Origin of the sequence: Microcoleus sp. ARI1-B5, from assembly GCF_036705795.1 — a bacterium.
Lineage (GTDB): Bacteria > Cyanobacteriota > Cyanobacteriia > Cyanobacteriales > Microcoleaceae > Microcoleus.
Window position 1 is genome coordinate 1 of record NZ_JAUBVK010000009.1, and the last position, 56,555, is coordinate 56,555.

Annotated in this window: 58 protein-coding genes and 1 pseudogene (1 of these 59 running past the window's edge); 30 read left to right on the plus strand and 29 right to left on the minus strand. The window is 46.1% G+C overall.

All coding sequences use genetic code 11. The annotated features are described in order from the left end of the window. Positions 1-530: 530 nt before the first annotated feature. The 4 genes from QUB63_RS15535 to fmdA all read right to left on the minus strand — a co-directional run bounded on the left by QUB63_RS15535 (position 531) and on the right by fmdA (position 4,600). On the minus strand, positions 531-2,306 hold the full coding sequence (locus tag QUB63_RS15535; RefSeq protein ID WP_332946155.1) for a sensor histidine kinase: 1,776 nt from the start codon (positions 2,304-2,306) through the stop codon (positions 531-533). Between the two features lie 415 nt (positions 2,307-2,721). Beyond that, positions 2,722-2,946 (minus strand): hypothetical protein, encoded by a 225-nt coding sequence (locus tag QUB63_RS15540; protein WP_332946156.1) that lies wholly within the window; start codon positions 2,944-2,946, stop codon positions 2,722-2,724. A 151-nt stretch (positions 2,947-3,097) separates the two neighbouring features. Next, on the minus strand, positions 3,098-3,361 hold the full coding sequence (locus tag QUB63_RS15545) for an FmdB family zinc ribbon protein (protein ID WP_332946157.1): 264 nt from the start codon (positions 3,359-3,361) through the stop codon (positions 3,098-3,100). 63 nt (positions 3,362-3,424) lie between these two features. Beyond that, the gene (fmdA, locus tag QUB63_RS15550) at positions 3,425-4,600 is read right to left on the minus strand and encodes a formamidase (protein ID WP_332946158.1); all 1,176 of its coding nucleotides are present in this window, start codon (positions 4,598-4,600) and stop codon (positions 3,425-3,427) included. Between the two features lie 397 nt (positions 4,601-4,997). Between fmdA and QUB63_RS15555 the strand changes: the two genes are divergently transcribed. From QUB63_RS15555 to ureC, 5 genes are all read left to right on the plus strand, one after another. Beyond that, the gene (locus QUB63_RS15555) at positions 4,998-5,882 is read left to right on the plus strand and encodes an urease accessory protein UreD (protein WP_332946159.1); all 885 of its coding nucleotides are present in this window, start codon (positions 4,998-5,000) and stop codon (positions 5,880-5,882) included. A 321-nt stretch (positions 5,883-6,203) separates the two neighbouring features. Then, positions 6,204-6,506 (plus strand): urease subunit gamma, encoded by a 303-nt coding sequence (gene ureA / locus QUB63_RS15560; RefSeq protein ID WP_293255018.1) that lies wholly within the window; start codon positions 6,204-6,206, stop codon positions 6,504-6,506. A 33-nt stretch (positions 6,507-6,539) separates the two neighbouring features. After that, positions 6,540-6,857: an urease subunit beta gene (locus QUB63_RS15565; RefSeq protein ID WP_332946160.1), complete on the plus strand. Its 318-nt coding sequence runs from the start codon at positions 6,540-6,542 to the stop codon at positions 6,855-6,857. 320 nt (positions 6,858-7,177) lie between these two features. Continuing rightward, positions 7,178-8,308 (plus strand): glycosyltransferase family 61 protein, encoded by a 1,131-nt coding sequence (locus QUB63_RS15570; RefSeq protein WP_332946161.1) that lies wholly within the window; start codon positions 7,178-7,180, stop codon positions 8,306-8,308. A 137-nt stretch (positions 8,309-8,445) separates the two neighbouring features. Next, a complete protein-coding gene (gene ureC, locus QUB63_RS15575) occupies positions 8,446-10,254 on the plus strand; it encodes an urease subunit alpha (protein ID WP_332946162.1) in 1,809 nt (602 codons plus the stop codon). Positions 10,255-10,333: 79 nt separating this feature from the next. On the opposite strand, the gene QUB63_RS15580 is transcribed toward ureC, so the two are convergent. The 4 genes from QUB63_RS15580 to QUB63_RS15595 form a co-directional block, all read right to left on the minus strand. After that, complete coding sequence (locus tag QUB63_RS15580; protein ID WP_332946163.1) at positions 10,334-10,978, minus strand: hypothetical protein; 645 nt, start codon at positions 10,976-10,978, stop codon at positions 10,334-10,336. Positions 10,979-11,042: 64 nt separating this feature from the next. Further along, on the minus strand, positions 11,043-12,374 hold the full coding sequence (locus tag QUB63_RS15585; protein ID WP_332946164.1) for a serine/threonine protein kinase: 1,332 nt from the start codon (positions 12,372-12,374) through the stop codon (positions 11,043-11,045). 91 nt (positions 12,375-12,465) lie between these two features. Further along, positions 12,466-13,461 carry a pentapeptide repeat-containing protein gene (locus tag QUB63_RS15590; RefSeq protein ID WP_332946165.1) on the minus strand — a complete coding sequence of 332 codons (996 nt, stop codon included), beginning with the start codon at positions 13,459-13,461 and terminating at the stop codon, positions 12,466-12,468. Between the two features lie 100 nt (positions 13,462-13,561). Continuing rightward, the gene (locus tag QUB63_RS15595; RefSeq protein WP_332946166.1) at positions 13,562-15,259 is read right to left on the minus strand and encodes a hypothetical protein; all 1,698 of its coding nucleotides are present in this window, start codon (positions 15,257-15,259) and stop codon (positions 13,562-13,564) included. A gap of 238 nt (positions 15,260-15,497) precedes the next feature. Between QUB63_RS15595 and QUB63_RS15600 the strand changes: the two genes are divergently transcribed. Beyond that, positions 15,498-16,997 (plus strand): phytoene desaturase family protein, encoded by a 1,500-nt coding sequence (locus QUB63_RS15600; RefSeq protein WP_332946167.1) that lies wholly within the window; start codon positions 15,498-15,500, stop codon positions 16,995-16,997. 248 nt (positions 16,998-17,245) lie between these two features. Here the strand turns inward: QUB63_RS15600 and QUB63_RS15605 are convergent, their stop codons facing one another. Beyond that, positions 17,246-18,259 carry a leucine-rich repeat domain-containing protein gene (locus QUB63_RS15605; RefSeq protein ID WP_332946168.1) on the minus strand — a complete coding sequence of 338 codons (1,014 nt, stop codon included), beginning with the start codon at positions 18,257-18,259 and terminating at the stop codon, positions 17,246-17,248. 245 nt (positions 18,260-18,504) lie between these two features. Between QUB63_RS15605 and QUB63_RS15610 the strand changes: the two genes are divergently transcribed. Then, positions 18,505-18,963 (plus strand): ABA4-like family protein, encoded by a 459-nt coding sequence (locus tag QUB63_RS15610; RefSeq protein ID WP_332946169.1) that lies wholly within the window; start codon positions 18,505-18,507, stop codon positions 18,961-18,963. 246 nt (positions 18,964-19,209) lie between these two features. Here the strand turns inward: QUB63_RS15610 and QUB63_RS15615 are convergent, their stop codons facing one another. Then, positions 19,210-22,128 (minus strand): sensor histidine kinase, encoded by a 2,919-nt coding sequence (locus QUB63_RS15615; protein WP_332946170.1) that lies wholly within the window; start codon positions 22,126-22,128, stop codon positions 19,210-19,212. Between the two features lie 362 nt (positions 22,129-22,490). On the opposite strand from QUB63_RS15615, the gene QUB63_RS15620 reads away from it, so the two are divergent. Then, on the plus strand, positions 22,491-23,654 hold the full coding sequence (locus QUB63_RS15620; RefSeq protein WP_332946171.1) for a quinone-dependent dihydroorotate dehydrogenase: 1,164 nt from the start codon (positions 22,491-22,493) through the stop codon (positions 23,652-23,654). 194 nt (positions 23,655-23,848) lie between these two features. Here the strand turns inward: QUB63_RS15620 and QUB63_RS15625 are convergent, their stop codons facing one another. Both QUB63_RS15625 and QUB63_RS15630 read right to left on the minus strand, forming a co-directional pair. After that, the gene (locus QUB63_RS15625) at positions 23,849-25,120 is read right to left on the minus strand and encodes a glycosyltransferase (protein WP_332946172.1); all 1,272 of its coding nucleotides are present in this window, start codon (positions 25,118-25,120) and stop codon (positions 23,849-23,851) included. Between the two features lie 580 nt (positions 25,121-25,700). Further along, positions 25,701-25,928, minus strand: a complete 228-nt coding sequence (locus QUB63_RS15630) for a hypothetical protein (protein ID WP_332946173.1) — start codon at positions 25,926-25,928, stop codon at positions 25,701-25,703. A gap of 500 nt (positions 25,929-26,428) precedes the next feature. On the opposite strand from QUB63_RS15630, the gene QUB63_RS15635 reads away from it, so the two are divergent. After that, entirely contained in the window at positions 26,429-27,067 is a 639-nt protein-coding gene (locus QUB63_RS15635) for a transaldolase family protein (RefSeq protein ID WP_332946174.1), read from the plus strand. Here the strand turns inward: QUB63_RS15635 and QUB63_RS15640 are convergent. From QUB63_RS15640 to cax, 3 genes are all read right to left on the minus strand, one after another. Beyond that, on the minus strand, positions 27,059-27,283 hold the full coding sequence (locus QUB63_RS15640; protein ID WP_332946175.1) for a hypothetical protein: 225 nt from the start codon (positions 27,281-27,283) through the stop codon (positions 27,059-27,061). The genes QUB63_RS15635 and QUB63_RS15640 overlap by 9 nt on opposite strands. Before the next feature lie 11 nt (positions 27,284-27,294). Next, positions 27,295-29,358, minus strand: a complete 2,064-nt coding sequence (locus QUB63_RS15645; RefSeq protein WP_332946176.1) for a serine/threonine-protein kinase — start codon at positions 29,356-29,358, stop codon at positions 27,295-27,297. 849 nt (positions 29,359-30,207) lie between these two features. Next, complete coding sequence (cax, locus tag QUB63_RS15650; RefSeq protein ID WP_332946177.1) at positions 30,208-31,329, minus strand: calcium/proton exchanger; 1,122 nt, start codon at positions 31,327-31,329, stop codon at positions 30,208-30,210. Between the two features lie 367 nt (positions 31,330-31,696). Here cax and nuoB point away from each other — a divergent pair. The 10 genes and pseudogenes from nuoB to QUB63_RS15700 all read left to right on the plus strand — a co-directional run bounded on the left by nuoB (position 31,697) and on the right by QUB63_RS15700 (position 39,044). After that, positions 31,697-32,398: pseudogene (gene nuoB, locus QUB63_RS15655) on the plus strand (NADH-quinone oxidoreductase subunit NuoB). Positions 32,399-32,573: 175 nt separating this feature from the next. Beyond that, a complete protein-coding gene (locus QUB63_RS15660; RefSeq protein ID WP_332946178.1) occupies positions 32,574-33,152 on the plus strand; it encodes a GNAT family N-acetyltransferase in 579 nt (192 codons plus the stop codon). Positions 33,153-33,204: 52 nt separating this feature from the next. Then, positions 33,205-33,774, plus strand: a complete 570-nt coding sequence (locus QUB63_RS15665) for a GrpB family protein (protein ID WP_332946179.1) — start codon at positions 33,205-33,207, stop codon at positions 33,772-33,774. Continuing rightward, entirely contained in the window at positions 33,749-34,042 is a 294-nt protein-coding gene (locus QUB63_RS15670) for an antibiotic biosynthesis monooxygenase family protein (protein ID WP_332946180.1), read from the plus strand. The genes QUB63_RS15665 and QUB63_RS15670 overlap by 26 nt, the downstream gene beginning before the upstream one ends. Positions 34,043-34,182: 140 nt before the next feature. Continuing rightward, a complete protein-coding gene (locus QUB63_RS15675; RefSeq protein WP_332946181.1) occupies positions 34,183-34,599 on the plus strand; it encodes a VOC family protein in 417 nt (138 codons plus the stop codon). A 485-nt stretch (positions 34,600-35,084) separates the two neighbouring features. After that, positions 35,085-35,567: a hypothetical protein gene (locus tag QUB63_RS15680; RefSeq protein ID WP_332946182.1), complete on the plus strand. Its 483-nt coding sequence runs from the start codon at positions 35,085-35,087 to the stop codon at positions 35,565-35,567. A gap of 130 nt (positions 35,568-35,697) precedes the next feature. Next, on the plus strand, positions 35,698-36,639 hold the full coding sequence (locus QUB63_RS15685; RefSeq protein ID WP_332946183.1) for a GNAT family N-acetyltransferase: 942 nt from the start codon (positions 35,698-35,700) through the stop codon (positions 36,637-36,639). 33 nt (positions 36,640-36,672) lie between these two features. Next, a complete protein-coding gene (locus tag QUB63_RS15690) occupies positions 36,673-37,530 on the plus strand; it encodes a VanZ family protein (RefSeq protein WP_332946184.1) in 858 nt (285 codons plus the stop codon). Positions 37,531-37,702: 172 nt separating this feature from the next. Continuing rightward, positions 37,703-38,497, plus strand: a complete 795-nt coding sequence (locus QUB63_RS15695; RefSeq protein WP_332946185.1) for an SDR family NAD(P)-dependent oxidoreductase — start codon at positions 37,703-37,705, stop codon at positions 38,495-38,497. A gap of 61 nt (positions 38,498-38,558) precedes the next feature. Then, positions 38,559-39,044 carry an ester cyclase gene (locus QUB63_RS15700; RefSeq protein ID WP_332946186.1) on the plus strand — a complete coding sequence of 162 codons (486 nt, stop codon included), beginning with the start codon at positions 38,559-38,561 and terminating at the stop codon, positions 39,042-39,044. Positions 39,045-39,331: 287 nt separating this feature from the next. Here QUB63_RS15700 and QUB63_RS15705 read toward each other — a convergent pair whose 3' ends face one another. Genes QUB63_RS15705 through QUB63_RS15715 form a run of 3 tightly spaced genes read right to left on the minus strand, consistent with a single transcriptional unit; the run spans position 39,332 to position 42,684 of the window. Then, a complete protein-coding gene (locus tag QUB63_RS15705) occupies positions 39,332-40,840 on the minus strand; it encodes a P-loop ATPase, Sll1717 family (protein ID WP_332946187.1) in 1,509 nt (502 codons plus the stop codon). Continuing rightward, entirely contained in the window at positions 40,837-42,207 is a 1,371-nt protein-coding gene (locus tag QUB63_RS15710; protein WP_332946188.1) for a tyrosine-protein kinase family protein, read from the minus strand. The genes QUB63_RS15705 and QUB63_RS15710 overlap by 4 nt, the downstream gene beginning before the upstream one ends. A gap of 3 nt (positions 42,208-42,210) precedes the next feature. Then, positions 42,211-42,684, minus strand: coding sequence for a HEPN domain-containing protein (locus QUB63_RS15715; protein ID WP_332946189.1), 474 nt, complete (start codon positions 42,682-42,684; stop codon positions 42,211-42,213). Between QUB63_RS15715 and QUB63_RS15720 the strand changes: the two genes are divergently transcribed. Beyond that, positions 42,670-42,894, plus strand: coding sequence for a hypothetical protein (locus tag QUB63_RS15720; protein ID WP_332946190.1), 225 nt, complete (start codon positions 42,670-42,672; stop codon positions 42,892-42,894). The two genes, QUB63_RS15715 and QUB63_RS15720, sit on opposite strands and share 15 nt — an antisense overlap. A gap of 355 nt (positions 42,895-43,249) precedes the next feature. After that, positions 43,250-46,033: a DUF3536 domain-containing protein gene (locus QUB63_RS15725; RefSeq protein WP_332946191.1), complete on the plus strand. Its 2,784-nt coding sequence runs from the start codon at positions 43,250-43,252 to the stop codon at positions 46,031-46,033. Here the strand turns inward: QUB63_RS15725 and QUB63_RS15730 are convergent. Continuing rightward, the gene (locus tag QUB63_RS15730) at positions 46,010-46,366 is read right to left on the minus strand and encodes a hypothetical protein (protein WP_332946362.1); all 357 of its coding nucleotides are present in this window, start codon (positions 46,364-46,366) and stop codon (positions 46,010-46,012) included. The genes QUB63_RS15725 and QUB63_RS15730 overlap by 24 nt on opposite strands. Between QUB63_RS15730 and QUB63_RS15735 the strand changes: the two genes are divergently transcribed. Beyond that, positions 46,295-46,528, plus strand: coding sequence for a ferredoxin-thioredoxin reductase variable chain (locus tag QUB63_RS15735; protein WP_332946192.1), 234 nt, complete (start codon positions 46,295-46,297; stop codon positions 46,526-46,528). The two genes, QUB63_RS15730 and QUB63_RS15735, sit on opposite strands and share 72 nt — an antisense overlap. Before the next feature lie 387 nt (positions 46,529-46,915). Here the strand turns inward: QUB63_RS15735 and QUB63_RS15740 are convergent, their stop codons facing one another. The 4 genes from QUB63_RS15740 to QUB63_RS15755 form a co-directional block, all read right to left on the minus strand. After that, the gene (locus QUB63_RS15740; protein WP_332946193.1) at positions 46,916-47,149 is read right to left on the minus strand and encodes a hypothetical protein; all 234 of its coding nucleotides are present in this window, start codon (positions 47,147-47,149) and stop codon (positions 46,916-46,918) included. A 218-nt stretch (positions 47,150-47,367) separates the two neighbouring features. Next, the gene (locus QUB63_RS15745) at positions 47,368-48,162 is read right to left on the minus strand and encodes a YdcF family protein (RefSeq protein ID WP_332946194.1); all 795 of its coding nucleotides are present in this window, start codon (positions 48,160-48,162) and stop codon (positions 47,368-47,370) included. A gap of 282 nt (positions 48,163-48,444) precedes the next feature. Then, complete coding sequence (locus QUB63_RS15750) at positions 48,445-48,828, minus strand: hypothetical protein (RefSeq protein ID WP_332946195.1); 384 nt, start codon at positions 48,826-48,828, stop codon at positions 48,445-48,447. Between the two features lie 29 nt (positions 48,829-48,857). Continuing rightward, the gene (locus QUB63_RS15755) at positions 48,858-50,423 is read right to left on the minus strand and encodes a bifunctional aminoglycoside phosphotransferase/ATP-binding protein (protein ID WP_332946196.1); all 1,566 of its coding nucleotides are present in this window, start codon (positions 50,421-50,423) and stop codon (positions 48,858-48,860) included. A gap of 92 nt (positions 50,424-50,515) precedes the next feature. Between QUB63_RS15755 and QUB63_RS15760 the strand changes: the two genes are divergently transcribed. Beyond that, positions 50,516-51,532, plus strand: a complete 1,017-nt coding sequence (locus tag QUB63_RS15760) for an adenosine kinase (protein WP_332946197.1) — start codon at positions 50,516-50,518, stop codon at positions 51,530-51,532. On the opposite strand, the gene QUB63_RS15765 is transcribed toward QUB63_RS15760, so the two are convergent. Beyond that, entirely contained in the window at positions 51,529-51,663 is a 135-nt protein-coding gene (locus QUB63_RS15765) for a hypothetical protein (protein WP_332946198.1), read from the minus strand. The genes QUB63_RS15760 and QUB63_RS15765 overlap by 4 nt on opposite strands. A 22-nt stretch (positions 51,664-51,685) precedes the next feature. Here QUB63_RS15765 and QUB63_RS15770 point away from each other — a divergent pair, with 22 nt between their 5' ends. Further along, positions 51,686-52,339: a Uma2 family endonuclease gene (locus QUB63_RS15770; protein ID WP_332946199.1), complete on the plus strand. Its 654-nt coding sequence runs from the start codon at positions 51,686-51,688 to the stop codon at positions 52,337-52,339. Between the two features lie 171 nt (positions 52,340-52,510). On the opposite strand, the gene QUB63_RS15775 is transcribed toward QUB63_RS15770, so the two are convergent. Beyond that, the gene (locus QUB63_RS15775) at positions 52,511-52,783 is read right to left on the minus strand and encodes a type II toxin-antitoxin system RelE family toxin (protein ID WP_106150286.1); all 273 of its coding nucleotides are present in this window, start codon (positions 52,781-52,783) and stop codon (positions 52,511-52,513) included. Further along, positions 52,780-52,983: a hypothetical protein gene (locus tag QUB63_RS15780; RefSeq protein ID WP_332946200.1), complete on the minus strand. Its 204-nt coding sequence runs from the start codon at positions 52,981-52,983 to the stop codon at positions 52,780-52,782. Before QUB63_RS15780 ends, QUB63_RS15775 begins: the two co-directional genes overlap by 4 nt. Positions 52,984-53,120: 137 nt before the next feature. Here QUB63_RS15780 and QUB63_RS15785 point away from each other — a divergent pair, with 137 nt between their 5' ends. Next, complete coding sequence (locus QUB63_RS15785) at positions 53,121-53,441, plus strand: DUF433 domain-containing protein (RefSeq protein WP_332946201.1); 321 nt, start codon at positions 53,121-53,123, stop codon at positions 53,439-53,441. Between the two features lie 89 nt (positions 53,442-53,530). Here QUB63_RS15785 and QUB63_RS15790 read toward each other — a convergent pair whose 3' ends face one another. From QUB63_RS15790 to QUB63_RS15800, 3 genes are read right to left on the minus strand one after another with little or no spacing between them, the layout of a single operon-like run. Continuing rightward, positions 53,531-53,827 (minus strand): hypothetical protein, encoded by a 297-nt coding sequence (locus tag QUB63_RS15790; protein ID WP_332946202.1) that lies wholly within the window; start codon positions 53,825-53,827, stop codon positions 53,531-53,533. Further along, the gene (locus tag QUB63_RS15795; protein ID WP_332946203.1) at positions 53,827-54,237 is read right to left on the minus strand and encodes a hypothetical protein; all 411 of its coding nucleotides are present in this window, start codon (positions 54,235-54,237) and stop codon (positions 53,827-53,829) included. Before QUB63_RS15795 ends, QUB63_RS15790 begins: the two co-directional genes overlap by 1 nt. Before the next feature lie 19 nt (positions 54,238-54,256). Further along, complete coding sequence (locus QUB63_RS15800) at positions 54,257-54,559, minus strand: hypothetical protein (protein ID WP_332946204.1); 303 nt, start codon at positions 54,557-54,559, stop codon at positions 54,257-54,259. Between the two features lie 211 nt (positions 54,560-54,770). Here QUB63_RS15800 and QUB63_RS15805 point away from each other — a divergent pair, with 211 nt between their 5' ends. The 5 genes from QUB63_RS15805 to QUB63_RS15825 all read left to right on the plus strand — a co-directional run. Beyond that, positions 54,771-54,989: a hypothetical protein gene (locus QUB63_RS15805; protein WP_332946205.1), complete on the plus strand. Its 219-nt coding sequence runs from the start codon at positions 54,771-54,773 to the stop codon at positions 54,987-54,989. Positions 54,990-55,111: 122 nt separating this feature from the next. Then, entirely contained in the window at positions 55,112-55,306 is a 195-nt protein-coding gene (locus tag QUB63_RS15810) for a hypothetical protein (RefSeq protein ID WP_332946206.1), read from the plus strand. Between the two features lie 257 nt (positions 55,307-55,563). Continuing rightward, a complete protein-coding gene (locus tag QUB63_RS15815) occupies positions 55,564-55,887 on the plus strand; it encodes a DUF433 domain-containing protein (protein WP_332946207.1) in 324 nt (107 codons plus the stop codon). After that, positions 55,871-56,206, plus strand: a complete 336-nt coding sequence (locus QUB63_RS15820) for a DUF5615 family PIN-like protein (RefSeq protein WP_332946208.1) — start codon at positions 55,871-55,873, stop codon at positions 56,204-56,206. The genes QUB63_RS15815 and QUB63_RS15820 overlap by 17 nt, the downstream gene beginning before the upstream one ends. Before the next feature lie 229 nt (positions 56,207-56,435). Beyond that, positions 56,436-56,555 carry the 5' portion of a hypothetical protein gene (locus tag QUB63_RS15825; protein ID WP_332946209.1) on the plus strand. It continues 81 nt past the right edge of the window, so the window shows 120 of its 201 coding nt (coding positions 1-120); it begins with the start codon at positions 56,436-56,438; its stop codon lies off the right edge, out of view.

Consider the following 56,555-nt stretch of genomic DNA (forward strand, 5'->3'; position numbering starts at 1 on the left):
AGACCGAGAGTTCAGCCTTGTGGCTGGAAGGGCTATGTACGGGCTTTCACCGTGATTCACGCTTCAACGAATCGCACGGGCATTCTTTCTGTGCTTGCTTGAAGTAGTCGAGAATCCGCTCGTAGCCGATCAGGTAATCAGCGCTGGTACTTACTGTGACGGAATTAGATTTCTCGCTCATTTTTCGCTCAATCCTCTAACAGTGTTGAGTTTGCTTGCTGTATTCAGCGTACAGCAAGCTGCTTAGTTTTCGCTCAAATCTAAAACAGGACTATTGGGGTGGGTAAAAATAAGAGCTAGAACGACGCAAAATCGTAGATTTAAAGCAATGCGCTAGTTCAAGTCCCTCCGCCCCCATGAAATTCACGTCAGAAGGCTAATCGACCTCTCATTTCCGGTAAAAAGACCGCGATGTCTGTAGGGGCCCGTGAGCCGATATCTATGACATAAGTTATAGATCCTGTAAACCCGCCCCGATCGATACTTCGTGCGCTACGGACAAAGAAAAAACGAAGCCGCCCCGCGCGATATTACGCAGCAACGGGCAAAGTAATCGCAAATTCCGTGCCCTGTCCTATGTGGGAATTCATCTCAATTTTCCCGTGATGCTTGGCAACGATTTGATAGGAAATAGCTAATCCCAATCCAGTGCCTTTGCCGATCGACTTTGTAGTAAAAAACGGGTCAAATATCTGTTGGGCACTGGCTGCTGCAATTCCCGGCCCGTTATCGCGAATCTTGACGGTGACAGTATTGTCGGCTGTAACTTCCGTGCTAACCCAAATCGTTGGCGAATAGCCTTTGTCTTCCTTTTTCACCTCCTCCAGCGCATCTATTGCATTACTAATAATATTCATAAATACTTGATTCAGTTGCGCGGGATAGCACTCAAGCGCAGGCAACTTACCGTATTGTTTAATAACTTGAATACCTTGTTTGAGTCGGTGATTGAGAATGACGAGGGTGCTATCTATTCCTTCGTGAATGTCGGCTGATTTCATTTTGCCGTCGTCCGATCGCGAAAAATTCCGCATGGATACGACAATTTCGCGAATGCGATCGGCTCCCATTTTCATCGAAGAGAGGGTTTTTGGTAAATCTTCTCTGAGAAATTCGAGTTCAATGTCTTCGATACGTTCTAGAATTGCATCTGGTGGGTTTGGATAGTATTCTTGATAGAGAGTGAGCAAGTCTGCCAAATCTTCGATGTATTGGTTGGCATAGTCAATGTTGCCGCCGATGAAGTTGACGGGATTGTTGATTTCGTGGGCTATCCCTGCCACCATTTGACCGAGAGACGACATTTTTTCGGTTTGAATTAATTGGGATTGAGTTTGTTTTAGTTCTTCTGTATACTCGCTAACTCGCTGAATCAATTGATTGAAAGAAGCTGCTAAAACTCCGATTTCGTCTTCGGTTGTGACTGGTACTTGCAGGTTAAAATTCGATTCGCGAGCGACTTGCTGGGCGACGTTAGTGACGGTTTCGAGGGGTTGGGCGATCGCGCGGCTGGTTTTGTCCGCCAGTAACACCCCGATGAGTGCTGAAATTATCATACTCCCCAGAATAATTCGGTTGCGCAAGCCTTCAGCTTCTTCTAATGCTTCTGCCCCTTGCAGTTTTTGAACTTCTATTTCTGCAATTTGGTCGGTCAAATTGTCGGCAAGTTTATCTAATACGATCGCTTCTTGGCCGCTGCTAGTCCTCAACATTTGTAGCTGTGCTGACTCGATGCGGTTGACCGGCAAATCCCAAACTTCGGCTTCTTTTAACTGCAATTTAATTAGCTGAGCGTAGTAATCGATGACGGTGGCATACCTTGGCAATATAGACTGCAAATTTTTCTCTTCTATTGCTAGCTTGTCGGGATTTTCTCGTGCGAAAGATTCAATTTCCGAAATCAGGATTTTCGCCTGATTGATTTGCTGGAGAAACCGATCGTGTTCGTATTGCAGCCACACCGTGTTTCCCAAAACTGCCGGCAATCTCGCTGCGTGCGATCGGGCTGCAAAGACGGTATTTTGCAAATTTTGCAGCAGTTGCTGCTGCTGCCCAGCAACATTTACCTGAATTAAAGCTTGCTTGCGAAAGTAGTCTCCCACTTTCAGTCCCGCACCCGTGCCCAAAATCGCTATGCCGATCGCTAAAGCATAGCCGTAGCTAATTTTTTGGCCGATCCGCAAATGGTTGAATCGTTCCCTTAGCCAATTTAAATTAATAGATGAATGCTGTAACAATTTCTTTTGAGCAGATTTATTTTGCTCTAGTTTGCTATCTTGGGGCTGAGTGTCGGTAAATAATAACATTGAAATTTTCTCCCAAAACAATCAGGAGTAGTTGACATCCTGCACATTTTTTTGTAAGTTTGATAAACCGTCAAAACCTGCATTTGTCAGTTAATCATTTAACTAAGTTAAAACCCATAATATTTCGGTTCTTACTCCTGAAAAGACGCGAGCTGGAGATCCGATAGTTTTTCTGGGTTTTAACTTTTGGCGGGTCTTTTTGACTGACAGTCGGTTGCGTGCGAAATGTCGAAACTCATCTTTCTATTAAGTCTACCAGATAAATCGGTGTTTTCGCTGTTAGCAGATCCGATTTAGCCGCTCCCTTCTTAATTATCTCTGTTCTTAAACCAAAGTGTTTGTGATCTGTATCAACAACTTATGTGATTAGACGGAAATTTACAAAACTTATGATAACTGCGATCGATATTTTCACTTAGTTGGGGACAGAAGGCCCAACTACGGGTTCTCCCCGTTTTTCTTTTTCTGCCATTTCTAGGTTCAATTCCAGCAGTTTTACTAAGATATCGTCGCTGTCAGTAAATCCGTAAGCTTGCATTACTTGGCGATCGAGCGCTTCGTGAAGTTTATAAAGTTGACTTGTTGGTTCTTCAAAAAACTTATTGTAAAGTTGAGTAATTCCCCACTGTTTTGATGACATTTGTTGAGTGCGGTATTGGTGCAGTTCGACCGCCGTTGCCCGAATTTGCTCTACTAATTGCTTCGCTGATCTTTTAATCCCAAACTATTTATTGCCACATTTTTTAGCTATGAGACAGGGGTTGAGACCCCTGTCGCAGTGTCGGACTGCATCAGTGACCGATCATCCAAGGCCGTCCCCCTCGGTGTTCGCGATTCCGCTGCGGTTTAGGTTCCTCAAAACGCTTAACAACTTGCGGTTCCTTATTTTCTTGACCTTTCAACCGCAGATTTCCTGTTAAAATCATCGGCGGCGAAAATATCCGTTTAGCAGCAGTTTCGCAGGTTGGACAAAGCACAGGAGTATCTGATTCTGCCAGACTGCGCCATTTTTCAAACAGGCCGCAATGTTCACACCGAAAATCGTAAAGAGGCATAGCAATTTGAGATGATAAATTTGGAATGGAATGAGTGAAGGCGGGCAGTTCCCGCCCTACTAATTAAGACGGCATAATATCCATCTCAAAAATTTCTGTCGGTAAAGCAAGCGTGCAGCAAGCATTGGGAATATCAACAATGCCGCTGATTCGACCCTCAACCGGAGCACAGCTTAATAGCAAATACGCTTGTTCTCCAGTAAAGCCAAACTTTTTCAAGTATTCGATCGCATTCAAGCAAGCTCGCCGATAAGCAACGTGGGCATCCAGATAATATTGCTGGCCCGTAAACTCATCAACAGAAATCCCTTCAAAAACTAGGTATTCAGAATAGCGTGGTTCCACAGGCCCGGGTTTGAAAATCGGGTTTACCATCGCGTATTTATCCATTCCGCCTTTGATAATATCAACGTGGAGGTCGATGTACCCCGACATTTCAATTGCACCGCAGAATGAAATCTCTCCGTCACCTTGAGAAAAGTGAATGTCTCCCATCGAAAGTTTCGCGCCTTCGACATAAACCGGGAAGTAAACTCTCGAACCCCGGGACAGGTTTTTAATATCGCAATTGCCGCCGTGTTCGCGGGGAGGAACAGTGCGCGCCGCTTCCGCAGCAACTCGATCGAACTGGGCCCCTGTCAGCGAACCCAAAACTGCATTTTTGGGGTTCGGCAGTTCTGCTAAAGGCGGTACTCGATCGGGATTTGTTGCTACTAATTCCGCTTCCCGTTTGTTCCATTTATTCAACAATTCCTGAGAAGGAGCGCAGCCAATTAAACCCGGATGGGTAATCCCGGCCAACCTCACTTTTGGAATGTGTCGCGAAGCGGTATAAATTCCCTGAAAATCCCAAATTGCTTTAGCAGCAGTGGGAAAATGTTCGGTCAAGAAACCGCCACCGTTCTCTTTAGCAAAGATTCCCGTAAAACCCCATTCGTCCCCTTGTAAAGCCCCGATGTCGAGGATATCGACTACTAAAATATCCCCTGGCTGCGCGCCGTTAACGTAAATTGGCCCGCTCAAAACGTGAACTACTGTTAAATCTACATCGCGAATGTCGTCGGGGCTGTCGTCATTTTTAATTTGTCCGTCTGTCCAGTCTTTGCACTCGATGCGAAATACCTCGCCGGGATTGACGGACACTACTGCTGGAATATCTGGATGCCAGCGGTTGTGACCGACTAATTCCTGTTCGGACATCGGTTTGGTCAAGTCAACTTTGAAGATAACTTGAGGCATAGTCTGCACTCCTTTAGTAAATGATTCAGTCTGGGACGCAAACAGTGGTTTGACACGCTACTAAGAGCGGAGTAAGCTGCTGAGGTTTAAGTGAGTCCCGCGATTTGTATGTGCTACGCGCATCTTCCCCGATTTGATAGTTGATAAATGTAAAATCTTATACGAATAAGTGCCGATCGCCAAAAAAAATAAGATAACGATTATCATTATAAAAAAAGTTGACGGTGCAGCAGTCGTGGTATGTTTTTGATAGTGGCTGTTTTAAAATGCAAAAATCTGTGACTGAACCTTCTACTGAACAAGCTGCAAATAAGATAAATAGTTGGCACGATAAAAAAAGTTGACGGTGCAGCAGTCGTGGTATGTTTTTGATAGTGGCTGTTTTTAGCAAAAATCTGTGACTGAACCTTCTACTGAACAAGCTGCAAATAAGATAAATAATTGGCACGGCAGGCTGAATTTAGTCTACGCGAACCGTGACGGCGCAACTCAAATCATTCACAATCAAATGCAAGCGCCCCTGAAGGTGCAGCGTCCGTTTTATCCTGAAGGAAAAGAGGTTTGTCACAGCGTAGTTTTGCACACGGCTGGGGGAGTTGTCGGGGGCGATCGCCTTTCGCTCAATTTCCACCTCCAACCAAAAGCCAAAGCCTTAATTACCACCGCCGCCGCTGGTAAAATTTATCGCAGCAGCGGACAGTTATCACAACAAAATATTGACATTCAAGTAGATGCTGGCGCTAATTTGGAATGGCTGCCGCAGGAAACAATCGTTTTCGACGGCGCAATTTACCGACAAGATTTGCGGGTAGAATTAGCGCCGCAAGCCCGTATTCTGCTGTGGGAAATTACGCGGTTCGGACGCAGTGCTAGGGGCGAAAAGTTCTTGTCGGGAGAATGGCGATCGCACACCGAAATTTGGCAGCAAAACCGTCCGCTGTGGATTGACAGACAATGGCTCGAAGGCGGGGGAAAAATGCTCGAAAGTGCTCACGGTTTAGCAGGAAAACCCGTAGTCGCTACCCTCGCTTGGATCGGCGAACCAGTCCCAGCGGAGATGGTGGAAAAAGTGCGATATTTGCGCTGCGAAGAAACAATTTATCCGGCATCTGTGGCAGTTAATTCTACTGTCGGCGTTACTCGCATTCCCAACGGTTTGCTGTGTCGGTATCGCGGTTCGTCCACCGCTGCCGCCAGAGACTGGTTTGTCGCCATTTGGCAATTGCTGCGCCTGTCTTTTTCAGAACGCCCTTGCTGTTTGCCGAGAGTTTGGATAAAATAGCATTCTCTTTGAGTTTTTTAGTTTCACATAGTTTCTCTTCCCGCTGCAACAAATCAAATGCAAAACCCGCCCCCAGCACAAGACATACAACTTCCGACTGACATTCCCCGCGACAATATAGCCGAGTTTTGTCAGAAATATGCGATCGGCAAACACTCTTTTTCCGGTTCTCTGCTAAAGTCCAAAAATACAAGCATAAACCACCTTGACACAAACCGGATGTTAACACTATCGTTGGTCATGGGATGTAATTACCGATGATTTGCCGCCGCTGATAGTTGAACTTGCACAAATAATGCGATCGCCCTCACCATAATAAAAATGCAACTCACCCCCCAAGAAAAAGACAAGCTGCTGATTTTCACCGCCGCCCTGCTAGCAGAGCGCCGGAAACAAAGAGGTTTAAAATTAAACTATCCCGAAGCACTAGCCTACATTTCAGCCGCGATTTTAGAAGGAGCAAGAGATGGCCTCACCGTCGCAGATTTAATGAGTTACGGGACAACTCTGCTGACGCGGGAAGATGTGATGGAAGGCATACCGGAAATGGTGCATGAAGTGCAAGTTGAGGCGACTTTTCCCGACGGAACTAAGTTGGTGACAGTGCACGATCCGATTCGTTAAATATTTAACCGCAGAGACTCGCAGGAGACAGATATGATTCCGGGAGAAATGATTGTTTCAGACGGTGAAATTGAGCTGAATGCCGATCGCCCAACGGTGCGGCTGCTGGTAGCAAATACGGGCGACAGACCCATACAAGTCGGTTCCCACTATCACTTTTATGAAGCGAACGAAGCCTTAGAATTTGAACGAGAACAAGCAAAAGGAATGCGGTTGGATATCCCCGCAGGTACAGCAGTTAGATTTGAGCCGGGAGATCGAAGGGAAATTCAATTAGTGCCGTTTGTTGGTAGCCGTCAAGTTTACGGCTTTAATGGAAAAGTGAACGGTCATCTGGATGCTGAAGTATGAAAGCAGAAAATAGTGCACAAGTGTTGAGTGTTGAATGGGGAATTTGTTAACTTAAAACTCATACCCGTTACAAAAATGCAACTGTAACCTCGCAATCCCAACCAGGAGCGCGATCGATCGCGCTCATCGAAAATCGAAAATGGTATCACTTCCAGCGCTACCCCTGGAGAGTGACAAAGCAATCTCAACAAAATTTCTCTGAATCAGCGTATAAATGCCTTTCTTTTGTTAGTCAAACCTCAGACTTTTGAGCGAGTTAAAAGTGGCAGTTTGCGATCGATATTGGTTGTTAAAACCGCAAACATACACAGCAAAAGCGCATGATGAACCCAAAATTAGTTGACCAGATCAAACAGATGTTGAAGCAGAGCTTGCTGGAAACGTCGAGACGTGTCTGGAGAACCCCGTTAGACCGGCGCACCAGCATCAAATTGTTAGATAACAGCATCGTTTACAAACAGCAGCACGAACCAGTCAAAATACCCGCATTAGCCTCAGTAAACGGAGTGCCTTCTCGGTTTTTTACCACAGAAACAAGCGTGTCTTTTGACCCGGATTATGTTTGGAAAATTTCCCAGAATGAACAAATAGATTCTCTCACTATTTGTACCTCGGGAAACACGCTGCTAAATAACAAGTTGCTGTTAGACTTGGATTTTCGGATTAGCGGTGCGGGTATTCTGGAATGGCCTTATAAACCCCAGCAAATTACCTATCCGCTGGTAGTTGCTCCTTGGTCGCATTTGTGGTGCAGTTATTACGATTATGTTATTTTTGTACTGGCAAAACTTTGTAGAGTTGAGGAGGCTTTAGGTAAGGAAATTTGGCAAAAAGCCAAAATTTGTTATCCTTTGCGGCATACAGCTTTTGAGTTGGAATTTATGACCAAACTCGGTATTCCTGAAAGTTCGCTAATCGACACTCGCGCTAGAGATACGGGATATCATGCAGAAAGTGTCGTGGTGGGAAACAATCAAGATTGGTATTTTCCCAGTCCTTACGATATAGAGCTTTTGCGGAACAAATTCTGTCTTAAGGAAAATGTCAAGCCTTACAGAAAATTGTATCTTTCTAGAAGCGGGCGGCGTCAGGTTAAAAATGAGGCACAAGTACGAGAAGTGTTGAAAGAGTTTGATTTTGAAATTTTGGAAGATATCTCGCGCACTGTGGATGAACAAATTCGCCTGTTTGCAGATGCTGCGGTGGTTGTCGGCCCTCACGGCGCTGGTTTTACAAATTTGCTGTGGTGTCAGCCGGGAACGAAAGTATTGGAATGCTTTTATGGAGGGTACACTCCGCCGTTTTTCTATTACATTTCCCAGCTATTGGGATTAGAATACTCCTGTATGGTTGATGACAGCAATGATTCGGAAGATTGGAGTTTAATTGGCATGGATATGACGGTGGATCTGGAGGTTTTGAGAAGGGAAATCAAGAAAATGCTGGAATGAATTTACAAATCGACAAATGGGGCGATCGCACAAATATTGTAAATATTTGATAACTCAGATTGAGCAACTCGGTACATAGTACAATTAAAGTTGACCTCAACTGCTAACTAAAAAATTTATTAATATTAGGAGCGAGCATGAGTTACAGAATGGATCGCCGCGCTTACGCGGAAACCTTCGGGCCGACAACGGGCGATCGCGTCCGGTTAGCCGATACAGAATTATTCATAGAAGTTGAAAAAGACTTCACAACCTACGGGGATGAAGTTAAATTTGGCGGCGGTAAAGTCATTCGCGACGGCATGGGACAGTCGCCTATTTCTAATGCTGACGGTGCTGTTGACACGGTGATTACTAATGCTTTAATATTGGATTGGTGGGGAATTGTTAAGGCAGATGTTGGAATTAAAGATGGCAAGATTTACCAAATTGGTAAGGCGGGAAATCCTTACATTCAAGATAGGGTAGATATTATTATAGGGCCCGGTACGGAAGTGATTGCTGGTGAGGGAATGATTCTCACGGCAGGGGGAATTGACACTCACATTCACTTTATTTGCCCGCAACAGATAGAAGTGGCGATCGCCTCCGGCATCACTACCATGATCGGCGGCGGCACTGGCCCGGCAACGGGTACAAACGCTACAACTTGCACTCCAGGGCCTTGGCATATGTACAGAATGCTGCAAGCAGCCGATGCTTTCCCGGTAAATCTGGGGTTTTTAGGTAAGGGAAATAGCAGTCAACCTCAAGGATTAGTCGAGCAAGTTTTGGCTGGTGCAATGGGTTTGAAGCTTCACGAAGATTGGGGAACTACGCCAGCAACGATCGACAATTGTTTGAGTGTAGCTGACGAGTACGACGTGCAAGTGGCAATTCACACCGACACTCTCAATGAAGCGGGATTTGTGGAAGCTACAATTGCTGCATTTAAAAATCGCGCTATTCACACTTACCACACTGAAGGTGCTGGCGGCGGACACGCACCGGATATTATTAAAGTGTGCGGACAAGCTAATGTTTTGCCTTCGTCTACTAATCCGACTCGCCCTTACACTGTCAATACTTTGGAAGAACATTTAGATATGTTGATGGTTTGCCACCATTTGGATCGGGGGATTCCTGAAGATGTGGCTTTTGCTGAGTCGAGAATTAGAAGGGAAACTATTGCTGCTGAGGATATTTTGCACGATTTGGGTGCGTTTAGTATGATTTCTTCGGACTCGCAGGCGATGGGAAGGGTTGGAGAGGTGATTGTTCGGACTTGGCAAACGGCGCATAAAATGAAGGTGCAGCGGGGGAATTTACCCCCCCTAACCCCCCCTTACCAAGGGGGGGAAACAAGAGGGATAACTCCCCCTTACCAAGGGGGGGAAACAAGAGGGATAACCCCCCCTTATCAAGGGGGGGAAATAGAGGGTCGAAATGATAATTTTCGGGCGAAGCGGTACATTGCAAAATATACAATTAATCCGGCGATTACTCACGGAATTAGTCAGTATGTCGGTTCGGTGGAAGAGGGTAAGTTGGCGGATTTGTGTTTGTGGAGGCCGGCGTTTTTTGGGGTGAAACCGGAGTTGGTAATTAAGGGTGGTGCGATCGCCTACGGGCAGATGGGAGATGCTAATGCTAGCATTCCGACGCCGCAGCCGGTGCATATGCGGCCGATGTTTGGCAGTTTTGGCGGTGCGATCGGGGCGACTTGTCTGACTTTTGTTTCGCAGGCTGCGCGCGATCGAGATATTGCAGCACAGCTCGGTTTACAAAAGCCAACTGTAGCAGTTTCCGGCACGCGGCAGATTAGTAAAAGAGATATGAAACTCAACGATTATTTGCCGCACATCGAAGTCGATCCAGAAACTTATGAAGTGAGGGCGGATGGGGAATTATTAACTTGCGAACCGGCAACTGTTTTGCCAATGGCGCAGCGGTACTTTTTGTTTTAACCGATTGTACGATCGTGTAAGGGCGGGTTTTAGCAACTGTCTGTGTCTAAAACTAAGGAGATCCTAAACCCGCCCCGGTCTAATTAAACTTACTTAATTCGGGATTGGATGTCTTGTTATAAAAATTGAGCGATCGCAGTATTAAACCCTTACAAACGAACCAAAAATAAAGCGCAATATTCACCCCACTTAACAACTTGGGGATACCCTCAACCAAGCTAAAAATTGCCTCATCTTGCCAGGGCAATGCTTCGGCAAAAAATGCTAAAAATAATAAACCCACGCCACTTACTAACAAAAAGTATGGCGTTGATTTTATTTGCCTCCTAAAAGTTAATCCATAAACTGCCGCAGCAACAGCGTAAATAATAACTATTGTAACTTTAGGGAATCCAGCGCGTCCGAGGTGAACATGAGTGCGAAAAACTTCATTAAATAGGAAAAATCCCGTAACTATCGCTGAACCTAAAATAAACTGATTTTCAGGACGATTCGGTTGAGTAGTTCTTAGCAAACCAAAGCTAAAAACACACACCATTACTGAAAAATAAAAGAACATTTGGAACATCAGAAAAAAGAAACCCGCCCCCGGATATGTCGCAAGACAAGGCGGAAAAAATAACCCTTTTACCGAAGAACCAAACCCATTTAGGGCAAAACTTACCACCGCTACCAGCAAGATAGCTAAAGTATTGAGCAAAAAAACAATCCTATAATTTGCCATAATCTAATTTGAGTGCCTCAGGTATTCTCATCATTGAGCGAGATCAGTTTTTTACTAAATTTACTTATCTTAAATTTAACCAATCTTGAATTTCTTGCGCTAACCAAGCCGCCTCAACCTCTTTCAAATTTGTTGCTAAAGTATAAAAGTAAGTTCCCGTAACGTTACCTGAACGAATCCTGATTTGATTTCCATCAGTCATGGTATATATAAAAGCACCCAAAATTTCCGAAATTTCCCCAGTTTGTTGTAAATAACTCCAACCAAATATCTGATGTTCCAGTTTAAAGTAGTTCCGGTTAAATTTAATTTTATTACCATTGCCCGCAATCTTAACTAAGATACTTGCTATAATCGTAAACAATCCTAATCCAATATTGAAATTTAATTCCAAAAATGCTAAGATTATCGGCCAAAATATCAGTATAGTTAATATTCCTATAAAAGCACCTAAAAAAGGCCTTCTGACTAAAGTAGAGGGAATTTTAATGTTTAACTCCGTCGCTGATTTGCTAACTTGAATGCGACTGTGAGGTGGTTTAGCAATTTTCTGAACAGTCGCAATTTGAAGATTAGCCCCTTGTATGTTTCCCGATTTCAAAGCTGCTAAAGCCTCTCTAGCCTCGCTGAAACGCTTTTCTAACGCGATTTCCGTCATCTTCTCAATCCAGCTTACCAAACTAGGATTCACACTTACGCGATCGCTAAACTGAATCCGAGAATTTTTCTGTGGCAAATCCGCAGGAGTCATCCCCGTTAACAAATGAATTAAAGTAGCTCCCAAAGCATACAAATCCGAAGCCGGAACCGCCCGCCCCCAAAACTGTTCTAAGGGTGCATAGCCGCTCGTTCCTACCACTGTAAACGTTACACCTGTCACCGCCGCTTGAGCTTGTACCGCACCAAAATCTACTAGATAAACCTGCCGATCTTCACCCCAAATTAAATTACTAGGCTTAATATCTCGGTGCAAAACTGGGGGGCTTAATTCATGCAAATAAATTAAAATTTCCAGCACTTCAGCGGCAATTTTTCGTACTTCTTTTTCGGAAAAAGGCTGACCCTTTTCTAATAATTCCTGAAGTGAAAATCCCGGAATATAATCTTGCACTAATCCAAACCAAGGCAATCCTGCCCCGGCTTCCCGCTCCAGGGAAAAATAATCTCGATAGCAAGGAATGCGGGGATGATTTAGCGCCTGCAAAACTTGTGCTTCTCTTTCAAAAAGCTTGAGTTCTTCCCACTGCATTTCCGGGCTAAAAGCTAACATTTTCAGCGTCACGTGTTCTTGAGACTCTAAATCTACTGCTAGCCAAGTTTGATGACCGGCCGCTGTGCGTCCTAAACGCTGTTGCAATTGATAACGTTCTTGTAAAATTTTTCCTGGATCTAACACAGCATTGCCCTCTTTTTTTTTATTACATGAAATTGCCTTAACTATTAAATTAAGTATTTGGCCGAGAGATTTAAATTGCTACTAGAAGTAATTACCCGTGCACTTCTCCACTGGGCATAATCGTACCGCGCAATTGAGCCCCCGCTAAATTAGCAGTGCTCAAATCAGCCCTAATCAAACTTGTGCGGTGCAAAATTGCCTCCCGCAAATCAGTTCTAGCCAGGTAAGCATCAGTCAAATCGGCTTCACTCAAATTTGCCTGATTAAAATTAGCACGACTCAAATCAGCCCGCACCAAATTAGCCCGACTCAAATCAGCCATAACTAAATTAGAATTGCTCAACTTAACATCAGGAAGAAATGCACCGCGCAAATTAGCACCAGCTAATTCAGCATCAATTAATACAGCTCTTTCCAACTTAGCACTTGTCATGATAGCCCAGGAAAAATTTGTTTCTACCAAAGTTGCTTCAGTCAAAAATGTGCCATCTAAAATAGCTTCGCTCAAATTCGCCTGAGTCAGATTTGCTTCCCGCAGAAAAGCTTCAGTCAAATTCGCTTGACTGAGATTAGCTTTAGTCAAATCAGCACCTAGCAAATTGACGCCCCGCAAATCAGCACCTTGCAAATTTGCACCCCGCAAATTTGCACCCTCAAAAATCCGCGGCTCCTTGCGCAAATTTGCACCGCGCAAGCAGGCGCCGCGCAAATCAGCACCTTGCAAATTGACGCCTCGCATATCTGCATCCGTCAAATTTGCATCGATAAAAACTGCCAAAGAAATGTTTGCTTTGCGAAAATCTGCACATTGCAAAGTGGCTCCGTGGAAGTCTGCATCGGACAAATTTGCTGCGTTCAAGTTGGCCTGATTTAAGTTAGCACCGCACAACTTTGCATTAGTTAAATTTGCGCGCTGAAGGTTAATTCTGCTCAGGTATGACATCGTTAAGTTTGCACCCCAGAGGTCCGCACTGCTTAAATTGACGCCAATTAAATCTGCACCGCTCAGGTGGACTCCTCTCAGATTCATACCTTGAAAATCTAGTTCTCCTGATGTATATCGCCTTAAAATTTCGCTAGCATTCATGTTTTTTAAATGAGGTAAAATTTGCTATTTCTAAATTTATTGAATTTCAGTCCTTGGCTTGCGGACTTAATTTGTGTAGCCCCCAACTTGAGTCGGGGATTTAATGAGTTTGATTCACAAATTCTTGAGTCCAAGCGACTGTTTTGTGGCCTAACTGTCGCCCGTGAATTTTCACGTGAGTCAGAAATTGTGATTTTAAAGTACCCAGTTTTTTGTGAATGTATGTAGCTGTAGCCTCTTGGTTTGGTACTTCGGCAGACTCCAGAATGACGTGGAGCCAACCTTCTTTAAATCCCGCTGTGGCACTAATTCCCTTGGGCTGTAGCAATTGATTGATCAAAATGGCGATCGCCTTTGGCTTGCCTTGTTTTGCCATTTCCACAAGCTGATACTGAGTTGGTTTCGGGCTAGAGTTTTGCGGCTCTGTTGCTGAAATATTTTTTTCGGCAATATTCTCCTGGGTTTCATCAGGAGGACGCCCGCTTTCTTTTGACTCCAACTCGCTCAGAATTTCCATTAATTTGTCGGTAAATCCCTGAACTTTTCCTACATAATCTCTGAGATTTTTATATTTCCAGTACAAACGCTCCTCTGAACTTTCTGTATAAAATTTCCCGCTCATCGCAGCTTCTAACTCGCTGAATATCTTTTCTATTTGCGCCGTTGCGGAGTTAGCACTTTGAGTGACTAAGCCTTTCATTTCTTCTTCCAATGCCAACTTGCGTTTGATGGAATCGCTAATATTTATGGTAACAGGATCGGCTGGCTCGAAACTTTCGACAATTGTCGGCATTTCTGCAACTTGGAATGTTTCTACCAATTCCTGTCGGAAATCCGCACTGGAATTATTGCTGCTGGTTTTTGGTTCTTTAAACTGTACATTTTCTGCCGTATCCGGCACTAAGTAACTCTTCTGGGGGTCATAATGATAGTGAGTCGGAGCAGCTTGAATGATCTGAGTAATATCCCCTGGCTCAAAATATTCGCTGCGCCTGTCAACCAGCACGATCTCTTCATAAACACTGTTGTTTAAATGCGTCTGATCGTAATCTTCGGTAGCTGAATCTTCGGCTATATCGCGTTCTTCCTGTTGCAATTTTGCGTAACAAGGATTCATGGCTTTGATAATCACGCTAGCCGCTTGGTCGCATTCGTCGGTGTTGTCGAGATTGCCCGCAGTTCCGTACAAATTAGATTCGAGTTCGGCTAGGCTGCCACAGACATTAAATAGTTGTCGCAGCAGCTTGTCAAGTTCTTGGGTTTTGAGCAGCAGCCAATCGCGATCGCTAAAAGTGAACTCGTGATAAAGAGTAGAAAAAATGAGGATTTTTGCCCTCAGCGGATTGGTTTGCTGTAAAATTTTTTCTCTGACATCAAATAGATTTCCGGGGTCTCTTTCGCTCGACTCCCCTGCGGGCAGTTGCGAACTGAAGTGGTCATCAAATGCGGGTGCTTCGTAACCGCCAAAATTAGATATGTTAGTTTCTAATTTTGTGAAATCTTGGTATTCGTAAAGTCGGCTCAGTTGGCAGACGATTTGATCGGCCACTAAAGCGTACTCAGTTTTTTTATTGACCTTGGCAACTATACTGTTTAAAACTGTTTCAATATCTTCTAACCTGCTGTATTTAGCGCAGAGTTCTTCGATTAAGTTCCCTACATCTGCGCTGGCGAGTTTGGCCGGATCGTTTTCCCAAGACTCTTTACAAGCAAAAAATATTATTTTTTTTATGCGCGAGACATTGACATCTTGTTCTAATTCGCGAACAACTTCATCTAAAATAGATAAAGCTTTCATAGTTTTCCTCCCAAAAAAATACCCTGTCAGTCGATTTGAGATTTTTGATTTTTGATTTTTGATTTTTGATTTACTTGCAGCGCAGTGAATCACCGGAACCCGAACTCGAGCGTTGCCCGATCGCCGGTCGTTGGGTCTAAAATTTTAGTATCTCCACGAGGATTGTCGGGGGCTTGTACCAGTTTTTGGGCGGGTCAAGAGTCAGCAAGAAATAATACAATCATACCACATTTGATAAATGCAAGACTTTGATGCGATCGTAATTGGCAGCGGCATTGGCGGCTTAGTCGCCGGCTCGATGCTAGCTCGCTACGGCAAGCGCGTACTCGTGTGCGAGAGCCACACCATAGCGGGCGGGGCGGCTCACAGCTTTTTGCGCCGGGGATTTCACTTTGATTCGGGACCTTCTTTTTATTGCGGTTTGACAGATCCGCAGTCGCTGAATCCTTTGCGCCAAGTCTTGAATGTTTTGGAGGAATCGATCGCAGCAATTGCCTACGATCCGCTGGGGCATTACCATTTTCCCGAGGGAAGTTTGCCAGTTTATGCTAATGCGAGAAATTACTTAGATGCTGTAGCTAAATTCGCACCGCAAGGCGCTATAGAATTGCAGCAATTTCAACAAAACTTATTAGTTTTGTATGAAGCTTTGCGCGGAATTCCGGCTTTAGCGCTGAGATCGGACTGGCAGTTAATACCTGTTTTGCTGTCTCGGTACTCGCCTGCTTTGCTGAAACTGTTACCGTCAGTAGGTGCGATCGCCAGTTCAGCCGGTACCTTGATGGATCGGGACGTGCAAGACCCTTGGGTGCGGCGTTTGATCGATTTGGAGTGCTTTTTGCTGTCGGGCTTGAAAGCGCATGAAACTGTCGCGCCGGAAATAGCTTTTATGATTGGCGAACGATCGCGATCGGCGATCGAATATCCTGTAGGAGGCAGCGGTGCGATCGTCGATGCCTTAGTCCGAGGCTTGCAGCGCTGGGGAGGAAAATTGCGCTTGGCAACTCCCGTCGAGCAAATATTAGTTGAATCCGGCAAAACCACGGGAGTTCGGTTGCAAAATGGCGAAATTATCCGCGCCCCAATTGTGATTTCAAATGCCACAGTTTGGGATACTTATACAAAGTTACTGCGACCTGAAGATTTGCCGGAAAGCTACCGAAAAACCGCTTTATCGATGCCAGCAGTAGAGAGTTTCATGCACCTGCATTTAGGAATTAAAGCCGAAAAACTAGAAGGGTTGACCGGCCACCACGTCGTCGTTCACGACAGCAATGTTGACATTACAGTACCCGGAAATACCTGCATGATTTCGATTCCTACAGTGTGGGATGCAACTCTGGCGCCGCCAGGACATCACGCCGTTCACGCTTATACATTGGAACCTTACGCAGGTTGGGAGTACGGCGGCGGTTATCAGGAAAGGAAACAACAGCGATCGCAATCTCTGTTCAAAGCTTTAGAAAGAATTATACCGGATTTGCGATCGCGAATAGTCCTGGAGTCGATCGGCACACCGCTAACCCACGCCCGATATTTGCGGCGGTATCAAGGAACCTACGGGCCTGCAATCGCCGCCGGCAAAGGCACATTTCCCGGGCCGCAAACCCCAGTCAAAGGCTTGTATCGGGTGGGAGACAGCACCATGCCCGGAATCGGCGTTCCCGCCGTCGCAGCATCGGGCATTTTGTGCGCCAATAGCCTGGTAAATTCCGACATCACAGCACAATTTTTGTAAAGCCAGCGGCCACAGGTTCGATCGTTCGGACTTTAGTCCTCTTATAATTTAGACTCTTGACTAAAGTCCGATGCTGCGAACACTTTATCCACCAGCGGCAAAACTGCCCATAATTGCGATCGACAAAGCCAAACCTGGCAACAGCAGCAATCCTAACATCAAAGCATCGTGTCCGCTCATAACTTTCTCCTGATACTGACGTTGGATAGCTTATCATACACACCCTGATTTCGCCACCATCTTAAGAATTAAAACCGACATATAGATTCAGGATTGACCGGGCAAATCTTATTCACGATCGGATTCCCGCGCAAGTCAAGCGTCGTTAACTTTTGCAAAGATTGCAGGGAACTGATATCAGAGATTTGATTGTTGTACAAATCGAGCAAAAATAAGTTATGCAAAGCTTGCAGCGCGCTGCAATCGGCAATCGGATTGTTGAACAGATAAAGTTGAGTCAAATTAGTTAACGATTTCAGCGGACTGATGTCTGAAATTTGATTGTTGCCGAGGTTGAGTTCAACTAAATTAGTTAGCTCTGCCAAAGCACTAATATCGGATATTTGATTCTCAAATAAAACCAGTCTATTTAAGTTAGTCAAGGCTTTCAACGGAGCCAGTTCAGATATTTGATTCTCGAATAGAAACAGCGTACTCAGATTTTTCAAAGAAGCCAGCGGGGTGATATCCGATATTTGGTTTTTGTAAAGGTAGAGTGTCTGAAGTTCAGTTAAATCTGCCAGAGGAGCGATATCTAAAATTTGATTTTTGTATAAAATTAACGCCTTTAACTTAGTTAAAGCTTTCACAGGCGTGATGTCAGAAATTTTGTTGTCAAACAACACAAGTTCCGTAAGATTAGTTAGAGCAGCGAGGGGACTGAGGTCTGATATTTGATTGGTATCCAGAACGAGTCTAGTCAGATTTCTCAGAGATGAAAGCGGGCTGAGATCTGATATTTGATTGACCTCCATCACCAGAGTTTTCAAGTTGGTTAAAGATTGCAGGGGAGCGAGGTCAGATATTTGATTCCCGTCGAGGATGAGACTGGTAAGCTGAGTGAAAGATGAGAGGGGACTGATATCGGTAAGTTGAACTTGTTTGAGGTTGAGTTCTGTTATACTAGAAAGCAGTTCGCTGGCTCGATCGCACTCGGAAGTATCTGATACTTGCAAAAGTATTTCTACGGTATGTTTCGCGCCGGGAGAGAGATTGTCTTTGTGCTTGCACCAATCGGGAAAGTTATTATAATTTGTTGTCATGGGTTTTAGCTTTTAGATTTCAGTTCTTGAGGTACGTAGTTGCGCTTGGGCGCTTTTTTATATTAAAGAGCGCCCAAGCGCAACTACATACCTGCACGTGTAAATCTTAAATTTCCGATAAATCTAGCAATTATGTCTAATTTGTGGATCGGATTTTTGCTGATTTTGAGAAATTTTAGCAAAAATTGTGTAAAGTAATCTTAACAGCCTTAATTGCATTCATGTGCAGGAGCCAACAGCCGACTATGACGCCAGAACTAATTTTTAATGCAGGCAATCTGTTCGTTGTGCCTTTCTGGGCAATTATGATTTTATTGCCCAACTGGGGAATTACCCGAAAAGTGATGAATTCGTTTATTCCTTTTGCAGTGCTCGCCGTCTTGTACATATATTTGTTTGGTAGCAGTCTGACTGCGGAGAATGCGGCGGCTTTGTCCAATCCCAAGCTAGCAGATATTGCTAAGTTTCTGGGGGAGGAAACGGCGGCGGCTACGGGATGGATTCATTTTTTAGTGATGGATTTGTTTGTCGGGCGCTGGATTTATTTGGAAGGACAGCGGACAGGAGTTTGGACTGTTCATTCTTTGGCTTTGTGTTTCTTTGCGGGGCCGATGGGATTGCTTTCTCATATTGTAACGGCTTGGATTACTGAAAGGTTTTTTCCGAGTTCTGAGGCGGCGGGTACTGTTACTCCTTCGGTTTAAGGAGAGGGTTTTCAATACCTTGGATGTTAATCATCCATTGCTCGATGTAGGTTTTTGTAGTGAGGATTTCAGTCAAGATTTATGGATGCGGACTTAAGTCCGATGCGGAGAACCTTAGGAAAAAACTTAAGTCCGATGCGGAGAACCTTAGGAAAAAACTTAAGTCCGATGCGGAGAACCTGTTTTACCCACAAACTCTAAAATTAGGGTGCAGGGCGGGCGCAACTTGCCGTTTCCAACAGAATTTTAAGAGGTGGCTAGAGGCAGCACTAAACGGGCGACAATTAAATTATTTTCTAACATTTCTAAGGAAAAGTCTCCCCCCATTAAGCGTACTGCTCGCTGGCAAATTAAGAGATTTTGCACGATCGACCTATGGGACGGCACGGCCAATATATCCGGGTGAGAACCGCCGTTGAAGCCCGCAAGTAACTGTCGATCGCACTCGCCGCGATCGATCACAGACAATTCTAGCCAATCTTCCCCCAAAAGCACAGAGCGAATCTCCACCTTGTCGCCAACTTTAGAGCGCCTGCAAGCCATCGCCAGCAATTCGCACAGGATCAAATCCAGCTTGATGCCGTCACCGCGAACGCTCAAAGTCTGGCCCGCAGGCAGCGACACAGCAGTCTCTCTGTTCACTTCCAGCAAGATTTCCGACTGTTTGACCAGGGGGGCCGTGCGATCGAGCGATCGCCTCAACCAAGCGCTCACAGGCACCGCATCTTGTCCGAATTGCAGCCGCCACTGTTCCTGTTTCAGCACCAAATGAATTGACCCCAAAGCATTACCAATTTGCCGTAAAACCTGTTGGTAGCGCAAAGTTTTCAGAGCATCCTTTTGTTCCTTCGCCGCAGGCAAAATCGACTGGCTCAACTCTCCCAACTCCTTCACCCCGGCTCCGAGAATGCGATAAAAATCCTCGAAACGGCGCTGCTTGTACCAGTTGAGCAGCTCCAGATCCAATCGCTGCGAGTCCAGGGCCGATTGCACCGCCAAATACCTGCGCCACCAAGCCAACTGAGACGCCATCGAACTCAGTAAATTCACCGACAACTCCGACCACTGGCGGCCCGGAGCGTCCGCAACCACTACAATGCCCGCAGGAGCGTGTTCAGGGGCACTCCGCAGCGCCACCGCCAGAATTTCGCCAATTCCCGGACTGCGCAGCCACCGCTTCGTTGCCAGCGGCAGTTCGCTCATGCTCTGTTGCAGCACGTCGTTAACCACAAGGGTTTGTTGGATCAAAGCGTCTGTTTGCACAGGAATCACGGCCTCGGGATTGAGGGCAAATACGGGATTGGCAGCTACCGCTGCAGAGATTGAACCGGACTCGGAGCCTGGATTCCAAGTAATTACGGCTACTAAAGGACAGGAAATTGTCATAGAAACGTGTTGGGCAAAGTTACGATCGAGCTTTTGCAGCGGCAACTCTGGAAACATCCTCGGCTCCGCAACAGATATCCGCTCGCCAGAATGCTGCTCGCCAGAATGCTGCAAAACCGCCAAACCCGATTTGATCGATCGCTCAAATTGCTGATATTTCTCTATTTCCGAGCTCTGCTGCCAGGAGTGCAGGATCAATCCTAACTGTTGGCTGACTACCCGAACTAATTCTCGCTCGGTGCGCCTCCAAGTGCGAGTTGCACTGTGCCCGACAACCAGCAAACCCTCGATCGATTTTGGATTTGCGATTTGAGATTTGCGATTGGGGTTTTCTCCCCCGAACTGTTTCCCCCGAGTGCTCGATGCCAAAAGCGATCGCACCCCCGCTTCCGCCAGCACTTCCCGCCAAGCGCCCAACCGCCCGTCTTCCTCCCAATTTTCAATCGCCAGAGGTTCCCCGCCACCTTGCAGCAGCCCCACGTCAGCCGCATCGAGGGCGTTGAGCGGCGACGGCACTTGTCTGCGGTTGCGGGGCAGATTTTGGCAGACAATTTCAAAGCGATTTTGTTCTTCGCCGTACAGCAACAGCAAAAAGTATTCGCACTTGAGCCGAGAGCACAACTGCTCGGCCGTATTTTTCAAAGTCGCCTCCCAGTCAGCATCGCTGTAGATAGCGCGAGCGATGCCGGCAGTTAAATCTCGATCGAGCTGCGTTTGCTCAATCCTCTCCTCCATCTCCGACAGAGGAGCAGTCAGAGCCACCAACTGCGCCGCACCCCGCAGGTAATGTCTTTCATTGTCTTGCCAAATCCGGGACTCGCTCGCTTCCACTGCCAAAAATCCCAACAATTCCCCTTCCAAAACAATCGGCGCCGCCAACAGAGAGCGAGCGCGGATTTGCTGCATCAACCGCCCCGTCAGCTCAGTTTTCAGAGAACTGTGAGATTCACCGATCCAAACAATTTCTTCCCTAGCCAAAGCCTGATAAAATTCGCCCAAATCTTGGACAGTGATGCCCGAAGCGGGTCGGATCAGGCCCAAACCAGGAGCAACTTGGCGGTTGCTGACTCGGCGCCAAAAATAGCGCCGCTCTCGCTCGAACCAATAAACATTAGTGCGCGTCGGCTCGATAAATTCATGAGCTTGTTCGACTACCGCTTGCAAATATTGGTCGAGCGATCGCAGTTCCCGCAACTGCGAAATCAGCGCCAAAAGAGACTCGTCTGGACGTTTGACTTGCTGTCGCTGCCAATCTTTTTCTATTTGATAAAGAGCAGTTGCCAGCGATCCAAATACGATCGCCAACTGCGTTTTTTCCGCCGGCTTTGGCGACGCTCCCCACTCGTCCGTACCCAGCAAAATCACGCCGTAGCAGCGGTCTTTGTAGCGCAGCGGAAACAGAGTCGTGCCTTGAATGTTGTAAGTTTGAGCAGCTTTGCGCCATTCTCCGGCTCTGTTTTCCGATCGCAAATCCGGGACTCCCACAGGCCGGAGCTGAATCACCACTTGTTCGAGCAAATCCCCCGGAGTCAGGGAAAACCGCTGTTTGAGAAAAGACAAATCGCCGTTAGGAGTCATGCCGCCTTTCCCGAACAATCGGTGCCCCTGTCGATCGTACAACCCGATCCAAATCAACCGCCAGTCAAATTCCGCTTGCAAGTAAGCGAGTGCCGTCTCCACCAGCACTTCCACATTCTCCTCTTCTCGAAGAGTCTGGAGCACCCGCTCCAGCGCAGCGACTTGTTCGTCTAAATCCTTCGGTCTTTGCTCGTGCCCCATTTCCCACCTTCCCCGCACCTTTGTCCAATTTTCAATTACCGACTTAAAAAATTTAAAAATCCAAATGCAAAACAATCAACCTATAATATAGTCGTCTCAATTATGATTCAATCTAAAACATTGGATAAAGCCGAGCGAAGTTCAAGTAAAAATCTCACCTTTCCAGGGGAGCAGCTCATTTTTATAAAAAGCATTTTATTTTATATATATAGTGCTGTCGAGAGCTCGCTTGGTCATAACAGCTCTTCGAGCTCTCGACAGCACTATAAAGGCAAAACTGAGATGCTCCCCCTTTCGGGTCTCCTTGACTATTTTTATTTCCCTTCTCATTTCTCATTTGTCAATTGCCCCAGGACAAGTCATTGGATATTTATCGATCGAGCGTGCGCCCGCTGTTGTTTTCCGTATTGAAAACCGATGCCGAGTGGCTGCACAACCGCACTCTTCAAGTTCTAGAACTCGCAGCCCGAACCCAGTCTAATCCCGCCACCAGCCAAATGCTCTGGCGATTGCAGAAATCTTTGGGAGTGCAAGATTCTCGCCTCGAACAATCGAAGTGGGGACTGAGCTTTAAAAATCCAGTCGGCTTAGCGGCGGGATTTGATAAAAACGGCGTAGCAGCAGACATTTGGGCAAACTTTGGCTTTGGCTTTGCCGAACTCGGTACAGTCACCTGCCAAGCCCAGCCGGGAAACCCCCAACCTCGCTTGTTTCGCTTGTCTCGCGACAGTGCAGCACTCAACCGCATGGGATTTAACAATCAAGGAGCCGCGGCAATGGCAGCCCGGTTTCAGGCAGCAGAGAAACAGTCAAAATTCGATGCCTCGCGCCCCATGTCTGACTCCCCATTCCCGATCGGCATAAATCTCGGTAAATCTAAGGTAACACCGTTAGAGCAGGCAGCAGCCGATTATTTGGAGAGTTTTAAGCTGCTCAAAGATTGGGGCGACTATTTTGTAGTCAACGTTTCCTCTCCCAATACGCCTGGATTGCGATCGCTCCAAGATGCCGCAGGGCTCAGCACAATTTTGGAAACTTTGCAACAAGAAAATCGCTCAATCAAGCCAATTTTAGTCAAAATTGCCCCGGATTTGGAACCAGAAGCGATCGCATCCATTCTCGACTTAGCAAAAACCTACCAACTAGCAGGAATTATCGCCACAAACACCACCATCCGCCGCGACGGATTGAAAACCCAAATATTGCCAGAAACCGGGAAACCCATCGCCGAAGAAGCGGGCGGAATTAGCGGGGCCCCAGTGCGAGAGCGATCGACAGAAATTATCCGATTTATCTGGCAACATACAAAAGGCGAATTACCAATCATTGGAGTAGGCGGCATTTTCACCGCCGAAGATGCTTGGGAAAAAATCGCCGCCGGCGCGAGTTTAATTCAAGTTTATACCGGTTGGGTTTACGAAGGGCCTTGGATGGTGCGCCGAATTTTGGAAGGCTTGCTGCAAAAGTTGGAAGAAAAAGGATTTAATTCGATTTCCGAAGCCGTTGGTTCGGAAAATATTAAATAGTCCGACATTCCGACATGGGCTTAAAAGGAGCATCTAATTTTTGTAAAAAGCATTAGATAAGATTGTTGTAAGTACGTTGTTGCGCTTGGGCGATCTTTTATATATAAAGAAAGAGCGCCCAAGCGCAACAACATACCCCGATCTGGGGACAGCACTAAAACAAAAACTAAAATTATTCCCAAATAATTTTACACCTAAATAACAGTATAACCAAGCAGTTTTTCAATCTCATCGCAGGCAACAAAAACACCATTTTGTGCCCCAACAATTCGTCCCAATTCTGCCGCTTTTTCTGCGTATCCAGGATTGTCCAACAACTCGCTCAACTCTCGCGCAGCCCGCAAAGCCGTGTAACTTTTGCGCGCCACAGTCCGCGACGTTCCCAACCGTTCCACTCGCGCTGCATTGTCCGGTTGGTCGTGACTGTAGGGCATTACGAGAGTTGGGCGGCCGGCCCGCAGCGCTTGAGCTGTCGTGCCAATCCCTCCCTGATGGACGATCGCCCCAGCGCGAGAAAAAATATGAGAATATGGAACATAGCTAACAGCCAGAATATCTTCTGAAAGATTTTCCGGAGGCGCATTTTTACCAATCAACAAAACTGCCCGACGGTTTAACAGCTTAGCCGCTTGAATACTTTCCTGATAAAAGTTACCCGGAGCCATCACTGCGGCCGAACCCAGAGTAAAAACAATTGGCGGTTCCCCTGCATCCAAAAATTGCTTAACTTTTGGTTCTAGTTCCGTTCCACCGTCACTTCCGTCGTAAAAAGTGGAGCCTGTAACAACTGTATTGGGCGGCCAATCCGGTTGGGGTTTTGCCAAAACAGAAGGAAACAGGGCCAGTACGAGATAGGGTGAAAACTTGTCATCAATAAAGGGATTGCCTTTTAAAGGAGGTAATCCAAGTTCCTGTCGGAATTGATGAACCGATTCGCCCCAAGACTTGCTGACCAATTTGGCCAAGTTAATAACTGCTTGATTGGCGATCGATCCCAACCCCCGCAGCTTAGCTAAAATTGGAAATATAGGTAACACCGGCGGGTCACAAACAGAGAAAAACGAGATCGGCGCCATCGCACTTGACGCCCATCGAATCCCCAATTTTTCTGCAACTAATCGAGCCGCCACCACACCTTCGCCTGCAAAAATCAAATCTGCATCTTTAGCGCAATTCATCAAGTCCCCATAAGTCTCGCGCAAACTCGGACAAACCCACTTTCGCACGATATATTCCGAGCCTGTTTGTAAATCCATCATCCGCGCCATCTCTTGAGGATCGTCGAGAGCGCTATTGTCAGGCCGCATCCGGTGAAACTCGAATCCCAAGGCTGCAATTTTGGCTTGATATTCCTTGTGGGTTGCAAACACCACATCATGACCGCGTTTTCGCAATTCCAGGGCGATCGCAATTTTAGGATGGAGGTCGCCCAAAGAACCAATTGTAGTGAAAACAATTCGACTCACCCTCAAAACCTCTCGATCGACATAAGCTCTAGGATAACCCAGTTAATTCCACATTATATAGCAGTTGACAGTTGACCGCTTGACAGTTGACAGTTACATATGGGAATCAAACCGTTTAGGGTAGAGGGGTCTCGGGTTCTATTCATGAGGTTATCGGTAGTCCTAAAAGCCAAGAAGGTTGCTATATTTGTCAGGTGCTTTCCGAAGCACCGAGAGGCCTATCTACAGGGCCTACAGGCGATCGGTTTGGGAACCCCAAATTAAGGTAAATTTCGCCAATCTAGCACGATACGCTACAGTTTTCGCGAATTTTTTGCAGTCCTCAAAGCGCTTTGGGAAGTGCGCGCCACCCGTCCGAAACCGACTTTTTGGGAACCGAATTAAAGAATAAAATAAAAGTTATGAGCGCTCAGCTTAAGATTTTAGTTATTAAAAAGAGGACTAAAGTCCTCACTACAAACGCTTTTTTTATAAATAATATAAAATTATGTAAGTCCAAGAGTTGTGAGTTTGGACTTAAACAAAATAGCCAACGAAAATCACAACTCATAACTTCCCCGTTGCGGTAGCACTCCATAACTTACTTGCGTTTAGAAATTTCTGACAGCTTCCAATCTATGCTCACCATCAAGAAACGTTCTACAGCCTTTAAAGTGTCTTGTTGGATATTTTGAATAAGTTGAAACGCATTTTCAGACTGAACATTTGCCGAGAATTCGTCAGCGGTTGCTGCTGCTTTTTCCGATTGGGCTGGTTCAGAAGACGCCTCAAAGCTGATTTGTGGGTGCTGATTTTCTTTTTCGGTCATTTCTGAGTCACCTCCTTTGAGTGATTAGATACATAACCATAACTACAAATACAAGCGATCTGTATCCGGGATTTGGAAAGTAAAATTTTCTGTACCAGAGAATCGCAGTTACCAAAAAACTTGAAAGTTTTGAATTCGGTTATAAGATCTCTTCAACAGCATTTATGCACTTTCCCTCAGAAACCCATTCTTTTTGGGTAAGTCCTGTTGAATTAATACCTCGTATTTTCCGATAAAATAACCGCGATCCGGTTGTGAGTGAGGAATGCGAGTCCTGCCTACAAACTAATTTCATTGCGCTCGTGACCGCAGGCACGATATTACACATTTCTAACTCACACACTGCCAGTGATGCACATCACTGAATTGTTATATTTACTTAACAGTAATATTTCCGAGATTCTGATATTGTTAAAGCTTAACAATTAATTTGACTGCGATCGCTCTCAAGCTGAAAGCAAGCGTCTGGAAAATATTAAGAAACTGAAGGTGTAGAGCCGATGGCGATTTATGTTGATACTGCAATTGTAGCGGAAGCCACACGGGCGAGCAAGTTCGGGTGGATAGCGGGAATTACTACTAATCCCACACTTTTGGCAAAAAGCGAGCTATCTCCCAAGGAGACACTCAAACAACTGGCACAACTGATTCCTGGGGAAGTGTACTATCAGCTAATGGCATCAGATTTTGATGGCATGGTAGCAGAAGGAAAAGCCGCTTTTGAGTCGATCGGGCGACAAACAGTTTTGAAAGTTCCAGCAACGGCTGCGGGCTTCCAAACAGTAGCGCATTTGTCGGGGGAAATTCCTTGTGCGGTGACAGCTATATACAGCGCCGCCCAGGCCGTTGTCTCAGCAGAAGCCGGGGCAAAATATGCGATCGCCTACGTGAATCGCGCCACCAGACTCCTCGGAGACGGTTTTGCCTTAGTACGGGATATGGCCAACGTATTGCAGAGAACGAATACAGAGATTTTGGCAGCCAGCATTAAATCGCCAGAAGAAGCAGTAAAGACTTTATTAGCCGGCGCCCATCATTTGACATTGCCTTTAGACGTATTGCAAGCGATGGCCGTTCACGAATTGTCCCAGCAAACTGTGGATGAATTTGCCAAAAACGGGCGAGGAATTTTAGGATAATACCAAATCCATTTGCACAATCTCTTGATTATTTTGTAATTGGGAATTGGGAATTGGGAATTGGGAATTGGGAATTGGGAATTGGTAATTGGGAATTGGGAATTGGGAATTGGGAATTGGGAATTGGGAATTGGGAATTGTTACTTCTTCCCTCTTTCTTCTTCCTTCGATCAACTGTCCCAGGTCAACTATCAACTGTCCCAGGTCAACTATCAACTGTCAACTGGCTATGGCATTCGCCAAATCTTAATAGTGCGATCGGGACTGCCGCTCACCAAAGTCTTGCTATCTCTGGCAATAGCAACAGAATTCACAAACTGACTGTGACCAGAAAGAGTGCTTCTTTCTTTTCCCGTCTTCAAATCCCACACTATAATATCTCCGCCTCCGCCGATCAAAGTGCGGTTGTCCTGGCTAAAGGCGATCGTCCTCACCGAGCCCGAATGCCCTTTAAAAGTGCGGGTGCGCTTCCCGTCTTGCACGTTCGACAAACGGATCGTATTGTCGGTGCTAGCACTAGCCACAATTTGCCCGTTCGGGCTAAAAGCCACAGCATTAACCTGGCCCGGGTGACCTGTGATAATTCTTCTGACTTCTCCGGTATCGAGATTCCACAAACGCACCGTCTTGTCATCGCTGCCGCTAGCGAGAGTGTTACCGTCCCGGCTCAAAGCGATCGCGTTTACTCCTCCGGCGTGGCCGCTCAAAGTCCGCAACCTGCTGCCGGTTCTGACATTCCACAAGCGAATAGTTTTGTCATCGCTGCCGCTAGCGAGAGTTTGACCGTCCCTGCTAAAAGCGATCGCGTTGACGGGGGCTTTGTGAGCGGGAATCGTCCGCATCCGTCGCCCCCTCTTCAAATCCCAGAGAATCACATTATTGTCGCCGCCCCCGCTGGCCAAAATCGAGCCGTCCGGGCTCACCGCCAGCGTGTTGACCGATTTTTGAGAATGCACCGACTTGAGAGGCCGCACCAGCAGATCTCCCGTCTTCACATTCCAAATTCTAATCGTCCCCAAGCTTGCGCTCACCAAAGTTTGACCGTTAGGCGACAGGGCGATCGCATTTACACTCTCGACATTATCCAAACTTTTTTGCAAAAACTGACTGCTAGGCCAACTAGAAAGCAGCCACACCGGGTTGGCCGGAAACACCCCGTAACGCACCGAACCGTAAATTTGAGACGCGCCAATACCCAGCATCAAAACAGCAGCGCCCGCCAGCAACTTCTTTTTCCAATCAAAAACATCTTTCTCGGTCTTGTTCAATCCCGAATTCAGAGGTCTGAGGCGGTTTACAGAAGTCTGCTTCTTCGCCTCCGGCGCCCCGGAAGTTGCGCGAAGTTTAGTTGGTCCCGTCGTCGGTAACTGAGTCGGCAACTGAGTTTCCCCGCCGTCGAGATTAATTTCCTCCAAGCACTGCAAAACCATCTGCGGACTTTGAGGTCGATTTCCCGGAAAAGGCGCCATCAGGTAATCGATTACATTGGCCAAGGGGTCGGAAACCTGAGGAGCTCCTTTGCGCCACATTAATCTGCCCGTGCGCGGGTTCTCTGGAAACGCCGTCGGTGGCTTCCCAGTCAGCAAATACACAAAAGTGCGCCCCAGAGCAAAAAAATCCGACTGCGGCACAGCCTTGCCATTAGTTTGTTCCGGCGGCGTGTAGCCAGGAGAAACAATACCAGTCACATTTTGCCCCTGGCCCACCTTAGCGAAATAAGTCGCCGACACTTCCCGAGCAGTCCCGAAGTCAATGAGCACTAACTGCCCGTTCGGCTTGCACATAATATTGTGCGGCTTGATATCCCGATGAAAATAGTTGAGTCGGTGAACTTGGTCTAAAATTTCCGACAGTTGTTTGAGCCAGTTCAGAGCTTGTTCTTGACTGATCGGGCGGCCCCGATGTTTCAGCCAGTCTTGCAAATTTGCCCCAGCAATTTTCTCCATCACCAGACAGTGAAAAGACTCTGTGCTCTGAGCTGGCGTAAATGTAAAATAACCGTCGCGATCGACTTTTGGAATACCTGGATGTCTCAGCCTGACCAACACGTCGGCTTCTTGCTTAAACAGTTCTACAGCTTTGGGATGTTCTTTGAGCAAGACTTTGAGCACTCTTCGAGCGCCGTTGTCATCTACTTCAAATGTTCTGCCAAAGCCGCCGCCTCCGAGAGGCGCGACTAGCCGATATCTACCTTGCAACAAAAGTTCAGACCCGCAGTGGATACACGCGGATTTGCCAGAGTTGGCTGGATCGGAGGGATTCGGGCATTTGGGATTGAGGCAATAACTCACGAAGCCACATAACCCTGATTGAGGTTGCTCTATCAAGTTTTACTTTGGCACTCTCAGCACTCTTGGTAACTGAGATTCTTGCTTGGGCGAAGTCACTTGCTTGCAACTGGATTGCTCCAGGCGCTTTAGAGGTGTCTTCTCCTCAAGCGTAAATTCCGGTATGCCCTACCGTACTCGATCGATCGTCTCGATCTAGTGAGGTTTTTGTTAAAAGGCGAGTTTTCCTAGACGGCCACACCTATCGGTGTCACTACGTACTCAACAATCCAGTTAAGTTTTTACGTTGTCTAGTTAAACTCAATTTTCAACTTACGACGATCGTATCACACCTAGTACAAGACTGATGAGCACTCTTGATTTAACTCCTTCGCGTCGCTAAAGTCAAGCGGACTAAACTCTAGCTCCTTTTCCGCATTTCGTCTTTTTGTCTAACCTGTGGCGCTCCGATCGAGCGATCGGGCTGAGGGCAAAGGTTCTTTTGTTGGTCACAGCCGATCGAGGTCAATAACCCCTGATGACAGCAGATAATTCACAAAAAAATCAAAACTAATCATTACCCACGCAGCCACATTTCCATTGTACGATCGCCGCGACCACTCCCTAAGGAAGAAATAAAAGAGAGGGGGAGAGGGGAAGAGTGGGAGATGGGGAGAGGCAGAGAGTGGGAGATGAGGAGAGTGGGAGATGGGGAGAGTGGGGGACAAAAATCTGCCTAATGCCTTTTCGCTCTTCCTTCCTTCTTCTTTCTTCCCTCTTCCCTCTTCCCTCTGACAACTGTCAACTGTCAACTGTCAACTGTCAACTGTCAACTGTCAACTGTCAACTGTCAACTCTTCCTTCTCTAGCCTTTTAAACAAGTCCCTCCATTACCGGATGAAAGAAGAACGCCAGGGCCAAAACCGTATAAGCAGCCAACAGCAAAGTACCTTCGAGCCAGTTAGACTTGCCATCAGAACTGATAGAATTCGCAATCAGCACCGACACCGTAACCGCTACCAGGTCAAACGGGTTGAAGTTCAAGTCCATCGGTTTGCCCACGATAAAACCCACCAAAACCAACACCGGGGCAACAAACAAAGCAATTTGCAAACTCGAACCCATAGCAACAGAAACCGACAAATCCATTTTATTTTTCATCGCCACTGTCACCGCCGTCGTGTGTTCGGCCGCATTGCCAATAATCGGCACTAAAATCACCCCGGTAAACAGCGATGTCAGCCCCAAACGCGCCGTCGCTTCTTCTAGAGTACCAACCAGGAGTTCTGACTCGATCGCCACCATGACGGTACAGGCCAACAGCACCCCAATCCACAGCGGTAGATTCACCTTGTGGTCGGGACTGTCTGGTGCTAAGTTACTTTCGGCTAATTCTTCGAGACCTTCGACATCTGCCACCCCTACATCGTAAAGATAACTGTGGGTTTTCATCGAAAACAGCAGAGTCAGCACGTAGACAACAATCAGGACTATAGCAACAGCGCTAGAGAGATTCTGCATAGTTTCTGAAGGGATGCCCATAGAGGTGACATGAACCGCCGTCGGCACCAAAATGGCAATCACAGCTAAGTTCATCGCGGAAGCATTCAACCGCGCGACTGTCGGCTGAAATTCTTGTTCTTTGTAGCGCAAGCCGCCTAGCAACATCGCAAATCCCATCACCAGCAGTAGGTTGCTGATAATTGAACCGGTGATGCTGGCCTTGACAACATCTATTAATCCGGCGTTGAGGGCGACGATGCCGATAATCAATTCCGTGGCATTTCCGAAGGTAGCATTCAGCAAACCCCCCAAGTTGGCGCCGAGGACAACGGCGATTTCTTCGGTGGCCGTACCCATCCAGGCTGCTAAAGGGACGATGGCTAGGGCGGAGGTGATGAAGATTGTGGAGGATTCCCAGCCGAGAAAGTGTCCGGCGATCGAAACTGGGATAAATAGCAGCAGGCTGGAAATTATGTTGGTTGTGTTTAGCATTTAGATTCTGAAAAGCTCCCAACCGTCAATCATAGCCTGCCATCAAGTGCAGCAAAGGGGAGGGAGAAAGAAATTGGATGCTGGTTTAAGGCTATTGGCGATCGCACTCACTCACGTTTTTTGGTCAGAAGTTGGCGAAGATACTTAATAAAATTGAAAAGCTTTCGCGATAATTTGAAAATTACTCAGCCCAGAACTAAGCTGCTACAAAGATAAATTGCCTGTTCTGAAGATGAGAGAGTGCCCGAGTATCAAGATATCTGACAGTTAGTGGCGGGATCTAAAATTCGATGCCAGAATTAGAGTGTCAACGAACAACCAACAGCTATATCGTTCGAGGAGTTTTGTCAACATGAATTCACCTGACATGACACGAGATATTGCTTCAGAAGATTTGTCGATCGCCAATCCGGCCGCTTATCCCGAAGTTACGCAACAGCTATCGGAAAACGTAATTTTCACAACTGTCGATGACCTTTTCAATTGGGCAAAAATGTCCAGCATATATCCGCTGATGTTTGGCACTGCTTGCTGCTTCATTGAGTTTAGCGCCATGCTCGCTTAAGGCTTCGATTTGGATCGATTGGGTGTCTTTCCCCGGATGTCTCCCCGACAGGCAGATTTGATGATTACCGCAGGCACAATTACGATGAAGTACGCTCCGGTTTTGGTGCGGCTTTACGAACAAATGCCGGAGCCCAAATACGTAATTGCTATGGGCGCTTGCACGATTACGGGCGGAATGTTTAGTGCCGATTCTCCTACGGCGGTGAGGGGTGTGGACAAACTAATTCCGGTGGATGTTTATTTACCTGGATGTCCGCCGCTGCCCAAAGCGATTATGGATGCGATCGTCAAACTGCGCAAAAAGATTGCTAACGACAGCTTGCAAGAACGGCAAAAGACGGAACCAACCCACCGCTATTACACCCGCCCTCACCGGATGAACGCTGTGCAGCTAATTCATGACGGCAAATACCTGGAAACCCATCAGGTTCCGCCAGAACTTGTGTCCTCTGGGTTGCCTGTTTTACGGGAGTTGGAATCGATTCGGGCGATCGAAGCTTGAAGATGATTCAAACTCAAATATTGCACGAGTCTCACCTAATAATATCATCTCCGCAGCCAAGACCATAATAAACGAGGTTTGATCGTTCGGACTTTAGTCCGCATAAATCAGAGGACTAAAGTCCGAACGATCAAACCGTTACAGATTGCGGATAGTTGACCGGACACCATATGAAATGGATTTTTGTATTCGATTAGCTTGCTTAGAAGACATTCCTAAGCTGACAACTTTAATTTCCGATTCTGCTAGAGCTTTGCAAGCAAAATACTACACTTCAGAGCAAATTGAAGGCGCAATCGGCACAGTCTTTGGGGTTGACAGCCAACTGATTCAAGACCAAACATACTTTGTTGCTGAACACAATAACCAAATTGTCGGTTGCGGTGGGTGGAGCAAGCGAAAAACGCTTTATGGAGGTGATTCAGGCAAAAATAATCAAGAAGACAGCCTGCTCAACCCAGACACCGACTCAGCAAAGATTCGGGCATTCTTTGTCGATCCAGCACGGGCGCGTCAAGGAATTGGCAGTCAGATTATGCGATCGTGCGAACAGGCTGCTGAGCGTGCTGGATTTAAGGACGTTGAGACGATCGCAACGCTGGCGGGAGAGCCATTTTACACAAAATTTGGCTATCGGGCGATCGATCGGTTTGAAATTCCTCTCCCAAACAGTCAGTTTCTCCCCGTTGTCCGTATGTTTAAGAGCTTTGCGCGCAGCCCGTACATGAGTAATGATCGAATCAGTGTCGGTTAAATGCGATCGCAAACCAATTTGAAAGCACAACAGTAGCAAATAATTATCAACCATGTCAAAAAAACTAGATTTTGTTAAGGTAGAAGTCGTCCCCCACGATCCACGTTGGCGAGATGCCTTTGAAACTGAGTCGAAACTGATTGCACTTGCACTTAGCGAAAATGTGGTGGCGATACATCACATCGGTAGCACGGCTATTCCACAAATTCATGCAAAGCCGATTATCGATATGCTAGTTGAGGTTAAAGATATTATGAAAATTGATGCACAGAGTTCAGCACTTGAGGCTTTAGGTTATGAAGCAATGGGTGAGTTTGGGATATCGGGTCGTCGTTTTTTTCGCAAGGGTAACGAAGCAGGGATTAGAACACACCACATTCACACGTTTGAAGTGAACTCAGCGCAGATAGAACGCCACTTAGCGTTTCGAGATTATATGATTTACCATCCTGAAGACGCCCAGCAATACAGCGAACTAAAACAAGAACTCGCAAACAAATACTCTGATAATATTCAGGGGTACATGGACGGAAAAGCTGGGTTTATTAAAGACATGGATCTTAAAGCGGCCAAGTGGAGAGCATCTGATAAAAATTATGATATTAGAAGTGGCAATTCTTGATGTTAAAGCTAATATGGCTGCTGAGTTTGAAAGCGCTTTCAAAACAGCTTCACCTATTATCTCTTCTATGCCGGGGTATATCTCGCACGAGCTGCAACGCTGTATAGAAACCACAAATCGTTATATTCTGCTGGTGCGGTGGCAAAGTTTGGAAGACCATACCGTTGGATTTCGAGAATCCCCAGATTATCAAAAGTGGCGTTCCTTATTGCATCACTTCTACGAGCCATTTCCAACAGTAGAACATTACGAAGTTGTTTCATTATAATCGAAGGACTGAAGTCCGAACGATCTAACCTTTATTCGCAGTCTATCGATTAGTTTGTAGTGCGGACTTCAGTCCGCTTTTTCAGAGGACTGAAGTCCGAACGATCAAACCTTATCACAGAAAAAGGAGGAAAATAACAAATGATTGATATCGGTTTAACTCACATCGCCCTGCCCGTTTCCGATGTTGATAAAAGTATTGAATTTTACTCGAAGTATGCTGCAATGCAAGTCGTTCACCGCCGCATTGATGCAGAAGCTGGTGTTGCTGTAGTGTGGCTTTCTGATAAAACTCGTCCTTTTGTAATTGTGCTAATTCAAAAAGATTCTGTACGTCCGGTTTTGTCTCCCTTGGCGCATCTGGGAGTTGGCTGCAAAAGTCGGGAATATATGGATTCTCTGTGCGATTTGGCTCGTCAAGAAGCTGTACTGCTTGATGAACCAAAAGATTCGGGGTATCCGATCGGCTATTGGGCTTTTTTGCGCGACCCGGACGGTCACACTCTAGAGCTATCATACGGTCAAGAAATTGGATTTACGGTGGAGAAGGTTGGCTGAAAATAGGCTGTGCAGGGCTTAAGTGCACTTGCACACCACGGTGAGGGCGGACGAAAGGAACCGTCTTGCAGTCGCATATAATTGGAATAGTCCTGAACGGTAAATGTGCCATGCAGCATCATCAACCGTCAATTGCTCGATCGCCCATCGAGTGTGTGAGCCTGTTTCCCAGTCCACCGCACTTGACCAGTTTTGCAACGCAGTGGGAGGGAATCTCAGTTATTAAGCTGTTGCACATTTAAATTGTATATTCGGGGCAGGCGAGCCGGCCCACCCCACTCATTGTTTGATTATTTCTCGACAGACGATTTAAATGCAAAACAGCTTATCACACCAAAAATGATGCTCGAACACCGCAAGAATCGATAAAAAATAACAAGCATCTAAAAGATCGATCGGAGCTGCGCTTCCTATCCTGGTGGAAATTCAGGTTCTGCGATCGCACTCCGATTCAATTCACAACCACACATCTCAAGAGAGGTTTTATGATCCATCACATTTCTATTTCCGCTCAAAAACCCCAGCACGTCGCCCAAGTCCTGGCAGAAATTTTCAAAGGTCAAGTGGTGCCTTTTCCACCTCATCCCGGCAGTTACATGGTCATAGCAATGGATGAACACGGTACAGCCATTGAAGTCTATCCTTCAGGAACTGAACTCTTTCCCGGCTCCGGACAGGATGGGTGCGGTTTCCAGCAGAATCCGCAGGCGTCTCAATTTACAGCAACCCATGCAGCCGTGTCCGTCCCTAGCAGTCAAACTGACATTGAACAGATTGCAGTGCGCGAAGGCTGGCGAGTCGTGCGCTGCGATCGCGAATCTTTCTTTGATGTGATTGAGTTCTGGGTAGAAAACCATTTGATGTTAGAGTTCCTGACACCAGAAATGACCGCCAAATATTTGGCATTCACTCAACAGCCGGACTTGCTGAAGAACTTTGTAGCTGCACCTGCTGAGGCGATCGCTTAAATTACGAGAGGCGCCAGCAGACAACTAAAATTAATTACGCCACTCGTGCGGCAAGTATCTCCGAATTATTTAAGAATTCGGAGATATTAATTGTTGGTAATTTTTATATTTTTAACGGGTATCTCCTCCAATGAACATCTCTATTCGACTGCTTCGAGAAAATGAGTTATCGACGGCTGAACATATTTTTCGAGTTGCCTTTGGTACTTTTATTGGATTGCCTGAACCCGCAGATTTTTGTGGTGATGCGAACTATGTTCAAACGCGATCGCTCGTCGATCCGACAGCGGCTTTTGCAGCAGAGGTTGATGGCAAGTTAGTTGGCTCGAATATAGCAGTTTGTTGGGGCAGTGTCGGTTTTTTTGGGCCGCTCAGCGTTCATCCTGATTTTTGGGGTCAAGGTGTGGCAAAATGTCTGATTGAATGTGCGATCGACCGTTTTTCTGACTGGGGGATTCGACAGGCAGGTTTATTTACTTTTCCGAACAGTCCGAAACACCACGGGCTTTATCAAAACTTCGGATTTTACCCGCGTTTTCTGACTTTTATTATGGTAAAATCCATTCAGTCAGTCGAGCTGGATTTTCCAACAATCAAATATTCTGAACAGAATCCAGAAGAGCGATCGCACTGTCTCAAAGAATGTTACGCACTTACGGATGCTATTTATCCAGGGCTAGATTTATCGCGGGAGATTTTGGCAGTTGAGGATCAAAACTTGGGCGATACGGTGTTGCTTTGGGATGACAAAGGTTTGGCTGGATTTGCTGTTTGTCATTGCGGTGCGGGTAGCGAAGCTGGTAGTGATGTATGCTATGTCAAGTTTGGGGCTGTGCGATCGGGAGTGCAAGCAGGCGAACTGTTTGAACGGTTGCTTGATGTCTGTGAAGCGTTTGGGGCGAGTCAAAAAATGTTGCGTCTCAGGGCTGGAGTGAATGCGAGCCACGATCTCGCTTATGCTATGATGGTCGATCGCCTTTTTCGCACTGAAAGTACAGGTGTAGCAATGCACAGGCCCAACGATCCCGGTTACAATCGACCTGAGGTTTTTGTATTAGACACTTGGCGCTAATGCAAAACAAGTTTGCATGATAGGAAATGTCTAATGATGAATCGCAGGTTACAAGACAGGAACTGGTTGACTGTTGCCTACATATCTCTAGTTCTCGTTCTTCTGGCACTCAATCCTTTTCGATTTCATTGGTTTGTCGCTACACATGGTTGGAGTTCTTATTTTTCCGCTGTTGATTTCTGTCAGAATGTTCTCTTGTTCTTTCCATTGGGAGTTGTACTGCATCACACTTTTCGACTTCCCCATATTTGGATTGTTTTTTATGGAGCTTTATTGAGTTCTGCAATTGAGATAGCACAACTTTCACTGATAGAGCGAAACACTAATTTTTACGATATCCTCTCAAATAGTTGCGGTACTTTAGTCGGCTCCTTATTTTATAGGTATGCTGTCTCTGAAAAAAATCGGGGTAGCATAGGAATTTCCTTAGCTTTTATGTTAATGCCATTGTGTTGGGTTACTGCCATGCGATCGGCAACGCAAGATATATCTGCCTGGTTAGTAATGCCCTCAGCAATCGCTGGGATGACAGCGTTTGAGTTGAGTCTTTCCGATCGCCGATTAAAACTGGTAGCTTTAACAATATGGCTAATTTTTGCACTAACACCGCTGATTAACATCAGTCCGATCCCGGGACTTGCAACATTTATAATTGTTCCTGCGATCGTCTGGATGTTATCCATTTTTCCAATACCTAGACCAAGTTTTAGCCTGTGGCTGCTAATCATCGGAATGGTTCTAATCCTGACAGTCAACGTGATGTGGTACGCGAGCAAAAGCTCTGTGTCGTGGACTGTACCGGCTCACTTGCACTGGATAGAAACCCTAATGTCAAGCATTGGTATTGTAGCGGGCTGGGCCTGGAAAAAATCAAGCGATAGTTCTAGGTGAATACCAAAGTTGAAGGTGCGCTCGGTAATCCATGCGCTACATTTAGATAGAGATTTTGCATAGCCTCGCTCGCTGCGAAGTGCGCAGCCTACATTAAGAATTTTTGGGTAATTTATAGTTAAACAAATCTCGTCAAGCGCATCAAAAATACTCATTTTGGAGGATGACAAGAATGGAACTAAAACTATCGGATAAAATTGCCTTAGTCAGCGGTTCAACAGCCGGAATAGGCTTGGCCATTGCCGCAGAACTCGCCCGAGAAGGTGCGACGGTTATTGTGAACGGACGGACGGAAGAACGGGTGAAAAGGGCGATCGACCAAATCAAAGAAATTGCTCCCAATGCCAAGCTGCAAGGCGTGGCTGCGGATTTGGGAACTGCCAGCGGAGCCCGCGAATTATTCGATCGAGTTCCAGAGGTAGACATTTTGGTCAACAATCTGGGAATTTACGGAGCGAAAGCCTTTGAGGCGATTGATGATGACGAGTGGATGAATTTTTTGGAAACCAACGTCATCAGCGGAGTGAGACTTTCGAGAAAGTATCTGCCATTAATGCTGACCAAAAATTGGGGGCGGATTATTTTTATTTCCAGCGAATCGGCACTCAATATTCCAGCAGAAATGATTCACTACGGAGTCACGAAAACGGCGCAACTTTCCCTCGCGCGAGGTTTGGCCCAGATGACTGTTGGCAGCAATGTAACTGTTAATTCTGTGCTGCCGGGGCCGACGCGCTCCGAAGGAGTAGAAGATTTTATTAAAGGATTGGCAAAAGACCAAAATGTGACTCCTGAACAGGTGGAGAAAGAGTTCTTTGAAAAGACTCGCCCTTCGTCGCTGATCCAGCGTTTTGCTGAGACTTCGGAGGTGGCTGCACTGGTGGCGTTTGTTGCCAGCCCAGTAGCCTCTGCTATTAACGGGGCGGCTTTGCGTGTGGATGGCGGTGTCGTGCGATCGATCGTTTAGCCGCAATTAGGTCTTTGTGCGCGATCGATCGGTTACAATTTTGGTCAAAACGAAGCTGTCAATGTTAACCGAACAAAACAAAGCTACGGTTCTGGATTTCTACAAAGCATTTGACGAGCGCCAGATGGAGCGAGCTTTAAAGCTGCTTGCTCCAAATTTTGTCGCTCATCTGGCTGGTGTTCCTGAGTCTTTAGATAGTGAAGGCTTCAAGCGATTTGGGATGGCGTTTTATCTTGCCTTTGCCAACGGGGAACACGCCTTTGATGAAGTGATTGTGGCAGGAGATAGAGTTATCACTTGTGGGATATTTACGGCGACGCATCTGGGAGAGTTTCAGAGTCTGCCGCCGACTGGCAAACAAATCAAGCTGTCAATTATGCACATCGACCGCGTAGAAGACGGTAAAATTGTGGAGCATTGGGGACAAGGCGATGCACTTGGATTGATGCAGCAGCTAGGGATTGTTTTTCTGCCGGGGCCGAAGCTGATCGGACACATTTTGAAGGGTATTGCATCCAGGCTGTTTCACAAGTCTGCCTCGAGTTGAGGTAAGAGTCCAAAATCTCAATGCACGCGATCGCATCAAGGCTATCTGTTGGCTTCGATAAGTTACTAGAGGCGGTTGAAGGCGCATTTTTAACCCAAAAAAACTCTACAAAAGATTTTGCACCGACACAACACATCAAGGCGATGCCACACACCCCTCAACAAAAGCGTTGCCTGCTGTTGAAATTCCCCCTGTTTAATTCAATCCTTCTTTTGGTAATAATTTCAGCACTCAAAGACTGCTCCTCAAAAGTAAGGTCAGATATAGCTTACAACATATCGTTAATATTACTTTGGACGTTTAACCCCTCCTTTCCGTTTAACTTTAAACCCATACAAATAGATTTCAGGCATATTAATACGTCCATCCGAACGATTTTCTACAATCCCAAGTTGAAGTAAATATTGCAAGATGCCTTCAGGGTTAGTGACAGGTGGTTGTTTTTCAGGACTCCATGTGGTAGATTTTACCGCATCTAAAAATGTGTCCTTGGGCATGGGAGCTGTCAGACCTACTAAGCTCGTCTTAAGAGATTCTAACCAGGGGTACTCCTCTTGTAATTCCCTAATTCTATCATCTGAAGTATCCATTAAAGCCCCCTGTAAGTCAGAGGGTTGCAAAATTGCTGTTCCAGAGAGGTTATGTTCAACTTGTCCTTTTATTCTACGGTCTGCTGCTAATGCAAATAACTTCAGAAAAGAACGTGGCGCAATTCGACCGCCAGCATCCTGAAGGTGATTAGGAATCCAACGATAGGTAATTCCTTTTTTAGCGTTAGCCCCCATATACTTGCCAATCATCTTTTCGATCAGTTCTTCAAACAGTTTCTCGTTTGATGTTGCAGTCAATCCCAAGCTAGGTTTGTTTTCAATAATCAACTGTGGGATGTTTTGCAAATATTCTGTCATTTCAGTACCCGAGTTAGCTAGACGCTTAACCAAGAGTTGGTAAAGCCGGGAATGTTCCCATTCCAACCGAATCTGATGGGCTTGCAGTTTGGAAGCATCAGGAAAACTCAAAAATTCATCTCGAAATAGATCGGTACGCAAAAATATTTTGGGGCGTATTCTTTCCCAACGCCGCCATCGATCGAGCCACAAAGCCAAAAGTTCACGAATTGGGCTTGCTAAGGCGACATAGGAAGGAACTATCCGATCCAATTCGTCATAAGTGACAAACAACCAATCATCTATTTCAATGAGTTTTTCATCTAATTTGTCTAAGACATAATTTAATTTCTCAACATTGTTATTCACTAGGGGCAGCCATTTTGACAAGAGAGATAATTTTCCTTTAAGAACCTTAACGATTTCCGGCTCTATTTCTTCAAGAAGAAACTCTTTGAGCTTAAATTCTTCTTGCTCTAGGATGACACCTAACATTAAACCGATCCAGAAGCTAGGCCATTCAATGTTTGTAGCTCCTTGCATTTGGCGCTCAACAATGTCTGGTGCTGGAAATCGCTTTTCTGCTTGGCGAGTCCGCCCAAAGCCCGCTATCCATGTGGTTTTGCTCAAAGCAGGTAATGCTCTGATTACCAAACTTTCAACCAAAGCTTCCCTTCCTGAAGGGATGGCTAGTAAACGGAATAATTCTGTTTTTCCTACCCCGCGTCCTCCTAGTATTAACAAGATGTCTGGTTCTAAAGCAAGCCGATAATCTGGGAGCGGCAAGAAATTTTTTAAGAACGTCTCCTCGTTATCACTTTCGCGTTCAGCAGTCGCCCTTCCGGGGGCGATTTCAATTATTAATTCCAGCAGTTTTTGTTTATTAAGTTCACTCATAGTTTCAATCAATCTGTCTTAAAATCACGACCGAAAAATCCGCATAACTTTTCTGCAATATCCGGATAAGGATGATTAGTCATAATCCTGACGAGTTCTGACAGTCTATCGGATTCTTCTGGGGTTTCGTTTCGAGCAAATAGAGCAATGTCCCCTCGCAGGCTCTCCTGATACGGTACAACAAAAGGAGTAAATGGCTCCTCAGTATCATTTCCATTAGGAACAGTTTCATTTTCCGAGTAATAATTTTCTTGAAAAATGGTGTATGCTTTTTCTCTAAATTCTGTTAACTCTTGTTCCCTGCCCGGTATTCCTAATGCTGGAGCCATCGAATGTACGAGAATTAATGGTAAACGCTCATCAACTCCAGGGCTTGCTAAATGGCGTATTACATGAGTTAGTCCCGCCCAACTTTGGCGTGATTGAGTACCAAAGATGACTGCTGCATGGGAAAGATTGGCAATCGCCAAGCCACCAATATCGTGAAAACCAGCCCGCGCATCCATCAGAATAAAATCTAAAGGTTTTGCTGCACTTTGTAATTCTTTTAACATATCTCCCATTGTACTTCGCAGTTCACCACCGACAAGGTTCTGAAAGTCAAGACGGGCTAATTTTTCTAAGTAATCTCGATCTACAGTCCCGGCCGGAAGTAATTGCAGGCTTTCACCATTATCTCCTCGCAAAGTCCGCTCGTTAATATTTATTAGGTGGGTGCGAAGTTTCCAATCCTTGCCTTGAACCTTCTTTTCCAATAAATAATCAATTACACCAAGATGATTGGAGTTTTCGGGTGAAAAAATTGTAGCAAGACCTGGTGCTTCTAAATCGAGGTCAACAATGGCAACTCGATGACCGTTACGGGCTAAAGTCAATGCAGTAGCAACGAGGGTACTGGTTCGTCCGACACCTCCTTTGAAGGAGAAAAAAGATACGATCGCAGGCTTACGCTTTTCATAGACTAATTCCTCTTTCCAAGGTGGTTCACCTACCTTCTTATCTGTCCAGGCCTGTTTAGCAATGTGACGCTCAAGAATATACCAGCGAGGCAGAACTAATTCATCATCCCACGAGGCCAAAACTCTTTCTTTCTCGATAGTATCAATTAAGGCTTTGTAAGCATCATTTTCTCCGGCTGGCAACCAGATATCAGTGCCGTAATAAGGGCCAAGTTTTTGAGAAAGAAGCTGAGCGAGGTCAGTAGTATTAACTTCTTGTGGTTTTTGACCTTCCGATAAATCAAGAAAAAGTCTAATTTTTCCATTGACATCACGAATAATGGTGACAGACTGAAGCTTAGGCACAAGTTCAGATACAATGCTTGGTTCACTAAAACATTCCTTTACTCGCTCAAATGTTTCACCAAAAGCGATCGTCATGTGTTAAATATCCTTGCTGGAAATTGAGCCATTTAGCACTAATTTGGGGATGATTTCTCGGTAAATTTCTTCGGCACGTTGAACAGCTAACTTTGCTTCTTCCTCAGTCCAAAGCTGAGACTTGGCGTATCTCCTCTCTGGGTGATCTTGGGCTAGAACAGTGCCAGCTATTCTTGAAGCAGGAAGTTGCCGATCCAAAATGGGATAAAGAACCCGCAAGCGTTCCATTGCTCTTCCATCAAGTTCCTGGAGGTCGTGTCCATACTTTTTTACGGCACCTTTATCATCTTTAAAGTATAGCTCCACAAGTAGTTTAAATGAACATTCCACGACATAGGCAGCAAGGTAAACAGCGTTGTCCCAGCGTTGGCTTTGCAAGAGAATTTGGGCATCCTGTAAATGCCTGCCTGCTGAGTTGGAAAAGGACTCTTGCATTGTCTGTGTAACCAATACTTCGGACAGTTGCAGTATAATCATTTTCTGGATAAGCCTGCTACTGTCCTCCGCAATGTCTGCGATCGCCCCCGACACCATCCAAATCAACTTTCGGGAGGAGGAGGACTGCAACAGTACAGCGCCGTGCGGTGCAGCACACCCCTGAGCAAAAGCGTTGCCGGCTGTTGGGATTCGCCCTGCGCTGTTAAATTTACCCCCACAATTGCCGCACAGTCGATCGCCAAAGATTAAATTTTTCCGGCGAAAACTTGCTATTTAATAAATAAGACTTTAAGATCCAGCAATGTAAATCAAACTCTCAACCAGCAGCCCTGCAAGCACTAACCCGAAATGGGTGGCAAGTGCCAAAAAGCTGCAAAAACTACCTTTTTTAAGTCTTTCAACAGCAAAGCACGGGCAGAAAAACCCAGGGATCTACGGTTGGCATATTGGAACGAATGCTTTGCTGGCAATACTACAAATGTATCAAAACTTGTCTGCCCAAATTTAGCCCGAACAGATGCCTAGCTGAAACTCTTGCTGCCTAAGGTTTCAGTTACTAATTAGGCGGGTTTTATTGTCATTAACTACTTGAGGATTCGATCGCATGGTTACGATTTCTACAACTCAATCCGAGCTGCTACCTTTGTCTTCGCCAACCGTAACGCCTGCCACCCAAAGCAGCGCCGCTACTGCAACAGGAGTGTGCGTGACGGTTCACGGTCACTTCTACCAGCCGCCCCGGGAAAACCCTTACTTGGACGCGATCGAACGCCAAGCCAGCGCCTCTCCGTCCCACGACTGGAACGAACGCATTGACAACGAGTGCTACCGCCCGAACGCCTTTGCGCGCATACTCAACGATCGCGGCCTCGTCGCGGGGATCGTCAACAACTACGAATATCTCAGCTTCAACATCGGCCCGACCTTGATGAGCTGGCTGGAACGCTACGATCCGGAAGTTTACCAGCGGATTCTGGAAGCCGATCGCAAAAGCTCTGTGCGGCTCAACGGTCACGGCAACGCGATCGCCCAAGTGTACAATCACATCATCATGCCGCTGGCGAACGAGCGAGACAAATACACCCAAATTCGCTGGGGGATCGCAGATTTCCGCTCCAGATTCGATCGCCATCCCGAAGGAATGTGGCTCGCAGAAACCGCCGTAGACTACGCCACCCTCGAAGTTTTGGTCGCTGAAGGCATCCGCTTCATTGTCTTAGCCCCCTCCCAAGCCGAACGGTGCCGCCCGCTAATCGGGCAGAACCAAGAAGGAGAGCACGAAATAGATACCGAATGGCACGAAGTCGGCGGCGGTCAAATCGATCCGACTCGCCCGTACCGCTGCTATTTGAAGCCAGAAATGCGGTTGATGGCTTCCAACCAACTTTCGCCGCTGAGCACTCACCGCTTGGGCCGCGGACACGGCCAGCATTCGGCAGCCCCAACGGCGAACACTCCCTACATCGATATCTTTTTCTACGACGGCCCGATCTCGCGGGATATGGGCTTCAACGACGTTCTCAGCAGCAGCCACCACTTGGCGGGACGCTTGGGTCAAGCAGTGCGGGGAGACCACCGACCGGCTCAACTAATCTCCGTGGCGACAGACGGCGAAACTTTCGGCCACCACAAACACAGTACCGAAAAATGTCTCGCCTACGCCTTCACAGAAGAGTTTCCCCGCCGGGGCTGGACGGTGACGAATTATGCTCATTATTTAAGTCAAAATCCCAGCACTTGGGAAGTGGAACTCAAACCGGTGACGGCCTGGAGTTGCTCGCACGGGGTCGATCGCTGGCAAGATGATTGTGGGTGCGGTGGCGGCGGCGGGTGGCACCTGCTGTGGCGCAAGCCTTTGCGGGATACTTTGAATTGGCTGCGCGATCGGCTGATTCCGATTTATGAGGAAGCGGGGCGCAAGCTGTTTCGCGATCCCTGGAAAGCGAGAGATGAATATATTGATGCGATCCGCGATCGATCGCCCGCTAACGTTGACAGTTTCCTCGAACGCCATCAAGTTCGCGAACTCGACGCCGCCGAACAGGTAGACGCCCTGCGCCTGCTGGAAATGCAGCGCCACACTTTGTTAATGTTCACTAGCTGCGGCTGGTTTTTTGAAGAAGTTTCTCGCCCCGAAGGCGTGCAAATTTTGCGCTACGCGGCGCGGGCGCTGGAATTGGCGGGGGAAGTTACGGGCGTGCAGCTAGAAAAGGATTTTGTCGCTCAACTGGCCCTAGTACCCAGCAACGTTGACTGTTTCAAAACAGGCGCAGAAGTTTACCGCCAACTGGTGGTGACGGCTCAAATTAATCTCAGACAAGTGGCCGCCCACTACGCCATTAGTTCTCTGTTTGCCAAATATCCCCGCGAACAGCGGATTTACTGCTATCAGGCCCAACAGCAAGATTTCCAAATTCAGCGCATGGGATCGATGACTCTGGCTGTGGGTCAATTGCAGCTAACCTCGGAAATTACCCGGGAAACAGAGGTGTTTGTGTTTGCTGCGTTCCACCTCGGCGGCTGGGATTTCCACTGCTGCATTCAGCCTTTCGGCAGCCGCCGGTCTTACACTATGCTGAAAGAGCGGTTGTTTGGAGTTCTGCAAGAAGCTTCGGCGGCCCACGCGATTCTGGAAATGGTGCGGTTGTTTGGGGATCAGTCTTTTAGCTTGCGGGATTTGTTCGCTGAGGAACGCCACCGCATCGTGCAGTTGCTGAGTCAGGAAAATTTGACTCGCTTGGATCAGCTTTACACTCAGGTTTACCGGGAAAATTACGGGGTGATGATGGCTTTCCACCGCGACGAGCTGCCGGTGCCGGTAGAGTTGCAGGTGGCTGCTGAGGTGGCTTTGGGACACCGCTGTTTGACGGTGGCGAAGGCGCTGGAACTGGAAACGGGGGACGCGGAGCCGCTGCTGGCGGAAATTGAGGCGATCGCCACTGAAGCGGGCCACCTCCGCAGCCGGTTGAAGGTTCCCGAAGTTAAGCAAATTTTGGAACGGCGGGTTTGGCGCGAGCTTGACGCGCTGCTGCAAGCAGGAGCGGGCGCGGACGATCGCTCGCCCCTGGAGTTGGAAGCTGATATCCGCTACATCGAGCGTTTGATTGCTGTGGGATCTCGGCTGAGTCTGGGTTTGTGTTTGGACAAATCTCAGGAACTGTATTTCGATTCTCTGTACAGTCAAATTGTGCCTCTGTGTTTGGGCTGGCTGCAACGGCAAGATGCCTCGGCGGGCGAAAATAAGGTCGCTCCCGTTGCCTTGGATATTGCCCGCTCAGACGGCGGCTGGGAGGTGTCTTCGATCCGGCAGTTGCTGGAGTTGGGTCAAACTCTCGCCGTTGATGTTGAGTGTTGGTTGAACCAGTTAAGCCGATCGCTTCTCGATTAGTGGGCCTCCATTCGGGCGCACCAGAATCCGCCCGCTCGGTTTAAATGCCGATCGGGCGCTGGGTTCAACCAAGAGTCGATCGGCATAAAGCCGTCCTCGGTTCGCGGCTGGCGATCGAAGTACCGACAGAAAACCGCTAACTTTCTTTGAGTTTTCGCTCGAATTGTGTGGGAAGATAAAAAGACTGTCCCCAAAGCCTACAGGTGTTCTGCACTTGCACGCTTTGTAGAGTTTTTCCGAGAGAACACTAATTTTAAATCTATGAAAGTTGGCGATCGCGTTTGCGTTAAAAACTCTGTTGTTGTCTACCACCACCCGGAAAATCGCAGTCAACCATTTGAGATTAAGGGTATGGAAGGAGAAGTCGTGGCGATCGTTCACGAATGGCACGGCAGACCAGTCAGTGCCAATTGGCCGGTTCTAGTTCAGTTTGACAAAAAATTTCGAGCTCACTTCAAAGAAGATGAAGTCGAATTGATATCTTCGGAAGTCTAGGACTCTCAAAAGTTGAGACCGGAACCCAAAGATAATCTCATAGCATTTTAGATTTGAGATTTGAGATTTTAGATTGGGAATGATATCATGTCCGGTCGCTTGACTACAATAAGATTGGTTTGTAGTGCGCCCGAAAGTCCGCCAAATGCTGCAGACTTTCGGGCGCACTACTAACTTTCATTGTTATGGTCATCGACCGGACATGATATGACTGATGAGATAAGGGTTTGGATATTTCCTACAGTTGCATTGCTTTTTGCAACTGCTATCATATCCGGCTATGTAACATTCTAGAGTTTGTTGTGAGGACTTCAGTTTTTTCTAAGGCTTTTAGTCGATATGCAGGACTAAAGTCCGAACGATCAAACCATCTTTTTTGTTTAATGCTTAATTTTTAGACCGTCGGCGGCAGAACCAACCGAAGATGTTGAAATCTCCCTGCATTTTCTGCAATTCCTGCTGGTGCTGCTTAGCTGTAGCGTAGTACCACTGACAGTGACGTTCTAATTCTTGACGGTACTTAATTTCGCCGTAAAACTCGCGAACCATTTGGTTCTGTTGGAAAATTTCGGCTGCTGGGGTCGATTCGGGGACAACGTTTTGCAACTCGTGGGGCAACATGATTGTTTGGGGGCGACTGTGGCAAATATTGGCTGTAATGACTTTAAGCTAACATATAGCAGTTGACAGTTGATAGTTGACAGTTGACAGTTGACAGTTGTCATTGGGAATTCTTGCATCCGTTACATCCGTTACATCCCGCACATTGCTCGCTGCCGAACTTCCTTCTTAGCTTAAGATATTCAATCCAAAATCCAAAATCCCAAATCTAAAATCTCTTAAAGCCATCCCCGCAGGCGATACACCATTAAGCCGATGTATTCTTTCAAAGCTTTAGTTGACTGATGTAGATAATAGGTATCCGGCAACAAATCCAGTGCGAATGCTTGCCCATTGTTTTGGGATGCTGCGATATCCTGCTGCGTAATCTGAAAGTCTGTTGGTGCGGCAATTGCTTTTATTCCCTGACGCTGAAAAATCAAGAGCGATCGAGTCATGTGCATCGCCGATGTCACTAGCAAAACCGGCCCTTTTATACCTTTAGCATCTAGGATTTTCCGCACGTTAACGGCATTTTGATAAGTGTTGTGCGAATCGGGATCTTGCAGAATTGCTGATGCCGGTACGCCGATTGTTTGGGCAATTTCTGCCATATCTGCCGATTCTGGAGATCCCCCACCTTTCCAATCTACTCTACCGCCGCTGAGCACTAGCAGGGGAGCTTTGCCTTGACGGTAAAGCCGGGAAGCGTAGATTATGCGATCGCCCGCTTCCCCCAATTCTACCCAAGGGCGAGGCGCTAGCGCTGCTTTGACACCGCCGCCCAACACGATAATCGCGGATGCTTGAGGGAATTCGGCGGTTGGTAAATTTTGCCATTCGAGCGATCGAACTAACGATTTTGAAACCCAACCGCTGCTTCCGAGCAGTAAAATAATTAGAGCCGCAGCCATTGGCGCCGCCGCCCATTTTGGACGCTTCCAAAGAGTTATTAAAGCCGCCATCATTAACAAGCAACTCAACCCCAAAGGATAAATCAACAGCGGCAGCAGTTTCGACAAAAATAGAAACATTCAGCAAGGAATTAAAATTGCTATTTAGCGGGCACGGGCAATGGCGAATCGGTAATTGGTAATCGGTAAATAGTAGACCCCTCTTGCATTCCCAAGCTTTCAAGACTTCAAATTATCTGCGTCGCTCTGCCTTGAATCTGCGGTTGACCTATCAATCAAAGATTTCTGAAATATTGTCTAGTAACTTGGTTGACAGGAGTTTTTTATTTTTATTATTTAGTTTTGAATTTTGAACGTTTTAACTTAAAGCTCAAAACTCAATACTAAAAACTTTTTTCCGTGCTAGCGGCGGTCTTCAGGACTCGAAAGCCAGTCCAACAGTGAAGTAGCTTCACGCCGGGAGCTTTTGATATATTTATTGCCCCCCGTTTCCACTACTTCTTTATTGAGGATAGCATCAGATTTTTTATCCTTAGAACCTGTATTGGGGTTGAGTAGTAGTTCGTTGTGCCACCAAGCAACAATTAAGCCTGCTGCCACACCGCCGATGACACCAAGGCCGAGACTCACGGGCAGACTACATCCTACTAAGCGAAACCCAACGGTAAACAACACAAACCAGATCAGCGCGGGGTTAAACCCCTTGGAGTCTCCGTTAAATTTTGCCATGAGCTGCAAGTTTTGTTTGTAATAATACAGAAAGATATTGACAATATTAGCAGACAATCAAATTCGCTAGGGATCTCGCACTGCAACTACTCCCCACAAATCAATTTTAATTGTACCTCTAAGTCGGCCGCGGTATCTACAATCTTTACAGAAATTTGCTCTAATTCTGTAAAAGGTTCTTCTTCTGCTTGCTGCGAGCTCAATAGTTCTGCTGTGGCGTCGGCAATATCGCCCCTGCGCTGTTGCAGTCGTTCTCGCAATACTGCCATTGGTGCGGTGCAGTAAACGATTTGCAGCGGCAAGCCGCGGGATTGAGCCTGATTTATCGCATCGGTTCTCAAGTTTTGGCGATCGAACTTAGCATCTAAAATCACATCCCAACCTCCCTGGGCCAGAACTATCCCCAACTCTAACAATCTACCATAAGTCAGTGCCGTCATTTCATCCGAGTACAAATCTTGCCCGCCCCGTTCATTTAAAGGAATTCCGCCTAAATGTTTGCGAACAGCATCGGATCGAATGTGAATCGCCCCAGTGCGGCGGGCCAAATATCGAGCCGCTGTACTCTTGCCAGAACCAGACAAACCCGACATCAAAGTTAACTTTCCCCGGCGCGGTTTTGTGTATTCCCAAGCCAGTTTATAGTAATGAGCGGCAGTCTCTGAAATCTGTGCTTTTTCATCAGTAGAAACCGAGGCATCGTCCAACATTAACGAAGTTACTTTTGCTCTCACATAAGCTTGACGGCTCAAATACAGCGGCAGCAATTGCAGTCCTTCCCAATCGCCTGTTTGTTCGATGTAAGTATTCAGAAAAACATTGCCTAAATCTCTGCGCCCCCGCGATTCCAAATCCATTACTGTAAAAGCGACATCGTACATCACGTCAACAAAGCGAAAAGGCTCGTTAAATTCAATGCAGTCGAACAGCAAGATTTTATCTGGCCACAATGCTATATTCCGCAAGTGCAAATCTCCGTGACACTCGCGAATTTTATTGTGGGCAACCCGCAGGTCGAACAAGTCTTGATTTGCCTCAAAAAACGCATCAGTATAATCTTTAGTTTCCTGATATTGCGTCGGACTCTGCGGCCCGCCGATATATTTTTGGGAAATCCGGTAATTGTTATCTATTGCTCTGCGAATCTGACTGACTTCGCCAAATCTGCGAATGTAACTATTACTAACTGCCGTGCTGTGAAACTTGGCAACTTCGCACCCTAAGTCTGCCATAATTTGCTCGGTCAACTGTCCGCGTTCCAACAAACTGAGCAACAGCGAATCTTGAGGAAACTGCCGCATTTTAAGCGCGTATTCTACAGCAACTTCAGCGGGAGTTAGATCGGGTGAATTGCTGCCAAGTTTAAACGCCTCGCCAGTTTTAACAATTGGCAAAACTTCCAGATAAATCTCCGGTGCTGTGCGTCGGTTCATCAGCAATTCTTGGGTGCAGAAATGCTGCCGTTTCTCCAATGTCGAATAGTCCAAAAAGCCAAAATCGACGGGTTTCTTGATTTTGTAAGTATAATCTCCTGTCAGCAAAACGAAGGAAATGTGAGTTTGAATTAGCTGCACTGGTTCTGTGACGCTGTGCGGGTAGAACCCAGGCTGCAACATCTGCTGAATCAGAGGTGGGAGAGAAGGAGCGGTCATATCAATTTTAGATTGGGGATTTTCGATTGGGGATGTTGACTTTAATCCGATTTATTATAGAGTTGATAGTTAGTGTAAACCAAAAATTAGTGATGACAGAAAACAATCAAGAATCCGGTTCCGTGGATGTGTTTGGCGTGGGCAATGCCCTTGTAGACATCTTAGCATTAGTGGAAGATGAATTTGTACTCAGTCACGGGCTGAGTCGCGGCGGGATGACGCTGATGAATTCGGAAACGCAGGGGGGGATTTTGCACGATTTGGAGCACAATTCGCTGCAAATGCGATCGGGGGGTTCTGCCGCAAATACAATGATTGGTTTGGCTCAGAGCGGCGGTAAAGGCTACTATTCGGGGAAGGTTGCTAAGGATACTAACGGCGAATTTTACCGCCAAGATTTGCTGGCGGCTGGGATTGATTTTAACGTGCATCCTGCTACTGAGTCGAACGGGCCGACGGGTACTTGTGTCGTGCTGACTACGCCGGATGCGGAACGCACGATGTGTACTAATTTGGGGGTTTCTACTACTCTGGCTGCGACTGATATTGATGTCGATCGCCTGTCTCACTGCAAGTACAGTTATGTTGAGGGCTATCTTTGGGATGCTCCCGATCCGAGAAAGGCTAGCATTGAGACGATGGAACAGTCTAAGCGTCTGGGCGTGAAGGTGGCTTTTACTTTTTCGGATGGCTTTTTGGTCGATCGATTTGCGGATGATTTTCACAAGGTGGTTTCGGAATATTGCGATGTAATTTTTTGCAATTCTGATGAAGTTCGGAGCTTTTTTAAGGAGGATTCTCTGGAAGAGTGCGCTCGGAAGATGAGCGAAATTTCGGATTTGGCTTTTATCACGAATGGGGATAAGGGCTGCACGGTGGTGGAGAACAAGCAGATTGTTGATGTGGCTGGATTTCCGGTAAAGGCGATCGATACTGTGGGTGCTGGGGATGCTTTTGCGGGCGGTGTTTTGTTTGGAATTACTAATGGTTTGAGTTCTGTACAAGCGGCTCGTTGGGGCAATTATTTGGCTTCTTTGGTGGTGCAGATTCACGGCCCTCGCCTTGAGGGTTCTCAGGCTCATTTGCTGAATCAGGTGATTTCTGGTTAGGAATTGAAATGGGCGATCGCACTTTTTGTCGTAAAGGGCGATCGCACTTTTTTAAACTGCTCCATCGCACAGGCGGGACGCCCGTGCCACAGTAGATGCAGATAAGAGAAGGGCGTGTTAAAATCAATCAAAGCTTAACTAATTATACCTCCTATGGTAACAACCACATTGACTCCTCCTCAACAAAGTAGCGAGGAAAAACTAATTACTTTGACAGGCATTAAATGGCAGACATTTAAAGCGATAATGTCTGATGTCGGCGACGGTAGAGCGTGGAGAATTGCTTATGCTGAAGGAGTTTTAGAAATCAGAATGCCATTACCTAAACATGAAAGACCTAAAGTCATGCTCGAACTATTTATTGGAGCTTTAGCAGATGAGTTAGAAATTGAAGCTATGAGCCTCGGTGCGTTGACTCTGGAACGGGAAGATTTAGCTCGTGCTATTGAACCGGATACTTGTTTTTACATTCAAAATGAATCTTTAGTTAGAGATAAAGATGAAATTAATTTACCTGCCGATCCGCCGCCGGATTTAGTGGTAGAATCAGATTACACGAGTTCTTCTTTGAATAAGTTCTCAATTTATGCTTCTCTGGGGGTTCCTGAAATCTGGAGATATCGCAACCAATGTCTTGTAGTGTATCAATTAGTTGAGGGTAATTACGAAGAGAGAGAGAACAGTTTGGCTTTTCCATTTTTGCCGATCGCAGAAATTCCGGGTTTGATAGAACAAAGTAAGGCGATCGGACAAAGGGCGGCTGTGCGTTTGTTTCGGGAAAGAGTTAGGGAAGTTTTGGCGCAGTGAGTTTTGAAAATAGTAGGAATGGGCGATTCCCTACGGGATAGCTACGCTTCACGGGCTTTTTGAGCCGGACTATTGCACAGGCTTTTTGGCCCGTGCCACGATGGACGGGGATGGAAATGGATTAAGGGCGATCGCTTTTTATCCAATCAAACTGTAAGAGTAAAAACAGCTTTATGGTGGAAAGTAGCGATAAATATCTTTCCGGTGCAGCACCCTGGCAAAAGTAACAGTTTCGCCATCAAAATAAAAACCTATTCGATAGTCGCCAACCCGAAGCCGATACGCATTATCATCACCTTTCAATTTTTTTAAGTTAACAATTGTTTGTAAATCATTACTATTTGGAATTTCCGCAAAAGCAAAATCCTTGATTTGCTCAAACACAGGCGTACTTTTAAGAGCTTTTAAATCCTTCAAAAAACTGGGTAGGTATTCGACTTTCATTCTGTTTCCAGTTCGGCAAGTGCTTGCTGTAAACTTAACGGGGTTTCATTTTTTACTTCGCCCATAGCCTGGAGAAGTCCTTTATCTTCGATCGCTTCTAGGAAATACTGATAGTCGTTATAATCTAGAATGACTTGACTAATGTTGCCCTCGGCATCGAAAATCAATTCTTTGGCAAGTGGATAATCTTCTATTTTCATACAGTTTTATGGTGAGATGAGTTAGGAGGGAATGATGCTTCTATTATAGCTGACAACCTTGGGGCGATCGCCCTGAGTCTGTTTGTGCTAAGATTAAATAGCTCTAAAAATTAGCAAATAAGAGCCTTTCACGTTTTATGTCTAAGCAATCAGTCATCACAAAGTATATTGAAATTACACCGGGAGTGCTTGGTGGTAAACCACGCATTGCGGGTCATCGAATTTCTGTAGCACAAATTGCAGAGATGTATCTTAATATGGCAGAGTCCATAGAAGAAATCGCTAAGGACTATAATTTGTCACCGGCTTCGGTTCATGCAGCCATGACTTACTATTACGATAATCGAGAAGAAATTGACCGCCGCACTGCTGAATCAGATGCTTTGATCGAAGAGTTGAAGCGCAAGAGTCCACCCTCTCGTTTGCAGGAAAAGCTGAGGGAAATTAGAGGTGAGTGAACGCATCCGCTTTCATTTAGATGAGAATGTTAAATCTGCTGTGGCGCGAGGGTTGCGCCGACGCTTAATTGATGTTACAACAATTTTTGTCAATTTTGCAGAATGTATTGACTGATAATATTTTTGAGTTCTTGAGGAGCTTCTTTGGCTATCGCCGCTCCTAAATCTGGACGCACAACCCACCACCAAACCAGCTTTTCTAAATGATTGGGTGGATTTTCATTGGGACACCATTCGATCGTACCTTCATTTACACCAATAATGTTGGCACAAAGGTCATTAGCAATGCTAACACGATCGTCTAGCTTTTCAAACTGTACGATGTCTTGCCAGCTAATTTCATTGGGAAGAGAATTGAGAATTGATTGGATATCTAGAGTCAGCATTAAACAGTACCTCGAAAAGCTATAATAACTCTAATGCCAAAGTCTTGTTGTTCTGGAAAAGATTGAGTGCTGAGCCATCCTCTCACCGTTAGAGTATCCGTACCCGTTAGTTCAGGTTGGATAGAGTTGTAGAAATTGGTAATTTCCTGATGAATTGACCCCGTACCGTGTTCGAGCCGCACAAGATTGCCTGTATTGTGTATTGCTTCTGCCCCGAATATCTGTAAATTTGATGTTGTTGGCCCAACTATATGATGCCACGCTAACCCCGATCCTGCCACCCCCATCGTTCTTTTAAATTCACCAAAAGTTTGAAAGCCTTGTCCGGGTATTATAGGTGGGATGACTGTCCTTAATGCTAGTTCTCTAGCTAGTCGTCTCGCTATTTCTCGTCTTGTTTCGTCTGTCATTTATGTGAATTAGCTTTCACTACTTTAATTTAATTTTACGATCGTTTATCACGCTTAAATCCCGATCGGCATATTCCGAAAAGTCACCCAAATCCTGTACTTCACCTTTAGCTGCTTGTGCGAGGCCGCACTTGACTGAGGCTAATGCTTGGGGGTTTTGCCACAACCACTGCTCGCGATCGGGTATGTTGGTTATTGGGTCTAATAAAATTTGTCCGGCTTCGTTGATGAGAACGCGATATTCTGTTGACTTGGGTTCGAGGTTTAAACTGAGGTGTCCTTGTGGAGCTGTGCTGATTAAGTTTTTCAGAATCCAAAACATATCTTTAAGCTATTATAAAGTTAGGTGAAACTCCATCTATGGAGTTTTAGTCGATTATAACAAATTAGATGTTGTTTGTTTATGCGGATTTTAAGTGCGATCGCACTTTTTGTCGTAAGGGCGATCGGACTAGATAAAGGGGGATAGACACTGTTGTTAAAGTACACTCTGTTATGCTTTAATGATAGCAGCTTGTTATCGGGGTATAAATATGGCTGATTTACCATCAGAAACTACTGAAATCATCAATCAATTAAAACAGCAGTCGTTAAATATTGTTAATAAAGCTTTAGCCTGGGAATTAACCATTTTTGAAATGTTTGGAGAGACAGACGCAACGATTGCGGCACTAGATGAAATGAAAAGTGCAGCCGAAAATGCTGAATCTTCCTACTCCCAACTGTCTACTATCCAGCTTCAAATTGCTTAAGCTCAACCTGTTGCCTCTAGTGATATGTTACAATTACTAGAACGAGCTATAGCACGAACCCAAGCAAGGATTCCGGCACTGGAGCGTAGTATTGAAGAAGTTAAGATGGAATATAACTTGCCATGAATAAACAACCGCGCATCCCCGATCCAGAAACATCTAAACGTTTACTAGCTAATCTCCGTCGAACTCGTTTGGAGGTTCAAGAAGTCAATTTAGAATTGGGAGAGATTAATGCGATGCTGGCAGAACAGCAACGCCTGCAAAGATTGAATCGAGTCAGGATCTCGCTCGATAGCTCAACAGTAGAAGTATAAATTTGTTAGCAAAACCTGCCAAGATTTTAAGGAACGCGATCGCTTTTTTAACCACAAATAGAGGTGGAGTGATTAAGGGCGATCGCACTTTTTGTGGTAAGGGCGATCGCACTTTTTAGCAACCGCTTCGGAACGGGAATGGAGAAGGATGGAATAAGGGCGATCGCTATTATTCAAAATTCCCAACGAGCGAGCTTGTAAAAATCTATATTTGGGCTATAATAGTAGTATTTTTAAATCATACCTACTCAAAAATCATGGCAACAACAGTAAGCGTAGAACACATTGAAATGACACCGGGAATACGAGGCGGGAAACCCCGGATTGCTGGAACGAGAATCGCCGTACAAGATGTGATGGTGATGCACCTAAAAATGAGTTATTCTCTTTTAGAAATTGCCACTAAGTACGATCTGCTTGTAGCCGCCGTTTATGACGCTATGGCTTATTATTACGATCATCGCCAAGCAATTGACAGAGAAATGGCAGAAGATGATGCTTTTGTGGATGAATTTATGCGTCAAAATCCAGGTAGGTTACAAGCAAAAATAAAGGAATTAAAAGGTGAGCCGGCGAATTAGGTTTCATTTAGATGAGCATATAGATCGTGACATTGCTAGGGCGTTACGTCTCTATGGTATTGATGTGACGACAACGGTAGAAGCCGGATTAAGGACTAAGATGGATGAGCAGCAGTGGTTGTTTATTCAACAGCAGCAGCGAGTGCTTGTCACTCAGGATCGAGATTTTCTAGTTATGGCTGGTATGAGTAAGGATCATCCTGGTGTGGCTTATTTTAAACAGGGTAGTCGTTCGATCGGACAAGTAATAGAAACTTTGATTTTGCTGTATGAAATTTACACACCAGAAGATATGGTCGGAATGGTAGAGTATTTGTGAGGGCGAAGGGATCTCGCACTTTTTGTCGTAAGGGCGATTCACGCTCGGGATAGCTTCGCTTTACGCTCTTTTTAGCAACCACAGATGAAGGTGAGTTAATGGGGAAGAATTAAGGGATCTCGCCGCCGCCTGTGGCCGACTTAGACCCCTGTAGAATGAGCCATAATAGACAAAGCCGCAACCCTTGTAGCCCGATCGATTAACCAGCAACCATCAGAGAGTTGGATTTATGCTAATTCAGAAAATCGTTGAAGAATTACAAGACATCCCCGAAGACAAACTCGCAGAAATCTATGACTGGATTCACTATTTTCGTCTCGGATTAGGACGAGAACAGCCACAGCCCCGC

Bases quoted from the DNA above. Each gene is read 5' to 3' on its own strand.
- ureA (WP_293255018.1), top strand. From the start codon at position 6,204: ATGCAACTCACCCCCCAAGAAAAAGACAAGCTGCTGATTTTCACCGCC.
- QUB63_RS15700 (WP_332946186.1), top strand. From the start codon at position 38,559: ATGTTAACCGAACAAAACAAAGCTACGGTTCTGGATTTCTACAAAGCA.
- QUB63_RS15695 (WP_332946185.1), top strand. From the start codon at position 37,703: ATGGAACTAAAACTATCGGATAAAATTGCCTTAGTCAGCGGTTCAACA.
- QUB63_RS15605 (WP_332946168.1), bottom strand. From the start codon at position 18,259: ATGACAACAAATTATAATAACTTTCCCGATTGGTGCAAGCACAAAGAC.
- QUB63_RS15745 (WP_332946194.1), bottom strand. From the start codon at position 48,162: ATGTTTCTATTTTTGTCGAAACTGCTGCCGCTGTTGATTTATCCTTTG.
- QUB63_RS15595 (WP_332946166.1), bottom strand. From the start codon at position 15,259: ATGAAAGCTTTATCTATTTTAGATGAAGTTGTTCGCGAATTAGAACAA.
- QUB63_RS15805 (WP_332946205.1), top strand. From the start codon at position 54,771: ATGGCTGATTTACCATCAGAAACTACTGAAATCATCAATCAATTAAAA.
- QUB63_RS15815 (WP_332946207.1), top strand. From the start codon at position 55,564: ATGGCAACAACAGTAAGCGTAGAACACATTGAAATGACACCGGGAATA.
- QUB63_RS15790 (WP_332946202.1), bottom strand. From the start codon at position 53,827: ATGCTGACTCTAGATATCCAATCAATTCTCAATTCTCTTCCCAATGAA.
- QUB63_RS15675 (WP_332946181.1), top strand. From the start codon at position 34,183: ATGATTGATATCGGTTTAACTCACATCGCCCTGCCCGTTTCCGATGTT.
- QUB63_RS15545 (WP_332946157.1), bottom strand. From the start codon at position 3,361: ATGCCTCTTTACGATTTTCGGTGTGAACATTGCGGCCTGTTTGAAAAA.
- QUB63_RS15590 (WP_332946165.1), bottom strand. From the start codon at position 13,461: ATGAATGCTAGCGAAATTTTAAGGCGATATACATCAGGAGAACTAGAT.
- QUB63_RS15665 (WP_332946179.1), top strand. From the start codon at position 33,205: ATGTCAAAAAAACTAGATTTTGTTAAGGTAGAAGTCGTCCCCCACGAT.
- QUB63_RS15680 (WP_332946182.1), top strand. From the start codon at position 35,085: ATGATCCATCACATTTCTATTTCCGCTCAAAAACCCCAGCACGTCGCC.
- QUB63_RS15740 (WP_332946193.1), bottom strand. From the start codon at position 47,149: ATGTTGCCCCACGAGTTGCAAAACGTTGTCCCCGAATCGACCCCAGCA.
- QUB63_RS15715 (WP_332946189.1), bottom strand. From the start codon at position 42,684: ATGATTATACTGCAACTGTCCGAAGTATTGGTTACACAGACAATGCAA.
- QUB63_RS15660 (WP_332946178.1), top strand. From the start codon at position 32,574: ATGGATTTTTGTATTCGATTAGCTTGCTTAGAAGACATTCCTAAGCTG.
- QUB63_RS15810 (WP_332946206.1), top strand. From the start codon at position 55,112: ATGAATAAACAACCGCGCATCCCCGATCCAGAAACATCTAAACGTTTA.
- QUB63_RS15600 (WP_332946167.1), top strand. From the start codon at position 15,498: ATGCAAGACTTTGATGCGATCGTAATTGGCAGCGGCATTGGCGGCTTA.
- QUB63_RS15615 (WP_332946170.1), bottom strand. From the start codon at position 22,128: ATGGGGCACGAGCAAAGACCGAAGGATTTAGACGAACAAGTCGCTGCG.
- ureC (WP_332946162.1), top strand. From the start codon at position 8,446: ATGAGTTACAGAATGGATCGCCGCGCTTACGCGGAAACCTTCGGGCCG.
- QUB63_RS15535 (WP_332946155.1), bottom strand. From the start codon at position 2,306: ATGTTATTATTTACCGACACTCAGCCCCAAGATAGCAAACTAGAGCAA.
- fmdA (WP_332946158.1), bottom strand. From the start codon at position 4,600: ATGCCTCAAGTTATCTTCAAAGTTGACTTGACCAAACCGATGTCCGAA.
- QUB63_RS15610 (WP_332946169.1), top strand. From the start codon at position 18,505: ATGACGCCAGAACTAATTTTTAATGCAGGCAATCTGTTCGTTGTGCCT.
- QUB63_RS15670 (WP_332946180.1), top strand. From the start codon at position 33,749: ATGATATTAGAAGTGGCAATTCTTGATGTTAAAGCTAATATGGCTGCT.
- QUB63_RS15580 (WP_332946163.1), bottom strand. From the start codon at position 10,978: ATGGCAAATTATAGGATTGTTTTTTTGCTCAATACTTTAGCTATCTTG.
- QUB63_RS15800 (WP_332946204.1), bottom strand. From the start codon at position 54,559: ATGTTTTGGATTCTGAAAAACTTAATCAGCACAGCTCCACAAGGACAC.
- QUB63_RS15635 (WP_332946174.1), top strand. From the start codon at position 26,429: ATGGCGATTTATGTTGATACTGCAATTGTAGCGGAAGCCACACGGGCG.
- QUB63_RS15775 (WP_106150286.1), bottom strand. From the start codon at position 52,783: ATGAAAGTCGAATACCTACCCAGTTTTTTGAAGGATTTAAAAGCTCTT.
- QUB63_RS15565 (WP_332946160.1), top strand. From the start codon at position 6,540: ATGATTCCGGGAGAAATGATTGTTTCAGACGGTGAAATTGAGCTGAAT.
- QUB63_RS15540 (WP_332946156.1), bottom strand. From the start codon at position 2,946: ATGTCATCAAAACAGTGGGGAATTACTCAACTTTACAATAAGTTTTTT.
- QUB63_RS15780 (WP_332946200.1), bottom strand. From the start codon at position 52,983: ATGAAAATAGAAGATTATCCACTTGCCAAAGAATTGATTTTCGATGCC.
- QUB63_RS15760 (WP_332946197.1), top strand. From the start codon at position 50,516: ATGACAGAAAACAATCAAGAATCCGGTTCCGTGGATGTGTTTGGCGTG.
- QUB63_RS15685 (WP_332946183.1), top strand. From the start codon at position 35,698: ATGAACATCTCTATTCGACTGCTTCGAGAAAATGAGTTATCGACGGCT.
- QUB63_RS15710 (WP_332946188.1), bottom strand. From the start codon at position 42,207: ATGACGATCGCTTTTGGTGAAACATTTGAGCGAGTAAAGGAATGTTTT.
- QUB63_RS15755 (WP_332946196.1), bottom strand. From the start codon at position 50,423: ATGACCGCTCCTTCTCTCCCACCTCTGATTCAGCAGATGTTGCAGCCT.
- QUB63_RS15630 (WP_332946173.1), bottom strand. From the start codon at position 25,928: ATGACCGAAAAAGAAAATCAGCACCCACAAATCAGCTTTGAGGCGTCT.
- QUB63_RS15735 (WP_332946192.1), top strand. From the start codon at position 46,295: ATGAAAGTTGGCGATCGCGTTTGCGTTAAAAACTCTGTTGTTGTCTAC.
- cax (WP_332946177.1), bottom strand. From the start codon at position 31,329: ATGCTAAACACAACCAACATAATTTCCAGCCTGCTGCTATTTATCCCA.
- QUB63_RS15570 (WP_332946161.1), top strand. From the start codon at position 7,178: ATGATGAACCCAAAATTAGTTGACCAGATCAAACAGATGTTGAAGCAG.
- QUB63_RS15690 (WP_332946184.1), top strand. From the start codon at position 36,673: ATGATGAATCGCAGGTTACAAGACAGGAACTGGTTGACTGTTGCCTAC.
- QUB63_RS15770 (WP_332946199.1), top strand. From the start codon at position 51,686: ATGGTAACAACCACATTGACTCCTCCTCAACAAAGTAGCGAGGAAAAA.
- QUB63_RS15725 (WP_332946191.1), top strand. From the start codon at position 43,250: ATGGTTACGATTTCTACAACTCAATCCGAGCTGCTACCTTTGTCTTCG.
- QUB63_RS15785 (WP_332946201.1), top strand. From the start codon at position 53,121: ATGTCTAAGCAATCAGTCATCACAAAGTATATTGAAATTACACCGGGA.
- QUB63_RS15795 (WP_332946203.1), bottom strand. From the start codon at position 54,237: ATGACAGACGAAACAAGACGAGAAATAGCGAGACGACTAGCTAGAGAA.